Raw genomic sequence first — 57,671 nt, 5'->3', positions numbered from 1 at the left:
TTTCAATCAATGCAAAATCATCCTCGGCCATACGCAGGAAGGCCGCCTTCAGCTCGCATTCCTGCCATTCGGCCTCGGCCTGCGAGTCCCAGACGATGCCGGCGCCAACGCCAAAGCGCGCGCGACCGCTGTTACGATCGATTTGCAGCGTTCGTATGGCCACGTTGAAACGAGCGCCATCTTTGTCGGCCAGACCGACGGCCCCGCAGTAGACTCCGCGCGGCTGATCCTCCAGCAATCGAATCCGCTGTCGGGCCGCCAGGCGCGGAGCGCCGCTTACCGAAGCGCAGGGAAAGAGCGCCGGAATCAGCGAACGAAAAAGTTGACGGTGTTCACTTGCGGCAAGCAAAGCCTCGACAGTGCTGACGCTCTGCAGCAGCGGTCCATGTTCTTCCAGCGTCATGGGCTTGAGTACGCGCACGCTGCCGCGCCGCGCTCGGCGCCCCAGATCGTTGCGTAATACATCGACGATCATATAGTTTTCGGCCAGCGACTTGGCATCGCCGGGTCCGTGCCGGGCGCCGACGGCGTCTCGTGCAAAGGTTCCCTTCATCGGCCTGGACTGGATCTGCCAGCCATCGGCAACCGGAAATGTTTCGAAGAAGAGCTCCGGCGAAAGCGAGAGAATCGCCTCGTCCGGCCACAGCAGGCATGCAGCCATTGCCGTGGGCTGTAAGCAATAGAGACGCTCAAAAAGCGCCAGCGGCGAACCCGAGAACTGCAAGGCAATGGCGCCGGTGAGATTGATCTGGTAACTTTCGCCGGCTGCCAGATAATTGCGCACGCCTTGCAGTCCTTCCAGAAACCGGCGGCGTCGCTCGGGGTCTTCGGTCGCCCGTAAACTGTAGCCCTCCTGCAACCCGCTGCGGCGCCACTGATCGACGCTCAGCCAGCGTCGCTCCTGGAAGGCCGCAAAGCGCAAGCGCCAGGGATCATTGCCGGGGCGATCCTCGGCAAGACTGGCAGCGCCGATGCCTGTTCCATCCAGGGCCTCATAGCTCAAGTAGCCGGCGACATGCAGACCGCGGGCAACGAGTTCGTCCAGCTGATCGAGGGCCGACGACACATCGGCCGCATCGCTGCACTGAACCAGCGCCTGCGCCTCGCTGAGCTGCCAGAAGCCGCCCTGCGGCGCTCCGGCCAAAAGAAAGCTCTCAGGATACGCTTTCGACGAGCTTCTTACGGGACTGTCGTTTGCGTTCGGTGGCATCCAGGAACTTCTTACGGATGCGAATCGACTGCGGCGTCACTTCCACCAGTTCATCGTCGTCGATGAATTCAATGGACTTCTCCAATCCCATCTTGCGCGGCGGAGTCAGGCGCACTGCCTCATCAGAACCCGAAGCGCGCACATTGGTCAGCTTCTTTTCTTTGCAGGGATTCACTTCCATATCGCTGTCGCGTGCGCACTCGCCGATCACCATTCCTGGATAGATCAATTCCCCGGGCTCCACGAACAGCGTTCCACGCTCCTGAATGCCCCACAGTGCGTAGGGGACGGCCGATCCGTTTTCCATAGAGATCAAGGCGCCATTCTTGCGCCCCGGAATCTCGCCGGCGTAGTCGGCGTATTTCAAGAAGCGCGAGGTCATCGCCGCTGTGCCTCGGCTTTCGCTGATCAGAAAGTTGCGAAAGCCAATCATGGCGCGCGTCGGCGCGTGGTACTCAAGACGCACCGTACCGTGCACCGATGTGTCCATGCCCTGCATATCGCCGCGACGACGATTCAGTTCATTGATCACAATTCCGCTGTAGTCCTCGGGCAGGTCGATCACCACAATCTCGAAGGGCTCCAGGGTCTTGCCATCCTGACGTTTGAGGATGACCTCCGGGCGCGAAACCTGCAGCTCATAGCCCTCGCGGCGCATTGTTTCCACCAGCACCGACAGATGCAAATCGCCGCGGCCCTGCACCTGAAAGCGGTCGGGTCGCTCCGGATCATCCTTTACGCGCAAAGCGACATTGGTCAGCGTTTCGCGATACAGTCGATCGCGCAACTGACGGGTGGTTACAAATTGCCCTTCGCGTCCGGCAAAGGGCGAATCGTTCACCAGGAAATACATGGAGACAGTGGGCTCGTCGACCACGATAGGCGCGCGCGCCTCCAGCTTCTGCGGATCACAGATGGTATCGCCGATGCTCAAATCTTCTGCGCCAGCCACCGCGACAATATCGCCGACGATCGCCTCTTGCGTCTCGGCGCGCCGAATTCCATTGTAGCCGTACAGTTTAGATACACGAAAGGTCTCATTCTTGCCGCCGCTCATCCGAGTGACGTTCATGCCGGAGCGAATGGCGCCGCGGAAGATACGGCCGATTCCCAGGCGACCGACGTAGTCGTCATAGTCCAGATTCATCACCTGAAACTGCAAGGGCTCGCCAGGATCCAGATCAACTGGCGGAACATGCTCAAGAATGAGATCAAGCAGCGGCGACAGGTCGCGATCTTCCTTGCCGCAGCGCGCCAGGTCGCGCGAAGCAAAGCCCAGGCGTGCAGAACAATAGATCACCGGAAAGTCATGCTGCTCGGCCGTGGCGCCCAGATCGTCAAACAGATCAAAGACCTTTTCTACGGCCAGATCCGCATTGGCGCCGTCGCGATCGATTTTGTTGACCACCAGAATCGGGCGGTGCCCCAGACGCAGGCTCTTGTCCAGCACGAAGCGCGTTTGTGGCATCGGCCCATCGAAGGCGTCGACCAGCAGCAACGAGCAATCGGCCATGGAAAGAACGCGTTCCACCTCGCCGCCAAAGTCGGCGTGGCCGGGGGTATCGATAATATTGATCTTCGTTTCCTTGAAGAAGAGCGATGCGTTCTTGGCCTTGATGGTGATCCCGCGTTCGCGTTCGAGATCCATGCTATCCATGACGCGCTCCGTGCGCTCCTTTTCCTTGATCGATTCGGTTTGGGAGAGCAGGCCGTCGACCAGGGTGGTCTTGCCGTGGTCGACGTGGGCAATGATGGCAACGTTGCGGATTTGCATGGTGGTCCTGCGAGGCGGCGACCGCGACGCGCGGCCATGCTTTTTTTGCGGCGCCTCAGAGCAAGTCCAATCAGGCGACAATAAGCCGTCCCAGGACCAGGCATTCTGCTGGCTCTCCCTGGGGCGCCGCAAAAAAGTGGTCCGCCGCGCCTTCCTGGCGCACCTTCGCCATGAGCCGATATGCCACAGACCTGCTGCGCGTGGTCGCCGTCAGCTTCATCGTCTACAACCACGCCTCCTGGAATGTCTATACCAACGTCGGCACCGGCTGGGAGGACCCCTTTTCGCTGGTGGTGGCAGCCATCAATCAGCTGGGCAAGCCCTCGGTCCTCTTTTTCCTGTTTCTTTCCGGTCTGGCCTTTGGCGCCCACCCGCAGTTTGGCGGCGATAGCGCCGCGCCGTTTTCAACACGATCCTTCTATTGGAACAGGGCGCTGCGCATAGCCCCGCCCTACTTGCTGGCCTCGCTGATTGGATTTTTTCTGGGGCAGTCCCGCCATGGATTTTTCAGCGGACTGCTGGACGGGGCCAACATGTACCATCTCTACTTTGTTGCCCTGCTGCTCTATCTGTATGCGCTGTATCCGCTGCTGCGGCGCATCAGCTTCCGTCCCTGGAAGGCCGCGCTCTTTGCCGCGCCCATCCTGTTGATTCATCCGCTTACGGCCTTTGCCGATCTTGGCCGCCACCCGCTGCTCTCGGTGACGCCACAAGAGCTGCATAGCGCCTTTGGCGAATGGAGCGGCATGTTGCACGCCAGCGGCGGCGGCGCCCTTGCAACCTGGCTGATCTACTTTGCCTACGCCCTGCCCTTCTTTCAATTTGGCATCTGGACCGGTCAGGCTGGAGAGAATCGTCAAAGCGATTCGGAAGATCGTCGCCGACGTTTTCAAATCAGCAGCATGCTCTGGTTGGCGGCCTTTTGCGTTGTCTTTTTTGATTTCTACACCGGCGTTCACGCCGGCGAACACCCTGATCCCGCGGGCCGCGTCTGGCGCATCTGCGTTGCAATTTATGCGCTGGTGTTGATTGAATGGATGCGCAGCCTGCCGCAGCAAGCCTCGCATCCCTTGCTCAAGCGTCTGTCACGCTCCAGCTTTCTGGTCTACCTGTTTCACCCCTTCATCATTCTGGCGCTGCAGGATCTGGAATACAAAATCCAGATTCCGCTCGTACTGGGCCTGTCCTGGGGTGCAGGACTGGCGCTGAACTGGCTGGCCTCGCTCCATCCTCTGTCTGGCGCGCTGTTTGGCGAAGGCGACCGACAGCTGGCGCCGGCCTCCACAATGTCGCCAGCCATTCGAAAGATTGGCGGTTAGCGCTTACTTTTTTCGGCTGCCGCTCTTGCGTAAGCCTCCGCTGCCGCGGATCTCGGCCATCTTCTCTTCAAAAATTTCAGCGTAGCGCTGCGCCAGATCAAAGCGCTTATCCGAACGCCAGTGGCGACTGGTTATCAGGCGGGCGCCGCGCGAAAGCGACAGATAGGAGTAGGCCCACTGCAAAAAAACCGAGACCCGATTGCGAAAGCCAATCAAAAAGAAGATGTGTACAAAAAGCCAGCCAAGCCAGGCCAGAAAGCCGCTCAACTTCAGCGGGCCGGCGCTGACCACGGCATCGGCGCGTCCGATTGTGGCCATCGTTCCTTTGTCCACATAGTGAAAGTTCTTTCTGGGTTTGCCCTTGAGATCGGCGGCAATCTGACGCGCGCTGAAACGACCCATCTGGATGGCTACGGGCGCCAGGCCGGGCAGCGGTCGTTCCAGACCGTGACTGAAATTGCACTGATCGCCAAGCACAAATACCTCTGGATGTCCTTTCACTGAGAGGTCCGCTTCGACCATGATGCGACCGGCGCGATCGAGTTCGAGCTTGAGGCCTTGATTGATTTCCGCCGGCGCAACGCCCGCCGCCCACAGCACGGTGCGGGCATTGACGAACTCCTTGCCGACGCGCACTCCGTCCGGCCGCACATCGCTGACCACGCTGCCGGTCCAGACGGTTACGCCCAGTTTTTCCAGACCGCGTCTGGCGCGCGCCGACAGCTCGGGATCGAAAGTGGGCAGAATGCGCGGGCCGCCTTCGATCAAGATAACGCGCGTCTGCCGCGGATCGACGTGACGAAAATCGCGCGTAATCGTATAGCGTGAAATCTCGCCGATGGCGCCGGCCAGCTCGACGCCGGTAGGACCACCGCCGACGATGATGAAGGTGAGGTACTCCTTCTGGACGGCTGGATTTCGTTCGCGTTCCGCCAGTTCATAGGCGATCAACATTCGGCGACGAATCTCCGTCGCTTCTTCCAGCGACTTCAATCCTGGCGCCGACTCCTCCCACTCCGAATGTCCAAAATAGCTCTGGTTGGCGCCGCAGGCCAGAATCAAATAGTCGTAAGGGATATCCGCAAAGCTGGTGCGTGCAATACGACGTTGCAAGTCTATCCCGGTAACATTGCCAAGCAGTACATCGACGTTGCGGCAACCGGAAAGCACGGCGCGTATCGGCGTCGCAATGTCCGCGGGACTGAGCGCCGCCATGGCCACCTGGTAGAGCAAGGGCTGAAAGAGATGGTGGTTGCGTCGATCAATGATCGTCACATGTACTCCCTTCAGATTGCCCAGATTGCGTGCGGCATTGATGCCGGCAAAGCCGCCGCCGACGATCAACACTCGTTTGTTGCTATCCATTATGCTGCTCCCTTGCCTGGCGCTTTTTTACGGAATACAAAGTAGACGATGAGAAATAGGATCGGTAACACCGGCACAAGGCCGACGCCAATGATGATCGACCAGGCGGAGAACAGCGGCCAGCGTCGCTCATAACGCACCAGGTCGGTATCAATGCCTATGACATCGCCGGCGGCGTCGCGTCGGACCAGGGCCCGCCAGCCCTCCATATCCGCCTCGCCGCGCGCTATATAAAGGTCTCCGAGGCCAAGCCACTGCAAATGCGCCGCCGTATTCTTCTGAAAGACGCTGGCAAACTCCAATCCCTGGCGGTCGCGCTGCACCCGAATCTCGTTCAAGAACCGCCATAGCTTTCGCCCCGGCGGCAGCGTATCGCGAGGCCAGTAGAGTCCGTTCAAGGCCCGCGAACTTTCCGGCACGCTGGCCGCCTCCGGCGGCGCCTGCAGAATGCCCAGCCGACGCCAGAGATAGCGGACAACTTCGCGCAGCGCATCGGGATCATCGGCATTGGCCAGGGCTACAGCCCCGCGACCCTGTGCGTCGACAAAAGCCAGAGCACAGTAGCCGGGCTGGCGATGTTCGGCGACATAGACGATGTCCTGCTCGGCGCGCAATGCCACAGCACGTTGCGGATCCGCCGGCTGATCGCCGGCGACGGCATAAGCCGGCCTCATGTAGCGCATTCCAGCCGCCGCTCCGCCTAGCAGCGGATCGTAACTGAAGCGCGCAGCAAGCAGCGTCGCTTCCGGACCGTCTGGCTGGCGACGCGCCGCCAGCAACAGAGACTGAAGAAAGGAGGCGTACGCCCTGGCGCTGGTGTAAAACTGCCAGGCTGCGCCATCCTGATACTCGGGCTGTGGCGTCTGGAAAAATCGTCTTCCTTCAAATTCCAGTCCGCTGACCAGCGGATGGCGGCAGCCGTTTCGTTCAAAACAGAAATCCTCACCGCGGCGCAAACGAGCGAAGCGTTGCAGGGCCAATGCAGCGGAGGGCAGCGACTGACGCAGCCGCAGCCATTCGCCAAGCCAGGCAAAACCTTCGGGACCCCAGGCGATGCGCGTTTGTGGCAGCGAGGCAAGTTGCAGGCGTTCAGCAAGCGGCCGACGATCATCGGCGGAAGAAGCAGGAAAGATCAAGCCAGCTCTGGAGGGGGGTAAACCGCTGCTGTAATTGAACAAAGACGCAAAGGTAACGGCGGCGGCGCCCTCGCCGACAAAACGCGGAAGATCCGGGATTTCTTCAAGAGGCCTGCGCAACAGATCGGCCGGCCGCTCTTTCGCGCCACGCTGCAGTTCCTCCAGCGCCGCCAGGGCGACAATGGGGCGGACCAACTCGCCGGCAGCAAATTGCATCTGCTCGTTCAATGCCAGACTGCCGTCCACATCACTGAAGCCAAAAGAGCGATCGACGATTCCGCGATGGTCAAAGAAGGCCAGCTGCATTCCGGCCACATGGCGGCGCTGCAGTACCGATTGAATCAGTGGCGTGGCGCGCTGCATCCAGTCGGACGGAGCGGAGATTGTTTGGGCCTCGATTCTGGCGCCGGACAGCAGGCAAAGCCCGGCGCAAAGGGCCGTCACAAATCTGCGCCGGCAAAACGGCAGCTGTGCTGGACTCATGGCATTGACCGGGTGCGCAGGCGACGGCGCCAGGGCGACCGTTTATTGCTCCGTTTCAGCGGGCGCCGCCGGCCGGAAGTCCTCATCGCGTTCCAGGCAATAGCGAATGATTTGCGGTAGATCATCCAGTGACAGGCCACGCCAGAAAATGGTCCAGCGGCCAGCGCGATAGGCGCCCTCGGCGACGCGGGCATACCAGCGATTGATCGAGTTGGCGCTGCGCGAGCGCCAGAAGAGCTTTGGAAAACGCGCAATCAGGCTCTCCCAGAGTTCCTGAGCGACGCCAAGACCGCGAGCCTGCACGCCAACGGCAAATTTGCTAAGGTAAGGACCCCAGGGACTGAGTTCCACGACCGCCGCACCCTGATAGTTTTCTTCTAAGAATATGCAATGGGCCGCCGCCAGAAAATCGTCACGGACCAGATTGCGGCCAAAGCTCTGCTCCAGCAAGGCCCGCAGCCGCGGCTGATCAAGATCGCCAGTCGGAGTGAATTCCAGAATTCGACTGCCGGTCCGCACCAGCGTGCCTGCGCCCTTTACCGTAAAAATCTCCTTGAGCAGGTTAAAGGGGGCGGTGACCGAGAGATGCAAAGTTGGCGCTGCCTGCAGCAGCCGCAGGGCAAGCTCAGCGAGCGGCTGATCCAGCCGATCCAGATCGCTAACCGAATCGGGACGCACATAGAGCGCCTTGCGGCCATCTTCATCCTTCAAGGCGCCGCGCATGCGCACCAGATGAATGCGCGGCGTCAGCTCGCCGGACAAACGTTGCAGAGCGGCGCTGAGGTGCTCCTGCGGCCAGACAATCAGCAGCGCGCGCTTCTTTTGCCGCGCGCGATCGATAACGGCGCCCAGGCGCAGCCGAAAGCCGGCGTCCAGTCGCTGCGCCCGCTTTGAAGGCTTCAGCTTGATGGTTGGCAGGGAAGCATCGAGCAGCGCGGCGCGCATCTCCTCGCAGCGCGGTCCGCTGAGCAACAGCGCCGGCGTCAGGTCCAGACGAAGCAGGAATTCAATTGCAAAAGCCAGATTCTGCGCGTCCTCGCGACAGGTCTCCAGGTCCGGCGCCAGCAAAGCAAAGCAGGCCGAGCGATCGGAGCGGAACTTACGCAGATAAAACTCGTATTCCTCGTTTCGACCGATGCTATCGAGAAACAATCGGATGGCGTCATCCAGCAACATAAGCGGCTCGACCACAAGGCGCTGACGCGCGGACCGGGCAAGCGCGATTGAGCTTTCGACGCGGTCGGCTAGCGGTTGAGAAACTCTGGATCGAAGAGGGCGTCGGCCGGCGAAACACGCGAGTCGAACGTATAGAACTCCAGGCGCGAAATGGCGCCCTGGTCCAGATCCAGCGACTCAAGCATACAGGGCATCTCGGTCAGCTCTGCTCGAGCAGTGGCTCGATTGAGGATGCTGCTGTCATAGTAGTACTGGATCGTCTTGAACAATATATTGTCGAGATTGAAGTAGTCGGTGCGCAGCGGTCGAAAATTGCGGGCTGGATCAACAATCAATACCAGGCGGCGGTAGCGGCTTTCGAAAATGGGCGTGATCGTCAGGCGGCTGAGGCTGAGTTCGCCCGGGGCGCGCGGCGGCTCATTGAGCCCCGCCTGCTGACGGGCGCGATCCGCCGCCTCGATTTGCTGGCGCAACTCGGAGGGATTGGCCGGGCGGAAGGCGACCGCATCACGCCCGCTATAGTTGTCCTGTAGCGGATAGCCGCTCAAATCAACGTAAGCAAAGCCAGAACCAAGCACGCTTTCATATTTTTCGAAGTCGCGCTTGCGAGCCAGCAGACGTCGACGAGCATCCCAGAGCCAGACCTCCTCGCCGTTTTCCAGGTAGAGGATCTTCGCTTCCAGTCCGCGTCTGCGACTGGAGAAATGATAGCTCATCTCGGCGATGCCATCCTGCAGCCGACGATAGAGCACAAAATCCCACTGGGCGCTGCGCCCATCTTTCAGGACCAGGCTGAGCGCACCGCTGTAGAGGCCGGGTGCGGCGCTCAGCGAACTATCGGCCCGAGCGACCATTTCCTGCACCGGCAGCGCGCCGCCACCGGACGGCGGCGCGGGCTCGCTCTCTACGAAAAGCGTATCCGCCGACGGTGCATTGGGCGCCGGCGCAGCGGGCCCCGGGCTCTGTGCAGATAGACGCCAGGCGCTGAGGGCAGCCAGAGTGAGCAATAGAACGGCGGCAGCCTGCGCCTTGCCATGGAATCGAAGCATCGTCAGCCTATGGCTGCAGTATCGGCAACAGCCGGCTCTTCAAAAATAGCCGGCGACAGACTGCATTTCAGCTCTGACGGAGGGCCGCGGCTCGTTCCAGGCGAGCATGTTGCGGCGCCGCCTTAGGCGATGGGGCTGCAGATGTTCCCGAATACTCGGCATTCAGCTGTCCGTTGCTGGACTGGCTGACAAAAGGACTCAGAATTTCGGCAACCACGCGCTGAACCGGCGCAGAGCTTTGCGAGTGATCGGAAACCTGGTAGACCTGAGCGCGCGCGCCCACCTGGGCCAGAGCATTTTGTACCAGATTGAGTCCGAGGCCAAGCCCAAGTCCCAAACCTGGCAGTCGATTGGCATAGCGCTCGTCAAAAACGCTGCTCAGTTTGGTGAAGGGTTCAAAGATTACCTGCTCGAGATCCGGCGGAATGCCGCTCTTCGTTCCGTCGATCACATCGCTCAATACCAGAAGGCCAAAGGAGTTGCCCATGCGGTGGCCGGCGATGTGGATCGTTGAACCAGGCGGACTGAATTTCATGGCATTGAGCATGAGCTCGCTGAGGGCCACCTCGATTGCCCGTTCTGCGCCCTGTACTGCAAAGGCCGGTCGCAGGCCCTGCATTTCGATGCTGTGGCCGCCAATCAGCGCTAACTCGCTGATCGCCTGCACGCTGCGCCGCACGCATGCTTCGAAGTCGTCCGGCGCAATGACGCCAGGCTGGTGTCGCTCGCCAAGCAAGGACTGTACGCAATCCAGGTTCTCCAGCCAGCGTGTAAGAAAGGATGCCGACTCCAGCAGCGGCGCCAGTTGTTCGCCGATGACGGCATTATCGCGAGCAAGCATGTGCAGGAAGTGCACCTGTGTAATCATCGAGCCCAGGCCAATACCCTGTGTAAGCGAGTGCTTGATACTGTGGATGATATGCAGTCCGTTCTCGCGTTTTTCGGCCACGCGCTGGTTTTGTTTCCAGATCAGCCATTCCAGCTGGGCCAGCATGCGCTTACGACTCTCGCGGGCATAGTTGATGGATTTGCGCATCGTGCGGTAGAATTCCGTCGCGCGCTTGGCGGCGCCAATCAAGGCCTCCGCTGAGCAATTGTCTTCCAGGTATTCGAAGATCGCTCCCAGGCGTCGATCGAGTCCGGTGCGCCGCTCCTCCTGACGGGTCACAATGATGACCGCCGCATCGCTTTGCGAACGGATGGCGCGTAACCACTCCTGCGGCGGAATGTCCTCCGTTACCATCTCCGTGATGACTATGGAAGGAGAGTAAAGTGCGATTCGTTCGAGGGTTGCGCCGCGCGACGCGCTGGCCATCGCCACAAAGCCATTCTCCTGTAAGAGCAGGCGATAGCGCTCCGCCCGCTCGGGGTCCGGATGAAAGATGACCGCCGTTGGCTGGAGCTCCGCGTCCATTTCAGTTCCGATCCAGAATCTGTCCAAGCAGATCAAGCAACTGCGCCGGGATCAGCGGCTTGACGATCCAGCCGTTGGCGCCGGCCTCCGCGCCCTGACGTTTGAGCGCTTCCTCCGACTCCGTGGTCAGAGTCAGAATCGGGACGTCCTGATTTCGCTTTCGCAACTCGCGCACCAGGGTCAGGCCATCCATGCCGGGCATGTTGATATCTGTGATTACCAGATCGAAGTTATCTTGATCGAAGATCTGCAGCGCCTGTGCGCCATCCGGCGCTACGGTCGCCTGATATCCGCCATACTCCAGAGTCTGGCGAACCATCATGCGCATCGTTTCCGAATCGTCAACGGCCAGCACTTTGCCCCTGCTTTTGACCGTCCCGACGCTTGTTCTCTGCTTCATCGTTTCCATAACTATCTCCCGGCTGTTCGCTGCGCCAAAGCGGACCTAAAACAGCGTTATATTTGAACTCTTCATTTCGTAGTAGAATACCTTCCCAAAATGGCGAATGACATAGCCCTTGAAGGCGCCTGCCAGAGTCTCCGAGGCGCCAATGATCAGTACGCCGTCCGGTTTGATGCTGCGAATCACAGCATCGAGGGCGCGAATCCGCGAAGGCTCGCTGAAATAGATTACGACATTTCGGCAAAAGACGATATCGAAGCGGCCGGGAGGCGGATCGCTGATCAGATTGTGCTCCAGAAATTGTACGCCCTGGCGCAGGCCGGCTTTGATGCGATAGCCGTCGCCCTCAGCATCGAAATGCCGCGCCAGTCTGGCGGGGCTCAAACCGCGACTGACCTGGAACTTTGTGAATCGCCCGTTGCGAGCGCGCTCCAGAGTATCGTGCGCACAGTCAGTGGCGGTAACCTGGATTTCCGTGAGGTTGTATTTGCCGCTCTCTTCCAGCTGCATCAAAATGGAATATGGCTCCTGGCCGGTAGCACAGGCCGCTGACCAGATCGAAAGTTCCAGCTGCGATTCCGGCGTCTGACGGTGCGCGGCCAATTCGGGCAGGATTTGCTCGGGGAGCGCCCGGAAGATTGCTTCGTCGCGAAAAAAACTGGTCTCATGGGTGGTAATGGCATCAACGACGCGCGCGCGAAATTCCGGTCGCGCTTCAAAATCCAGCACGGCCTGGTCGTAGCTGGCTACAGAAAACTCGCGCATCACCGAGGCCAGTCGCGCATCCAGCAGGTAGGTCTTGTCCGGCCCCAGTTGCAGCCCGCTGGCTGTAGCAATGGCCGCCGCCAGTTTTTCCTGCGCCGAATTCATGGCTCGCCGCCCATCAGTTCGACAATCTTCTTTCCCAGATCCTCTGGCCTGGCGCTTAAGCTGCTCCATCCGGCGGCGTCGACCGCTTGCGGCATGCCATACACCGTGCAACTTTCCTCGCTCTGGGTGATGCAGCGACCGCCAACCTCAACCAGCGCGCCGACGCCGTCGGCGCCATCTTCGCCCATGCCGGTCAGGACAACTGCCAGGCAACTCTTAGCAACCGAACTTGCGGCCAGCGAACGGAACAGAATGTTGGCGGAGGGACGGCAGCTGAGTTCCGGCGGCGCCATATTGAGTTCTATGGTCAGGCCATCGGCGCCGTCGCGGACTACCATGTGTTTGCCGCCGGCAGCCACATAGCAAACGTCCGCCTGCGCCGCCATGCCGTGCTCGGCCTCGACGATCTCACGCCCGCTGAAGCGAGCCAGGCTCAGCGCCAGTTCGCGAGTGAAGAGCGGCGGCATGTGCTGAACCAGAAAGATCGGACCGTTCAGCCGCCGGTCGAGTGCCATCAGCAAGGCGCGCAACGCAATGGGGCCGCCGGTGGAGGCAGCGATGCAGACAGCCCGAGCCCGAAAGCCTGCAAGCGAAGGGCCCTCGTGATCCAGACGCAAGGTGCGCTGCTGCCTGCCGCTGGCAGCAGCGGGCGTTGTCGGCGAAAGGGCGCGCAGGCGTTGCAGGATCTTTCGATCGACGAATTCCTGAATCGCGCCGGCCACCAGCCCCTCCGGCTTGGCAATGAAATCGTGCGCGCCGCGGTGCAAGGCCTCAATGGCAGTCTTTGATCCCTCGATCGTGTGGGCGCTGAACATCAGCACGCGGGTTGAGGGATAGTCGCGGCGAATGATATCGAGCAGCTCCAGGCCAGTCAGCTCCGGCATTTCTTGATCAAGTATTACAAAATCTGGCTTATAGTAGCGCAGTCGCGGCAAGGCCAGTTTGCCATTGCCAGCCGTCGAGACGACTTCGTAGTCGGGATCGGCGCTGATGACGCTGCGCAACGCCTGGCGATAGAGCGTCGAATCATCTACAATCAGCACGCGCTTTCTGGCGCCCTGCTGTTGCCCGACCGGATGCACGGCAGTAGGCGCAATCATGCGACGCCGCCTTGCAGCGCCCGTCTCGATTCCCGTTCATTCACGGCGTTGCGCGCATCCAGCAAGGCTTCTGGCCGCAGTACCAGCGCGACATCGCCTTTCCAGCGAAAGGCTGCGGCCAGATAGGCGGCGCCGGTTTCTTCAAACTGCGAAGGAGCAGTATCCAGTTCGGCTTCATCCACCGACATGACGTCCAGCGCTTCGTCGGCCAGCAATGCCACCGTAGCCTCCGCGGAGCGAAGAACGATCAGGCCATCTGCCTCGCTTTCGTAACGCCGCTCATCATTGCCCGTAAGCAAAGCGGTCACATCGATGACCGTCACCACGTCGCCGCGAATATTGGCGATGCCGGCCACATAACCGGGCGCGCGCGGCACCTGATTGATGCGCACACCGCGGCTGACTTCGCGACACTGCAACAGCGGGACGGCGTAAATTCGATTCGAATGACGAAAGTTGAGCACCTCCAATCGTTTCATGCAATTGCCTCTTGCCGCTCAACTTTGCCGGCGCGCACGCTGGCCTTGAGCAAGGCCGCGGCATCCAGCAGTCCCACGCTGTATCCGTCCACCAGGGCGCGATTGCGCACCACGCCGGCGCCGGCGCGTTCCGCTTCCCAGACAATTGCCTGCGCCGCCACATTGATCACTTCGTCGACCAAGAGCGCGGCCTCCTCGCCGGCGCGGCCCAGAAATACTGCATACCGTCCGGCGGCTTCGGCGCTGCGCTGGATGCCCAGTTCGCGGATCTGCTCCAGACGCAGCGCCGGCACCAGGCGCTCATCTTGCAGGACGGACTCGCGGCCCAGAAACTCCTTGAGATCGCCTGGCGCGAGGCGACGCAGCCGCGGGAAATCGGCAAAGTCAAGCGCCAGGCGCTGATCGCCCACGCGGAACAGCAGGAAGCTGCGGTTGCTGGCGCCTGCTGCTCCATCCTCGCGCCGATCCATGGTCTCGGCCAGATTGGATTTCAGGCGCGCCGATCTGGCGATGCCGGCGGTATCCAGAATCAATATCGCCTCGCCGTCGCCCATCACGCCGGCGCCGGAGTAAAGCCGAATGTTCTGGAAATAGTCGGACAATCTGCGTACAACGAATTCCTCCGGGTTGATCACCTCATCCACGCGCAAGCCAAAGCGCACGCGATCGGTCTTGAGTACGACCATGTAGCCGCCGCTGTGCGCCCCCGCCTCGCCGTTGAGAATTTCAGAAAGGTCGACATAGGGCAGCATGCGACCACGCAGATTGTAAACAGTGCGATCGCGGACCATGGCCGCCTGCGCATCGTCAAAGGTAAGCATCTCTTCAATATGCTTTTCCGGAATCGCAAAGCGCGTTCCAGCCTGTCGTACCAGCAAACAGGTAATGATCGCCAGGGTCTGCGGCAGATGGATAGCCAGCTCCATTCCGCGTCCGGCCTCGCTGCTCAATTCGACGCTTCCGCCCGCGGCCTCCACGCGACTGCGCACCACATCCATACCGACGCCGCGCCCGCTGGTTTCGGAAACTGAATCGCGCGTACTGAAGCCGGGCATGAACAGGCATTCGCGCAAGCGCTCCTCATCGGCGGCGCGGGCTTCGGCGTCGCTCATCACCCCGCGACGAACCGCAGTAGCGCGAATCGCTTCCAGATCAAGGCCGCGACCGTCGTCGCGAACGGTGATGACCACGCTGCCGCCGCTCATGGCGGCGCTGACGCGAATCAGGCCAGCTTCTGGCTTGCCGGCGCGCCGGCGTTCCTCCGGACTTTCGATGCCGTGATCCACGGAATTGCGCACGCAATGGGTCAGCGGATCCAGGATAGCGTCGATCAGCGTCTTATCCAGCTCGGTCTCGCCGCCTTCGATCACCAGTTCCGCTTTCTTGGCGGTTGCGCGGCAAGCGTCATGAACAATGCGCGGCAACCGTCGAAAGGCCAGATCCAGCTGCTGCAGGCGCGTGCGCATGATGCGCTCTTGCATACTGGTGATCAGGCGGCTGATTTTGCGCGCCGCTGAGAGCAGATCCTGGTTTCCGTGCTTTTCTACACGCTGCAGCAGGTCATTGCGGGCAATGACTGTTTCGCCGGTAAGATTGATGATCTCATCGATCAGGCCCAGGGAAACGCGAAGGTTGTCGGCTTTTTGCCCCTCCGCTTCGGTTGCGGGCATAACGCGACCTGCAGCCGCTGCTTCTGGCGATTCGACCTTAGTGGCGACCGCGGCGCTGGCGCTGGACTCTGCCGCGGGCGTCTCTTGCTTTGTATCCAGGATGGATTGCGCGCGAAAGAGCGTCTTCAGCTGGGCCGCGCGAATGCCGCTGCGTCGACAAATGGAGGCCGGGGCCTCCTCGCTGAGCAGAAACATGAAACAGGGCAGGCTGGCGCCGCGTCCATTCAACGCCGGCACGCGCTCCCACAACACGCCGCCCTCCAGCAAGGTCCCCTCATCGCGCAGTGCGGCAAACATTTTTGCCAGATCAGAGAGATTGGCCAGACGTTGTTGCACGGCATCAAACAGCAAGAGATGCAAAGACTTGTTCTCTTCGCGAGCGCGGAGCATGGCGCCTGTAGGCGCGCTGAGGCGCAAAGGCGTACGATTCTTATGTGATGCAGTCTTTTCTTCAGGTTCCGTCTCGCAGGCTTCGACGGCAGCCCCGGCGTCGGCCAGCAGATGCTGTAGCGTCTGGCGCAGCGCCGCAACCCGGCTCTCTGAATCTGGCGGCGCTTCGGTTAAGAGCGTTCGCAGCACATCTACGCCTTGTAGCATCGCATCGATCCAGGCTGGAGTGCAACTCTGCGGATGTTTACGCAGCGCTGCCAATGCGTCTTCCAGGTGATGCGCCGCAGAAACCAGCTCCGGCAGCTCGAAGAGGCCGGCGTTACCCTTGACCGTATGTACAATACGAAAGATTTCGCGAATGCTTTCCGCCGATTCGCCGCCCTCCAGCGACAGGATCGCCTCCTCGGCGCGCTGCAGGATCTCCAGCGTCTCGCGGCGGAAGGTCGAGGCCAGTTCCGCCATGTTGACAGCGGCCTTCATTCGGCGCGCACCTCGAAGAGCTTCACGGCCTGTAGACTTTCCAGAGCGCTGGCCACGTCCGAGCTGACCTGCAGCGAGACCGCCGAGCCCTCCGCCCTGCGCGCCGCAGCAAAGGCCGCCAGCGTAGCAGCGGCCGGCAGCGGCAGTACGCGAGCGCGCCGCATGTCGATGGCCAGATTGCCGCCGGGCTGTAACGGCAGCGCGGCAAGATCGCGCTGCAAGCGGGCGGACTCGCCCAGTTCGTTTTCATCGAGTGCAATAACGACTCGGTCCTTTGCTGAAAAAAAATTCATGGGCCTGCCCTCTGATGGGCGAAGTTTGCCCCAGCTTTGCCCCAAAATCAATCGGCGGCGCCGTCATCTCTTCCCGGTAGCAATACGGATTGCAAGGTCAGCGGGCGCATGAATAATGCTGAATACAATGATCGATGCAGCTTCGCCGCAATTGCTGGTCATCGAAGACGATGCTGCGCTTCGCGAGAACTTGCTTCTGGCCCTGGAGCTGGAAGGCTACCATGCGATTGGCGCCGGACAGGGAGCGGATGGCCTTCGTCTGGCCCGCGAACGCCATCCGGCGGTGGCGCTGCTTGATTTGACCCTGCCCGATATCGATGGGCTGGAGGTGGCCCGCGAGTTGAAGCGCGGGGCGCTGACGCGAGATACGTTGATCATCGTACTTTCCGGTCGCGGCGGTCAGCAGGATATTGTGGCGGCCCTCGAAATTGCCGAGGACTTTGTGCGCAAACCCTTTGAGGTGCAGGAACTGAAGGCGCGCGTACGCAGCATGCTGCGCCTGCGCGCGGCACAGGACCTGCTGCGCCAGCTCAACCAGGACCTCGAAGAGCGCGTCATTGAGCGCAGCGCTGAGATCTTGCGTAGCAATCGACAGCTTGAGGCTGAACTGGAAAAACGCCGAGCCTCCGAAAAGCGCATCCTCGATTTGAACATCCAGTTGCTTGAAGTCCGCGAGGAAGAACGCAGCCGATTGGCTCAAGAGATTCACGACAACATTGGCCAGCAGATCGTTTCGCTGAAGTGGATGATCCAGGCGCAGCTGGCTGCGCCCAGCAGCGAAGGACTGCGCGAAGCGCTGTTGCGATTTGACGCGCTGGCGCGCAGCACGCGAGCTCTCGCTCATGATCTGGGCGCCAGTCCGCTGCACCCGCGCGGTCTGGAGGCTGCTTTGCTGGATCTGGCGCGCAGCTTTTCGGAAAGAATGGAAGTCGAAATGCAAATCGAAGGGCTGGAAGCCTCCTTGACTGAAGATCAGCAGGTGCATATTTTCAGAATCATACAAGAGGCCTTGAGCAATACGGCGCGCCATTCCCAGGCTCGGCGCACCGAGGTGCACTGGGGGCTGGCCGACGGCGCCCTGTGGCTTGCCATTGAGGACGACGGCGGGGGCGCCCCGGAGCTGGTTTTTCGCGACGGCGGCGGCGGCCTGGGGCTGCGAATTATGAAACAGAGGGCTGTGGCGATTGGCGCTGCCCTCGAGGTGGAGAATCATGGCCAAGGGCTCAGAATTACAATCCGATCTCGCCCAGAGCGGGAAGAGCATCCGAGTCCTGCTGGCCGACGATCATGAGATAGTCCGGCAGGGATTGCGCCAGATGCTGGCCCGCGACGAATCCGTAGAGGTTGTTGGCGAAGCCAGCGATGGCGACTCGACTTTGAATGAGTTGCAGCGGTCGCCGTGCGATATTCTCATTCTGGATCTTTCGATGCCGGGAATCAACGGCTTTGAGTTGATCCGACAACTGGCGGCGGCGCAGCCGGCCTTGCGCATCGTCGTACTGACCATGCACCGCGAAGCCAAGTACGTTCGCCAGGCTACGGGATTTGCCAATGTCTTCGGCTACATACTCAAAGATGAAGCCTTTGATCAATTGCAACGCGCCGTTCACAAGGTCGCTGCGGGAAATCGCATGATATCGTCGCAGGTTCACGAGCTAATCTTCGAAGACTATCGCAGCATGCAGGAAAGCGCACTGGTGCTGGAAACGCTTACGCGCCGAGAACGGGAGATCCTGGACATGGTGCTGCGCGGCAAGATGAACAAGGAAATTGCCAACGACTTGTTTATCAGCGTGCGCACCGTAGAAAGCCACCGCGCAAAAATCATGGAAAAGCTGCGCGTTCGCAACGTGGCCGAACTGATGCGCTTCGCCGCCGAACATGGTCTGGTCTGATGCCTGCTCTCCCGGCATTCTCGGCGCTCTGGCTTTTGCTGGCCGCTCTGCTGGGCGCCGCTGGCGGCGCTGCGATGCTCCGCGCCTTGCAACGTCGCCGGGGCCGCGCTGCCTCTGGCGCCGCAGGGCGCGCGCCCTTGAACCTGGCGGCGGTCTCCGCAGTTGCCGACGATTCCGCTCTTGAGTATCGTCGGCTTGCCGACTGCCTTCCTGTCGGTCTGCGCATTGTGGATCTGTCGGCCATCAAACGCCGGCTGGATGCCAGGCAATTGACGCTGCGCAGCCTGCGCTCGGCGGACAACAAGCAGCTGGAGGAGCTATCGTTGCTGGCAGTGGAGCTGGAGAGCAATGCCGCTTATGGCAAAGCCCTGTCTGGACTCCAGCCGTTGCGCCAGACGCCGCCCTTGCCGCCTACCGAATTGATGGCGCTGGTTCTCTCCTTGCTACAGGGCGAAACCATTTGCCACTTTGCTTCGATTGCCGGCGGGCCCAGTCAGGAGCTGCGCTTCGAGGTGCGCGCCGGTCTGCTGCGAGATGATTGGTCGCGCGTCGCACTTTGCTACATTGATCAGCGAGAACGCTCTCAGCGCCGCAACCTGGAACTTGATCGCGCCCAGGAGTTTCGGACGCAGTTTGAATCCTCGCCCTTGCCCATGCAACGACTGGATCTCAGCGAGATCGAGGAGTACTTCTTCCGACTGCTGCGCCGCGGGGTCGAAAATCTGCTCTCCTACTTTTACCAGCGCCCCCGACGGATTGGCGTCCTCGCCCGTCGCATTCGTGTACGCGCGTCGAACAGGGCAATGCAGCGCACCTTCGGCCCGCGAACGGCCTCGGCATCGCTGCTGGGCCTCAGCGAATTTCAAACCGATTCGGAAACGCTGCGCAAGTGCCTGGGCGCGCTGCTCAATTTGTTTGAAGGAGAATTGCGCAGCGAGGCCGGCTTCAGCATGCAAATGCCCAACGGCAGACGCTTTCATGGTTTGATGAGCGCCGCAGTGCTGCCGCATCGCGGCATGTCCGATGTCATGACCACCTACCAGGACATCAGCGATTTGCTCAATGCATCGGAAGCTTTAGTAGAAAGCGAGGCCCGCGCCAGAGCGATCCTGGGCGCGGTAACCGATGCCGTCACTGCACTTTCGGCAGCGGGAGAGATTGTTTACGCCAACGAAGCATGCCAGCGACTTTTTGGCTTCGAACTCTATGAATTGCTCGGGCAGCCGGCGCAGCTCTTGCTGGGCAACGTCGATCCAGGGCCAATGATCGAAAGAGCCGGCGTCGTCGGCGAAGGGCGCGAACCGGAGCGCCACGAGTTGATTGGCAAGCGCAAGGACGGCGAAAGCCTGCTGTTGCAGGCGACCATTGCGCGCGTTGGGGCGCGCAACTGGAGCGGCGCGACGGCAGTCATGGTCATGAAGGATGTAACCGAACTTACTCGCTACCGGATGTATCTGGAAGAGGAAGTGGCGCAGCGCACCGATCAATTGAGCAGCGCACTGGCCCGCGAAAAGGAACTCTATGCCAGTCTGGAAATGGCGCTGCTCAAAGAGCGAGAACTGAATGTTATGCGGCGCAATTTCGTATCGGTCGTATCCCATGAATTCCGCACGCCGCTGGCCGTTATCCAATCCTCTGCGGACTTGCTGGGCCAGTATCTGGACCGCATGACGCCGGAGCAGCGACAATCGCGCATTGAGAAGATTCGCCGCGAAGTGCACAATATGGCGACGCTGATGGAAGACGTGATGTTCTTCGAGCGCGCCTCAGCCAAAAGCCTGCGTCTGGAAAGCTCTCGCGTTAGCCTGCCAGAGTACCTCTCAGAAATTGCCGGCGATTGCCAGCTGGCCAGCGAGAGCAGCCGCGAAATCAAAATTGTGATGGACCGCCCGCAGGCGGAGGCGGCAGTTCTGGATATTGCGCTGCGCCGGGCTCTGGCCAATCTGATCGTCAATGCCTTGAAGTACAGCCAGGGACCGGGGGCAATCGAAGTACGCATTGGCGGCGATAGCAGAGTGCTCGCCATTCAGGTTGCCAACGATGGGGAAATTGACCCTGCGATTCGTGATCACGTGTTTGAGCCATTTGTTCGCGGCAAAGCCCCCGACCATCCGCCAGGGACTGGGCTGGGTCTTGCAATTGCTGCCCGAGCGGCGGAACTGTGTGGCGGCGCCATTCGTGTGGCGGAATTCGGTCCGCCGCGAGTTGTCCTGGAAATCAGTTCTGCGATTGATAGCAATGCAACAAGTAAAGTCGCCGCAGGCCTGAATGACCCGCACCGATCCACACCCGACCATTCTGCTGGCGGATGACAATCCGGCTCTGCTGGAAGATTATGCTGCACTCTTGAGTTTCGAAGGCTATGTCGTGATTCAGGCCAGCGATGGAGCGCAGGCCTGGCAGCAAATGCAGCAACCGCAACTGGACCTGATCATCTGTGACATCCTGATGCCGCACCTCGACGGCTTTTCGCTGCGACAGCGCGCACTGCTTGAGCCGCGACTCGCCGAAATCCCCTTTGTATTTTTGTCGGCAATGAATTCGGAAACGATTCGCAGCCAGGCCCGCGACCTCGGCGTAGCGGTTTACCTGAGCAAACCTTGCTCTTCGGAACGATTGCTTGCCGAAGTGCGACGTTTGCTCAACAGCAAAGCTCGGTAGCGACACGGAGACAAGCTGCGGGCTGCGCTCATTGCAGTTTCCGCGGCGATCCGTTATGGTTGGCCATGCCTCAGCGTCCCATCAATGATAAGCCATGCGCTCTGGTCATTGAAGATCATGATGACATGCGACAATCGGTTCGTGAGATTCTGGAGTTCGAGGGTTTCGCGGTGCTGGAGGCCGACGATGGCGATCAGGGCGTGGCCATTGCCACGCAATCGCTGCCCGATGTAATCCTCTGTGATATCGGATTGAAACAGTCGGATGGCTTTCGAGTGCTGGCGGCGATTCGCGGCAACCGCCGCACAGCAGACATACCATTCATCTACCTGACGGCCTACGCCACGGAACTGCGGCGCGGCATGGAACTGGGCGCCGATGACTATATTACCAAGCCCTTTGACGCGCGCTCGCTGGTGAATTCGGTGCAAATGCGCATCCAGCGCCGAAGGGAAATCCTGGCCGGGCCGGCAAAAGGCAAGGACGCCTCCGGCTCGGTTCGCGAAATCATCGCCGCGCTGATTGGCCGAGCTCACAACCGCGGGCGAAGTCTGGCGCTGCTCAACGCCGATATTGCCTTCTCGCTGGGCGAAGACGAGGCCGACCGGCAGCACACCTTCGCGCGACTCGGCGAGTGGCTGCGCCGTCTGCTGCGCCGCACCGGCGGCGGCGAACTGCTGGCCGCTCGCAATGGCGTGGTAATCGCCCTGCTCAGTCGCGAGGCCAGCGCCAGCGATCTGCGTCTGGTCAGCCGCACCGTGCTGCACGCCAGGCGCTTTCTGGCGGCGCGTAGCAAACACCAGAGCGTCCGTGTGCGCGGCGCCGTGCTGCGACACCTGGAACAATTTGACGACGTATCCGATGCCGTTCGCGGCCTGGAACAGGCGCTGCAGACGGCAATGGCAGGCGATGAACCCTGCGCCTTGTGGACGCGGGAGAGCGACGCTCCGCCTTTTGATTTGAGTCTGCTGGAAAGCGATATCCAGAAAGCTGCGGCGCGAAACGAACTGGAACTGCACCTGCAGCCAATCTGCACGCCAGAGGGCAAGGTCCTGGGCGCTGAGTGTTTGATGCGCTGGCGCCATCCGCGCCTCGGCCTGATTTCTCCGGGAATTTTCATCCCCCTTGCCGAGCGCTGCGGCGCTATCCATTCGCTGGGACGATGGGCATTGCAATCGGCTATCGAGATTCTGCGCGAACTCGACGCTTTGCACTACGAGGGCTACCTCTCGGTGAATCTTTCCCCGTTGCAGCTACAGCAGGGCGCTTTCTTTGAGGAATTGATGCAGGCGCTCAGCTTGCCCGGCGTGGATGCACGGCGCCTGGAAATCGAAGTCACAGAAAGCGCTATCGTATCAGGCGCCGCCATGGAGAGCCTGCACGGGCTGCGCGCCTGTGGTTTTCGACTGGCAATGGATGATTTCGGCACCGGATTCTCTTCGCTGGGCGCCCTGCGTTCCCTGCCCGTCGACCGCGTAAAAATCGACCGCTCCTTCATAAGCGACATCGACCAGAATCCGCAAACCTCGGCTATCCTGGCCTCGATTCTGGAATTGACGCGCATCGTGAAGCTGCCCGTAACCGTAGAAGGAGTGGAACGGGAAGCGCAGCTGTCCGAGCTTCGCGCATTGGGCGTGAGTTCGGTACAGGGCTTCTATTTTTCGAGGCCGCTTCCGCCCCCCGACTTTGCGCGGTTTTTTCGCAACCAACGACAGGCCGCGGCGGTGGCGCCATGAATGCGGGTCTGGCAGGCTGCAATCCGCAGGCGCCCGAGGCGTTGCTTGAGAGCTTGCCCGATCTGGTCTATCGCCTGGACGCGCGCGGCCATATTGTTTATCTAAATCAAGTAATTGAAGAGCTGGGCTACAGCAGGGAGAGCCTCGCCGGACGGCATATTTCTGAAATCATTCACCCTGAGGATGCCAGCGAAGCGATCCTGTCCGAGGTGCTGCGACGCAATCCGCATCCAGCCACGCCGCCAGCGGTTCTTGATGAACGACGTACGGGAACGCGCATGTCGCGCGGCCTGGTGGTGCGCATTGTGCGGCCCAACAGCGCCGCACACGAAACAGCAATGCTTGGCGAAGCGGTCTCCGTTGGCCTCTGGGAAGATCGCGGGGGTCAGCGCCGTTTCACCGGTACGCTGGGCGTCATTCGTAACGTCAATGATCGCGAGGCGCGTCTCGAATTGGAAAAGCAGAAGGAATCGCTGGAGCGCTATTTCTCCCCCGACATTTTGCGACAAATTGCCAGTGCGCCGACTGCGGACCATATGGCCGGCCAAACCGTAGAGGCCACTATAGTTTTCATGGACATTCGCAATTTCACAACGATCAGCGAAGGCCTGGCGCCGGCGCAGGTGGCGGAATTGCTAAACCTGCTGTTCAACGATTTGATGGATCTTATGCTCAGTCGCAAGGGATCGATCAACAAATTCATGGGCGATGCCATTCTAGCGACCTTCGGCTGCCCCTACCCCGTCGCGGATGACGCGCTCAACGCCGTGAACGCCGCGCTGGCAATTCGCGATACGCTGCGCCATTTCAACCGCGTCCGCCCCCGCTACCTGCGCGAGGATTTGCGCATCGGCATCGGGATCGCCAGCGGCGAGGTTTTTGCCGGCAATATAGGCTCCTTCCGCCGCAAGGAGTACACCGTGATTGGCGATGTGGTCAACACCGCCGCTCGCCTGCAAAACCTGACCAAGAAGGCCAGCGTAGATATACTGATCGACGAGGCGACGCGTCAGAAAATCGGCGAAGCCTTTCGCTGCCGGAGCCTTTCGGTGCAGAGGCTGCGCGGCAAGGAAAAGCCGGTACGCATTTACGCCGTAGATCCGAAACAGGCCAGCGAAAGCCCGGCAGGCCTGGTAACGCTATTCCGCCAGGCTGGCTGATCGCTTCTCCGTACTGACGCGGGCGCCATGCGGCGGCGACACGCATTGCGCACGAACTGGCCAGTGTGCTAAGCTGAGTTCAATTCTGGTCGCGCAGGAACGGAGAAAGGCCATGGCAAAGAACAAGGTACTTGAAGAACGCAAAAAGATGAACGTCGTCGTCAACGACGCCGAAGACGTGATGCGCGATGGCGACACGCTGATTTCAACCACCGATCTAAAGGGCATCGTTACCTATGCAAACCGCGAGTTTTTGCAGATCGCCGGTCTGGAAGAGGACGAACTGATCGGCAAGCCGCACAATGTGGTGCGCCACCCGGACATGCCGCGCAGCGCCTTTCAGGATCTGTGGAGCACCCTGCAGGCGGATCGCCCCTGGAATGGAATGGTTCGCAACCGCGCTAAGGCGGGGAACTACTACTGGGTCGACGCCAACGTCGCGCCGGTGATGCGCGAAGGTCGAAAGATTGGCTACATGTCAGTCCGCCGCAAACCTACGCGCCAACAGGTGGATGAAGCCGATCGCCTTTACAACAGCGTGATGCGCGGCAAGTCGCGCCTGCGCTCCAGCCAGCGAACAGGCATGTCCCTGAATCTGCGCCTGATCCTTGGCCTGATGAGCGCCGCCTTTTTTGCGCTGGCCGGCAGCGTGGCGGAATTCCTCACCGGAATTCGCGGCCTGGGATTGATTGGCGGCCTTCTAACCGGCGCCGTAGCTGTTGCCGGCATCCTCTGGGTCCAGCGTACGATTCTGGCCCCGGTCAAAGAAGTAACTCGTGTAGCACGCGCCATTGCTGAGGGCGACCTTTCGGCGCGCATCGTCCACGACCGACCGGACGAGGTGGGCGATCTGCAGCGCGCGCTGCTGATGATGCTGATCAACACCGCCGGCATTATTGGCCAGATCAAAGAAAACACCTTCCGCCTCAACCAGTCGGCGGTGCATTTGAACGGCGCCAGCGTCGAACTGTCCAACAGCGCCGAAGCGGCATCGGAACAATCTTCAACCATTGCCGCCGCCGCCGAAGAGATGAATCAGAATTTGCAGGTAATGTCCAGCGCCATCGAAGAAATGTCGATTACGATTGGCGAGGTTGCACGCAAGACGGCCCAGGCCGCTCAGCTTGTGGCGGAAACCAACAACCGCGCCGCGAATTCGGACGACATTGTCAGCACGCTCAGCCAGAAAGCGCAGAACATTGGCAAGGTGATCGATGCCATCGCCAGCATTGCTGATCAAACAAAATTGCTGGCGCTGAACGCTTCCATCGAAGCGGCCAACGCCGGCGACGCCGGCCGCGGTTTCGCCGTGGTGGCCTCGGAGGTCAAGGAGCTTGCCCGGCAGTCCTTCGAGTCTGCCGAGGAAATCAAGACGGAGATTACAGGCATCCAGCAGAGTTCGGCGGAAGTCGTGCGCGCCATCAATGAGATCCGAGATTATGTGCAGCAGGTTACTGAAATCAGCCAGGCCATTGCATCGGCTGTCGAAGAGCAATCGACCACAGCGCGTGAATCGGCCTCCAACATCAGTCAGCTGACCCAGGCCTCCAGCAGCGTGGCGGCCAATATCAATGGCGTTTCGCAGAGCGTGAAGGTCAGCTCCAGCAACGCCGAGCAGGCTACGGCGATGGTAAGCGAACTCAACGGCATGGTGCAAAATCTGAGCGCCATGGTTCAACGCTTCGCCGTCTAGCAACGATTGCGCCTGTGCTCAGGGGCAAGCCGGCCGCAGGGCCGGCTTTTTTTTTACGCCGATGGCTTTCGCTCTTTGCCGGCAGCAGACGACGGAGGCGATGGTCCATGGATTTGAAAGATCGTATCGTAGCAGTCACCGGCGGCGCGGGCGGAATCGGCCTGGCCATGCTGCAGCGTTTTGCCGCCTCCGGCGCCATTCCGGCGGCTCTGGACCTGACGCCGGAGCGCTGCGACCGCGCCGCGCACGAATTGCGTAAGTTGCATCCGCGCGCCGGCGCCTGGACCTGCAATGTGGCCAGCGAGGAAAGCGTGACAGCGGCCTTCCAGGCGCTGCGCTCCAACTACGGACGCATCGATGTTGCCGTGCTCAATGCCGGCATACTGGATGATGGCCTCCTGTTGCGCGTCGATCGGACGACCGGCAAAGTAAAGGCGCGCATGTCGCTGGCGCAATGGCAGCGCGTAATCGATGTAAATTTGACCGGCGTATTTCTCAGCGGCCGGGAGGCGGCGGCGATTATGGTCGAAGAGGGCGGCGGCGTGATCATTCCGATCGCATCGGTAGCCATGCATGGCAATGCTGGCCAGAGCAACTATTCAGCGGCCAAAGCCGGCGTGGCCGCGCTGACGCGACTGTGGGCGCAAGAATTATCGCGCTTCAAGATTCGCGTGGCCGGCATTGCGCCTGGCTTTGTAGCAACCGAGATGGTTCTGAAAGATATGAATCAACAGGCGCTGGACCTCTGGAAGTCGCGAATTCCCATCGGCCGACTGGGCGACCCGCAGGAGATTGCCGATGCAGCGCATTTTATTGCCTGCAATGAACTGGTCAATGGCGTCGTCCTGGAAATCAGCGGCGGCGTAAAAATCTAGAGCTGCCGACGCTCTACGATGACATTGACGTCGCTGCCAGGGGCCGAAAGCTTGCCCAACTCTGCACGGGGGTCGAGTCGCCTGCATAAGGCGACCAGGCAAGGCCCGCGATCGCATTTCGGAGCAACGCACATGAAACAAATTCTGCGCCTCGCAGCCGCAGGAATGACTCTGGCACTTTGCCTGAGCTCTCCGCTGGCCGCCAATACCATCCGATTGAACCTTGGCTACTGGCCAGGCGACCTCACTCCGGAACTGGAGGGACGCTATTTCAAAGATGACCTGCTGCAAGGCGCAGGCTACGGCCGCGTCGATCTTCCCTGGTCAAATACGAATACGCACACCATCTATCCGCTAGGATTTGAAGCCGCGCTCAGTAACATTGCCGGCGGCGAACTCGTATTGAATGCAAACTACATTCGCTATGCTCCGGAGTATGAATTCCAGGGCTTTGGCGCCACATTTGTCAGTCTGGTTTCATTGAAGAACTATCTGAGCACGGACTGGGAAGCCGATCTTGGCTACCGCTTCAAGGTACTCGACGGGCGCCTGACACTGACGCCAAAGTTTGGCTACCGTCAGCATTCGCAGGAGTTCGACTATGAGGAACTGACGCTTGGAACCACCATCGCCGTCAATGGCGCCAGTCCCTTTGATGCCAGCGCGGGCGGAACCTACGCCGGTCTGGGCCTGAAATTCCAGATCAGCGGTCCGTGGTCCTTCAACTTCGACTATGTTCGCAGTCTGGGATTTGCCGGCGGCTCGATGACGCAGGAAAAAACGGTTATCGGCACGACGGGCCTCAGCTGGGAACGCGCCGAATCAAGCTACGAGCTCGATTTTGAGCGCGCCTCGGCCAGCATCGGCTATGATTTCAGCGATGTCTTTGGCATGGAGGTAGGCGTTCGCCAGGAAAAGCTAAGACAGAAGTATGTGGATTATTTCGGTTTTCCGATTGTGATCAACACCGCCGGCAGCGTTGTCGCCTCCAGCGTCACGGATACTGTATATGAAGCGCTCACCGACCGCTTTATCTGGGAAGGGACGGAGACCTCAACCAAAGGCCTCTTCTTTGTGGCCTTCCATTACAATCTGAATCTCTAAAGACCGCCGCGAGGGCGGCGGAACGCAAACCGTTCCGCCGCTGACGCGCGTCACTCCGCCGAACTCAACTCTGCGCAGGCAGCTATAGCAATTCACGCCGCAGTCGCTGCAGGTAATCAGCCCACTCCACTGGCAGCAGGTTCTTCTTGCGATTGTTGCAATCCTTACAACAGGCGGCAAGGTTCGCTTTCACGCTCCGCCCGCCCCGTGAAAGCGGAACAATGTGATCCATGGTAAGCTCGGAAGGGGCAAAATGTCGGCCACAGTAGTAACATTCGCCGGCCGCGATTTTCTTACGCCACCAGGCGCTGCTGCGCAACTCGCGCGCCTGATCTTTTTCGCGACGCAGCAGGCCGCTGTCTACGGGAAAGGCGTCAGCGGCCAGGAAAGGCGCAGGCAAGGGGCCGTCCGTATCGGCGGACTGCTCAGAGGCGTCCGGTCTTGATTTCGTCATGGGTGTCGCGATACCAGCGGACCATATCGGTCAGGCTGACCACGCCGCGTACAAATTGCTCATCAATCACCGGCACCGTGCGAATCTTCTTGGCGACCATGATATTCAGCAAATCGCGCAGTCGCGTACCGGACCGTACGCTGACAAATTCCTTATCCTTGACCAGATCGCCAACTTTCATACGCAAGTAGTCGCGATTAGCGTCGTAGACTTCTTCATAACCCAGGCGCAAAAGATCGTGGGCGGTAGCGATATTGAATGGCTTTCCTTCTTTGAGAACCAGCACCGCCAGGAAATGATGCTCGAGGAGTATGCGCGCCGCCTTTGCACAAAGATCGTTGTAGTCGACCGTGATGACCTCGCGCGTCATCAATTCTTCGACCGAGGCCTCCAGCATATGCTGGGTGCGCTCCAGCAGGCGTTGCTTCAGTTGTTCGTCGCTCATCGCCGCCTCTCTATCCATCCAGCAGGAATTTCAGTACGCCGCGTTTCACCAGCTCGCGGTTGATGCGCTGCTGGATGCGCATCCGAACGTTCTGCGCCACTTCCGTCAAAAACTCAATATGCCGCGCATCCTTGCGACCGTACTTGCCCAGCGATATCGGCTCCAGAAAGATGATCTTCCATTTGCTTGGCAGCGGAAACAAATTGAGCGGCAAGGGAATGCGCAGGCCATGAGATTTTTCGAACCAATCGATGGTGCCCAGATTCAAGTGCGATTCTTCGGCGCCCAGCACGCAGGCTGGAATGATCGGAGCATTGGACATCATGGCCAGCGAGACAAAGCCAGGGTTGAAGTCCTGCACCTGATACATCTGCGTGCTGGGCTTGAAGTTCCCTGATTCGGCCTCTGGAAAGATCAACAGCAGATTGTTGCGCCGCAAGATACGAATGGCAGTCTTAAAGTCCTGAGGAATGAAGCCAAGGCGCGCCGAAAGAAACCGCAAGGCCTCGCTGCTGTGCCAGAAATTGTGCGACATCGTTCGCGGAAATCGGCGCACGCGCTTCAAGATTTCATTCTGCACGGCCAGCGCATCCCAGCCCAGCACGCCGCTGTGATTGGGCGTGACTACGACCGGTCCGCGCCGCGGAATATGATCCAGACCTTCGGTCTCCAGTCGGGTAAAAGCGCTCAGCCAATCCAGAAAACTATGCGGGACCTTGCGCAGGAGCACATAGTCCAGCGGTTTACCCTGAAACTCCGATTCCTCAGGCGAGCGGAAAAACTTCTTATGAGCCAAGGTGCGCCTCAAGTCGGTCGCCAGACCGCGCGTGTGGAGGCGTAGATTGGAAGGCTTTCACTGGCCTGTCAAGCCCGCTTCGGCAGCGGGCGGCGCCTTTCCGGAGAAGCGCCCGTCGCGCAGGCCTGGAACAAAAGAAAGCAAAACCTGTTCGACCAGCGCACTTGCAGGGTTGTAGACCAAAGGCAGACAGGAGCGAAAAGGCGCCGGCACGCTCTGTTCTTGAAACCATTGCTTGAGCTTTCGAGTACCGCCGGCCGTTTGAAGGCGCATGCCCGGTTCAAAAAGACGCAACTCCTGACCTGCTGCCAGGCGCAGGTTGCGCTGCTGGCCATTGTAGCGCAGCAGCGTTTGCTCGTTGCTGCCAGGCGACCAGCAAGCCGGTTGAAGCAGCGCGCAGTCGGCGCGCAACAGCCAGAAGGGCGAGCGCTCATCGGACCACAGCAGCCATTGGCTGCAGCGATAGCGCAGACGCGGTCGCTCGCCGCTGGCCAGCAGGCGCGATAGCTCGAGTGCGGCGCTGGCACTCAGCGGCGCAAGTTGCAAGCGACGCAAAGCCGGATCGAAGGCCGATTTGCACGCCGCTGGCGATGCGCCAGTCAGCAGTCGGCGATCGATCCAGAGGTGATCGACAATTGCCCCGGCCGGCTGCCATTCAGGCAAGGCGTGGGACAGGCGCCACAGCCGCGGCGCATCCAGGCCTTCCGCCTGCAAGGCGGGTAGAATGCTATGTCGTAAGCGATTGCGCCGATATTGATCGGACTGGTTGCTAGCATCTTCGCGCCACGGAACTCCGGCCAGGCGCAGCGCTTCCCGAATTTCGGCTGCGCTCAGACACAACAAGGGGCGACAGAGCCGCACCTCGCCGCGCATCGACCACAAGGGCAAAGTTGCCAGCGCGCCAGGCCCGCCGCCGCGCAGCCAGTGCAGCAATACGCTTTCCACGTAGTCGTCGGCGTGGTGGCCGGTACACAGAAAAGCGCCGCCCAATTTTTGCGCCAGGCGACTTGCGATTCGGTAGCGCAGTTCGCGGCCCGCCTCCTCCAGATTCATTGCGGCGCGGCGCGCAAAAAGGTCGACGCGGCGGCGCTCCAGAAAGACGCTCAGATCCAGCTGCCGACAGAGGGCCAGCGCCGCTCGAGCATCCTCTTCCGATTCTTTGCGCAGGCCGTGATCGATATGCAAAACAATCGGTTGTTGGAGGCGTCCAAGCTGCGCAAGGCCAAGCATAGCCAGCAGCAGAAAGCTTGAATCGGCGCCGCCAGAAAAAAGAACAAGCGGCGGCAATTGGCGCGGCCAATCGAGCTGCGGCCAGCGCTGCAACAACAGACTTCCAAATTCCCGAGGCGCACTAGATTTCATGTTTGTTGCTCTGCACAAAGCGCTTTGCGTCGCACCAAGAATACAAAAGGACCCGGAAAATTGCAAACAAGACTTGCCGGCCGGACAGTCTAAGCCTTACAACGCCAATCGCATCCCTGGCAACAAAGGAGATACCTATGCGGAAGCTTTTCATTCTCTCAGCACTGTTTCTTGGTTTTGCCGCGCTGGCGCCAGCCTACGCACAAAATGCAGACGCAGTTCTGGGCACGTGGACTACCCAGAGCGGTAATGCACGAGTACAGATCTACAAGTGCGGCTCGAACTACTGTGGCAAGATCGTATGGCTCAGAGAGCCAAATTATCCGGCTGGAGACGCGATGGCCGGCCAACCTAAAGTAGACCGCGAAAATCCGGATCAAAGCAAACGTACTCGGCCCATTATGGGTTTGAATCTGGTCTGGGGATTTTCCTACGATGATGGCGAATGGTCTGGCGGCAGAATTTACAACCCTGAAGAAGGCAAGACCTATAGCTGCACGCTGACCCTGGAAAGCCCGAACAGACTGAAGGTGCGCGGCTACATTGGCGTATCGCTGATTGGAAAGACCCAGTACTGGACTCGCTGATGGATTCAGCCGCATTGCGCGGCAAGCTGCCTCGCCCTTGTGAACTCATTCGCAAGCGGCGGCGCTACGAAACAGGCGTCATCGGACGCCTGTTTTTTTTTACACTCCTGTCTTGCCCCTGGTCGATGCTTCAGGCCTCGCCGCCTGCGCCCGCTTTGCCCGCAGCAATACGCCTTGTCAGCGATCGTCGCCATTTCAATGAAAACGTAGAGCTGTGCTTTCAATTCGCAGACGAGCAGTGGGCAGCCCGACCGTGCAGCGGCGGCGGCCCGCTGCTGCGCAACCTGCGACCAGCAAGCGGCGCCTGGCTGGGCGAACTGTATTCGCGACTGCGTGCACGCTGGTATGCCGTGCGCTTCTTTGCCGATGGCGCCGGCTGGCGGCTGCGAGTCTTTGAAGAATACGGATTTTACGACTTACAAGCCGATACGATTGAAGCGCCCGGCAACGGCAACTGACCGGATTTTTCCTTTTCGCACTGTGGGCTCGCAGACAGATGGATCATGGCCATCTTGTGGAGGCTGGGCGCAATGGTCCGGGAGGATCTCAGCGCGCTCATTCCAGGCAGCGGCAGACCTTTGAACCGCGAATCGCTGCTGCGCTTGCTGCTCTATCTTGCCTTGATTACGCTGCTGTTGCGTCTGGCCTGGCCGCTTCTGGGCGATAGCGCGCCGGGACAGACTCGCGAGCCGCACCCCGAAGCGTCGCCGCCCGGTCGCCTGATCCAACTCGACGCTGCTCCCACCAGTCCGCTGCACCGGCGCCGGATGCAACTCCTCGTATTGGAGCGCGCGTGATCGGACCAGGCGGCGAAGGTCGACCCTGCTTTTACGAGCTGGATTGCACAGTAATGGCCTACGACTGGGGGCGTCGGGGCGACGGCGCTGTGATCCATCGCCTGCGTCGCAGCCTTGGCGCGGCGATTGAGGCCAGCGAACCTGCGGCCGAACTGTGGATGGGCGACCATCCCCGAGCGCCATCGCGTCTGGGCAATCCGAACGGCGCGCCGCTGGATCGCGCCATCGCCGAACACAGCGAACACTTTCTGGGGCCGACGCTTGCGGCGCGCGGCTTCCGCTCGCTTCCGTTCTTATTCAAGGTACTCGATGCTGCACGTCCGCTTTCGATTCAGGCCCATCCGGATCGCGAACGCGCCCGCGAACTGCACGCCCGCGATCCTCACAATTATCCGGACACCAATCACAAACCGGAGCTGGCGGTCTGCATCGAAGGAATGCGGGCGCTGGTTGGCTTTCGCACGCCGCAGGAGATCGCGACCTTTTGCAATCACGCCCCGGAATTTGCGGCCCTTTGCAGCAGCGAGGGTCAGCTATTCAGTGAAGCTCCGCCGGCCCCGCCGCCTGGCGATGAGGCCGGCGCGCGCCAATGGATTCGCAATTGTTACAGCCATTTGATGCGATCCAGCAAACATGAGATCAGCGAAGCGGTTCGATCGCTGCGCTTGCGACTGGATGCCCTCTCCGATTCTGGCGGCCTGCTGGATGTCGACGGGCTCTTCTTGCAACTGACCACACAGTTTGGCGATGAAGATGCCGGCGTTTTTTCCGTATACTTTTTGAATCTGGTGCAGCTGGAACCTGGCGAGGCGCTCTACCTGGGACCGGACGAACCGCACACCTATCTTGGCGGGGCAATGCTGGAGATTATGGCGGCCTCGGACAACGTCGTTCGCGCCGGACTGACCTCAAAATTCTGCGATATTGAAACGCTGCTGGAAATGCTGCATTTCCGCGGCGGCCCGCCACAGGTGTTGCGGCCAACTGCCAGCGGCGAGCGCCGCAGTAGCTTTGCTGCGCCCGCCAGCGATTTTCAACTGGAGATTCTGGAACTGGAGCGCGCTCCGCTCAGCCATAGCGCGGCCGACCGACCGGCCATCTTGCTTTCGCTTGCATCGCCCTTTCGCGTCGAAGTGTTTCGACAGCAATCGCTGGAGCTGGTCGATGCCACAGAGGTTGCGGCCGGCGCCGCCTTATTCTTGCCCGGGGATCTGGCAACCAGGGGCCTCGAGGCGCGGCTCAGTGCGCCGGCAGCGACCCAGGTACATATGGCGACGGTCGGCCCCGATTTTTGATTGCCCGCTGACACCGTGTCAGCAAGAAAAGACGGCGCTGTTCGGGACGCCCTGCAGCGCCGGGGTGTCGCCAATGACCGAATTCGAAGTTCCAAACTACATTGTTTATGCGATTCCGTTTTTCTTCCTGCTGATTGGCCTGGAGGCGCTCCTCGGTCGGCTGGCCAAACGCGACTACTACCAGCTCAATGATTCGATCAACGATTTGAGCATGGGCAGCTACCAGCAGCTGCTTGGCGTCTTGCTGCGTAGCACCATCTTTCTCAGCTACTTTCTGCTCTATGATCTTATCTGGACCCGCTATCGCCTCCTTACGTTCGAAGCAGACAGCGTAGCCGGTTGGATTCTGGGCTTTTTTCTGGTCGATTTTGCCTACTACTGGTTTCATCGCAAGAGCCACGAGGTTGCAATCATCTGGGGTTCGCATGAACCGCACCACCAGAGTCAGGAATACAACCTTTCCGTCGCCCTGCGTCAGGGCGCCTTCCAGGGCCTATTCTCCTGGCCCTTTTATCTGCCGATTGCCTTGCTTGGAATTCATCCAATCATCTTTTTTACGCACAGCCAGTTCAATACCATCTACCAGTTCTGGATTCACACCCGCGCCATCGGTCGCATGGGCTTCCTGGAAGCATTCTTGAATACGCCATCCCACCACCGGGTGCACCACGGAGTGAATCCAAAGTACATCGACCGCAATCACGCCGGAACGCTGATCATCTGGGACAAACTCTTTGGCACCTTCCAGGCCGAAGAAGAGGAGCCAGCCTACGGTACGGTAAAGCCGCTCAACAGCTGGAATCCGCTTTGGGGCCAGCTGCGCTACTGGACGGAACTTGCCCGCAAGTCGGCGCACGCGCCAGGTCTGTGGAAGAAGATGCTGGTCTGGCTAAAGGGACCGGGATGGGATCCGCTCAACCCGCAGGCCCCCGAGCATATTCCAGAGGTTTCGCGGCGCGACCAACGACGTTACAATCCGCCAATGGGTCGAGGTCTGGCCATCTATGCCCTGTTGCAGTTTGCTTTAACGATAGTGATCAGTCTGGCCGTCCTGCAAGTTGGCCCCAGGCAGCTGGACGCCTGGCATCTTGTACTGGCCGGCTTCGCCCTGATCAGCATGCTATCCATTGGCGCCCTGATGGAGGGGCAAAGCTGGGGCTCGCTGCTGGAAGGCCTGCGCCTTGGCGCACTGGGCGGCGGCGGCGCTTTATGGCTCAGCAGCATTGGTCTGCCAGCGCCAATCTCGATGATGGCGGCCCTTGCCGGCGTTGCTCTGGCCGCCTGGATGCTTTTTGCCCCGCCCAGTTTGAGACGGCCTGCATCGGCCTGAAATGACGCATATCGCCGAGATGGAGACCGCCATTGCGGCCTGGAAAATCGATTGACTTCGACTCTGCAGCGGCGCCTTGCTGCTCATTAATGTGACATAAGTTTATGCGACATAATCAAGGCATTTGTCGCATAGAACGGAACGTCCAGGAGATCCTTCGTCGAGGTAGCTGGTGGCCAGTCCAGGATTGTATCTGAATCTAAATGAAAAAAAAGCCCGACCGATCGAAGCGGCGCGCCCGAGCTTGAGCAAGCAGGAGCTGGAGTCGGTTCTCAACTGTCTGATCGAGGACCGATTGGATCAGGCCGATATCACCCGCCGCTTCGAACGCAGCTTTGCCAGCAGCTTTGCCTTCAAGCACGCCCTGGCCGTCAACTCGCTGGCCGCCGCCTACCATCTTGCTTTTCTCGCTCTGGAACTGGATCAAGAGGATGCAGTATTGATGAGCGCACTGGCGCCCGCGCCGGCCTGCGATGCAGCGCGCTACTGTCGCGCCACGCCGGTCTTGATCGACCTGGCGCGCAGCAGCTTTCACCCGGACGGGGAGGCATTTGTCCAGCGCGCCGTGGAACTGCGCGGCGCCGCGGAGACGCCGCGACGCGTCGCAGCTGTGCTCGATCATAGCTTTGGCGCCCCCTTCTCGCCTGATGTGGCGCAGCTCAATCAAAACGGAGTGCTGTTGATTGAAGACATCACCGGACTGGCCGGCTCAGAACGCGAGGGCGAATACTTTGGAAAAAGTGCGCAGATAGCCGTTTGCGGACTGAGCGAGAACGACCTGTTGACCACCGGCAATGGCGCCATGATCGTTACTCAAGATTCTCGTCTCTACAAGCGTATGCACGCTCTGCGCTACGGCGCCAAACGCGAAAGCGGCGAGCTGGCCTTTGATTATCGCCTCGGCGATTTTCAGGCGGCGATGGGTCTCGATCAACTTTCCCGCCTGGGCGTAACGCTCGCACGCCGCAAGAAGATCGGCCAGAAATATCTGGATTCTATGCGCAGCACATCGCATGAGACCTACTTTCGCAATCCAGGCATCGACGCCTACCTTCGCTTTCCGGTTGTCGTTAACAAGAGCCACGACGAAATAATGCGTTACTTCAACTCATTGCAAATCGGCGTGTTGCGCGCCGCTGAGCCGCCGCTGCATCATTTGCTTGGACTGGCGCGGCTGGAATATCCCAATGCCGAACGAATCTACCAGAAGTCGATCTGTGTACCGGTCTACCCGGCATTGACCGCAAATAATGTGGAGCGTATCGCCGCCAGTTTGCGCGGCTTGATCTAATTTGCGACCATGAAACGCCTGCTGGCCATAGGAACGGTTTGTTTGCTGGCAGCGCCGGCAACGATTCAGCCCCTGCAGGCCCAGGCGCTCAACCAGGACTTTGGCGCTACCCTGGAGATGTTCTATCGCGCCATTACCGGACGCTCGCAAAACCAGCAGCCGGCCTCCGGCCAGACTGCGCCGCGCCCCACAAATAGCGGCGCCGGCCGCAGCGCACGCGGCGAAGCGCCTGTGGAAGGCCTGAATTCGTCGCTGCGTATGGCCAATGAAGGCAATCGCCTGCCGACGGAAGCAGCTCAACATCGCGCGCTACAGGAGGATGAACCCCAGCAAGATATGCCGCGTCGCGCAACCGAGGCGCCAGCGCCTGATCCGGCTGGCGTTAATCCAGGTCCTGGCAGCGAAACACAGAATTCATCGAGCCGCGGCGCTGAGGCGCCCCTGCATTCGGCGGCGGCGCGCATCTATCTGGGCGATGGTCGCTTGATCAGCGGACGCATCAGTTTTCGCACGCCAGAACGCTTTGTACTGCGCCACATTGCCGACGGCGTGGCCTATGAACGCCCGGTAAGCCTGGCAGAGCTGCGTACCGTCGAAGTGAAGCGCTGGCGCGGACGTCCTGGTCGCGAACTGCGCGATGGTCAGGTATATCGATTCGAGCCGGATCGCACGCTCTATATCCTGGCCGACGGTTCTCGTCTGCTGGTCGAAGGTCCGATTCTTCCTTTTCTAAGCGATTTTCCACTGGCCAATCAGCACGGGGCGGTGCGTTTTTTTACATTCTGGATGGATCTGCTCAAGGCGGATGGCAGCTGGTATACGGGAATCAGCGGCCCGACCAGCGGCGAGCGCACCATGTGCCACCCGGATGTAATCAAACGAATCGTCTTCGAACATGAATTTGACGGCTAAGGACCAGAATCCTCGAATCATCTGCGTACGACACGGAAAACCGACGGTGCGCTACGGCCGCTCTCTCTGGCAATGGACAGCCGCCGCCGAATTGAATGCGCTCTTTGATGCCTACGACCGGGCCGGTCTGGAAGCGGACTGGAACCGAAGGCGCCTGCCTGGAAAAATCAGCGCTTACGCCCTCTCCTCCGATTTGCCGCGCGCAATGCAAACCGCCGAGCTTTACAGCGGCGTGAATGCCGATGGCATCGAGAGCAGCGCTCTATTGCGCGAGGCTCCGCTGGCCAGACTGCCAATGCGCTGGCGCGGTCCGCTGGCGGCGATGCTTGCCGTCTCTCGCTTTGGATGGTACAGCGGCTGGCTGCGCTGCACTGAAACGCGTCGCCAGACGCTGCTGCGCGCCCGCCATGCAGCGGATCTGGTGGTGGCGCGCGTCATCGAGCAGGGCGAAGTGGCCGTTTACTCTCATGGTTTTTTTCTGTGGCTGCTTGGCGCGGAGCTGCGTCGTCGCGGCTGGGATTCGCCAAAGCGCGGTCGCTATCGTTACCTGGAGCAGGCCGAATTCAGGCCGCGCGCTGGCGAGGAAGGTCTGGCGCTCAAAGTTCGCGAGAGCCGTCTTCAAAGGCGCCGCTCTGTAGCTGACGGTAAATCGACAGCACCTTGATCCAGTAGCTTTCTTCGTAGACGCCGCGGCGCACAGCATTGGGGCCGGCGTTGTAGGCCAGCGTGGCCAATCGCAGATCGCCCATTTCCGGCAATAGTATATTCAGGTAACGTACGCCAAGAGCGATGTTGTGTTCGCCGCGCAGCAGCTCTGCCTCGCTTACCGGAGCGCCTTTGACCCAGGCCGCCGTTGTCGCCTTCAGTTGCATGTAGCCCAGGGCGTTGGAGCTGGAACGAGCCTTTGGATCAAAGACCGATTCTACGCGAATGAATGCGGTCAGCAAGTAAGCCGCGTTGACCTGGCGGCCGTCAATGCGCATGTACGGCGGCGTTTGAAGCTGCCGGCTTTCGCGCAGGATGGCGTCGATCAGTCGACTGCGATCGCCCGCGGAAATGCCGCGCGGATGGGTCGCATCAATAAAGGCGCCAATACGGGCGCGCTCACGACCGGCGTCGTCGTGATCCAGCAGTCGAAACTGCACCAGCGATGCTCCCAGCAGAATCAAGAGCGGCAGCAGGATGCGTTTGCGCATTACGACGGGCAGCTGTCGCTCCATACCGATTTGCAGACGATCCCAGGCAAAACGAAGGCTCTGGCGCAGATTCATGGGCCCTCCCCTGCGCCCCCAGGCCAAGACGTGGTGCGACGCACAATAATCTGGCCATATTTTAGCGCATTGCACCAATGTCAAGCCAAAAGATTCAAGAGAGGATCGATTAGAGCAGATCTTGCGCCGTCTGGAGCAGGCGGCTCAATCCGCGGTCTCCAGGACGAAAGCGCTCAAAAACGCGGCGGCAACAGGCATCCATAGCGGCAAGGTCCAGCACCGCCGGATTGTCAGCCAGGGAGGCCTTGAGCGCCGGCAGCTTTGCACGTTGGCGAAGATCCTCGACTAAAGTGGCGTGCACCGCGCTGCCGCCGTCATAAAGCGCGAAGGGAAGCTGCAGTCGCCACGCCTCCAGCATCGCCATGCCGGGATAGACGAGCGCCGCACGGGCATTGCAGAGCAAATCCAGAAATTCGCGCCGCGGCATACGCGGCAGAACACGCAGCGGCAAATCGCCGGGCAATGGCGCCGGCGGCGAAGCGCCCAGATAGCAGAACTCAAGTTCCGGATTTGCGGCCCGCAAATGTTGCAGCCAGTTCCAGCCGTAGATCGGCCAGCGCAACTGTCCGCCAACGATCAGCAGCTGCGAGCTTGCGCCCCGGTAGCGGCATTGCAAGAGATCATCGGCCAGCAACGCATTCTTGAGAGCAAGCCCCAGATCCACTGCCGGATGCGGCAGGGTATCGTGAAAGATCAGGGCAAATTCTTGCGGCTCCGGCCGGCTGCTTGCATCGCGACAGGCATGCCGGTTGTCCAGGGCGATGCAGGGCGCGATTCTGGCAAAGGGCTGCGGATCGACATCGCGAGCGTCGAGTATGATCAAATCCGGCGATTTTTCAGCAGAAGACAAGAGCGGCAGCAACTGCAATGGCGACTCGCTCTGGTAGAGCGCGGCAGTTTGTTGTTTGCTCTTTGCATAATCGCAGAAGAGCGACATGCGCGTTTCGTGACCGCTGCCAAAGGTCGCTCCACAGCCGGCAACAATGGCCAGGTTTGCATTGCGCTTCAATCGCTTCCGCCGTAAGCAACCTTGCGTTGTAAGACCTCGGAGTTGGCCGCAAATAGTTCCGGCTGACGCTGCGCCAGGTCCAGCAGCTCCAGCGTTCCAAAGTTCAGGCCAAGTTGCTGAAAGATCGCGTTTACTACCGATAGATCGGCGGCCTCATCTACAGTGACGCGCAGACGCTGCGCCTCTGCGCTGGAAAGCCGCGGATGGTCGATGTGCTGCACGCGAAAACGTCGACGATCCTCCTTAATATGCACGCTAACATGCTCCAGATGTTCGGGCCGAAGCGTCTGACCATCCTGCATCAGCGCCGCGCTTCGAAAAATCTCAACGCCACATCCCAGCGGCAGGCCAGTCCAGGCAAAGAGGTCGAGTTCATGCTGGCGAATGTATTGCAGGGCGTCGCGCGCCGCCTCGACATCGACCGCCGGATTGTCGCCGGTGGCGCGCACGATGTATTCTACGCCCAGCTCTTGCGCCGCGATGCGGTAACGCTGGCGCACGTCGTCCTCTGGACCGATCATGCTTTGCAGTTCGCGCTCCCTGGCAAATCTCTGGCCGGCTTCATCGCCCTCCGGTAAAAGCAAGAGAACCGGCAGGCCAGCTTCGACTTGTTGCATGCGGCGGTAAACGTGTTCGATCAGCGGCAGTCCATCGGGAGCGGGCAGCGGCGCAAAGATCTTGCCTGGCAGGCGCTGTGAGCCGCTGCGGGCCTGAATCAGGATGGCGGCGTCGGGACGGCTCACAGTTTTGTATCGTCTGACCGGGCGAGGAACTGGACATTGCTCACAGGGCGCTCCAGACGATTGCTCGCCTGCTGCGCATTCCACGAGCTATGTACCCAGGCACAATCAGCATCCGTCAGTTTGCAATCTTTCGCCTGCTCTGCGGCCTGCTTGCGCTGCAGCTCTATTTACCGAATCTCTACGGCGCGCTGGAGGCTGTCATTCTGAAACACCCCGGCGGAATGGCCGCCGCCGTGGCGCACAGCATTGCCTACGGCTGCGCGGCCCTTGGCGCGCTCCTGGCCCTGGCTGGATGGGCCAGGCGAGCGGGCGGCGCGCTGCTGGCGCTTGGTCCGTGGTTGGCCGTCCTCCATGGCCAATTTGTGCTGCATCATGCCGCGTGGTCGAATGGTCCGCCGGCGCTCAGCCTCTCGCCTTCCGTGGCCCTGTTCTTTGTGCTGCAGAGCGCTCCCGGTCTGGCGCTCCTGCTGGCGCCTGCCGGCGACTGCTGGTCGCCCTTTTCCAGCGGCCAGTCCTGGATTATGACTCGGGGGCAACAGCGCCGGATGGTTTTGATTGCCCTATTTTCGGCGACGGCGCTGGCATTGTTGCCGCTCTATTTCTTCAACCTGCTGCCGTGGGTGCTGGTCTTTCTTCCCTTGCTCCTGGATCGACGGCTGCTCCCCGGTCGTCGCGCCAGCAGCGATTCCCCGCCGGTCGTCTTCTTTGATGGCGTCTGCGGGCTATGCAATGCCGCAGTCGACTTCTTTCTGGCCGAGGATTTTGCACAGAAGCTGCGCTTTACGCCCCTGCAGGGAAACTATGCAAGCAAGCGCCTGCCGGAGGCCCTGCGCAGCGAGCTGCAAAGCTTTGCTCTGGAAGACGGCGCCGGTCTTCATCTGCGCAGCAGCGCCGCGATTCGCGCCGCCGAATACCTTGGCGGAATCTGGGGCCTGGCCTTTTTGCTTCGCCTGATCCCGCGCCAGCTGCGCGACGCCGCTTACGATGCCCTGGCCAGTCGTCGCTACCAGTGGTTTGGAAAACACGATCGTTGTCGGATGCCTACGGCCTCGGAACGAGCGCGTTTCTTGCCTTAGGATGCGCCGCAACTAAGCATTGAAGGTGAACCATTCGTCGCACTGCAAGCACGGCGCGCCGACCTGTTCATGCTGCCCGCCAAAGCTTGCGGCGTGCGCCGCAGCATGCGCCGCAAAGGCCGCAAAAATATCGGCATCCAGTAGCGATTGCGAGGCGCCCTCGGCATAGAGATCCTGCTTGCAGAGCGGCATCCGGCCTTCCACGTTAAGATAGATGTCCCGCGCCAGATGCCAGCAAAAGGAGCGCTCGATTGGCGAAAGATCGGCTGCCTTGCGGTCGGCAAGCCGGCCGGCGTAACTGTTGTACTTGTTTAAGAGCGGAATCAGCGGGCCGCCCTCGAAGCGATCAAAGAAGGCCTGGACCTCGTCTTCCGTTTCCTTGAGACGTAGCATCTCCACATAGACCGGAAAGGGGCGCGCTGTGCCGGACGCGGCGGCAATTGCATCCAGATTCTGCAGCGTCATACTCAGGGCATCGACGCCGTAGAAGCGAGCGTAACGCTCGCCGCGCAGCGTCGACAGACGAACAATCAAACGCAGTTTCTGTGCGCCAGGCAGGGCACAGAGTTCCTGAAATCTGGACAGGTCGAGGTCGGCGCCAAAACTTTCCAGAAACACCTGAACTACGGCCGAGGAGGCCAGCGCCGCGCGCAGCACCTCAAGCAGACGCGGATGATCCAGCGGCTCGCCGGCGCCGGTCAGGGATACGCTCAAATCTTCGGCCAGCGGCGCGGCTGTGAAGGCAGCCAGCAGCCGATCGATCAACCGGTCGTTCATCTGCGGTGCATATTCAGCGGGCGGCGGCGGGAGGTAGCTGGCGCGCAGGCCGCGTCGACTGGCGCTGCACAGTTCGACTTCCAGAAAGGCCGGCGCCGGTCGCAATAACTCGGGATGGGCTCTCAGCCACTCATGCAGTTGCGGCAGATCCTTCCACGATGCCGCCAGCGCCTGTCGCGCCAGCAATCTTGAGCGAGCGCTGGCGCTGCTGAAGTCCAGTCGATACTGACGCAAATCTGGCTGTTGAAACAAGAACTCGACATCCAATTTTTCAATGTTTCTTTCCACATATTCGCGGAGCGATGCAATTGGAGCGCCGATTTCCGCCACGCACTCGCGCGAGACCAGATCCGGCACAACGCCGCCTGGCGCATTGTCGCTGCGCGTAAAGTGGGCGAAGTAGCGCATGTGTCGGCTGAGCGCTTCGGCGCACAGCGCGTCGATCAGCATCGGCGTCCAATCGTAAAACAGAGCGATGCTATCCTGTGGATCGTCCATCCCCGGCGGGAGCAAAGCCTGCAACGCCTCCAGCAAGGACGAGGAACAGCTTTCAACGCCGGCGCCTGGCCGATTGCAGAAGATCGCAACGCCTGGATAGGCGCGCGCCGCCGCCAGCAGCGCAGCAGAGCGCAGATCGCTTGCATCGCGATCGCCTTCCTCGCTGACCCAGAAAAGAAGGGCGCGCAGTTCAGCCATCAGCCGCCAGGACGTTGCACCGCAACCTCGCGTTTGCGGCGGGCGATCCATTCCTCAAATGCTTCGCCTTCCTTTTCAAAGTAGAGCCGATCGCGAATCAGATCGCGAATCTTATCCAGCGGAATGGGACGACGCGCCTCAACTTTGACAATCGTGTAGCGTCCGCGCGCGTCGCGAAAGGGACGGGACACGGAGCCAACCGGCGTATTGAACAAAATGCCGGCCACATTCTGATCGCTTTCGGCAATTTCCTGGATCCCGGCAAAATCGTGCAGGCCGCCAATGGCGCGCAGCGGCGATACATTGCCCTCGATCGATTGCGCCAGAGTTCCAAAGTTGGCCGGAGCGCCCGCAGCGCGATTGTAAGCGTCGCCGGCCAATTGTGCAATGCGACTTTCTTCCGCGATGCTGCCGTCGCGAGGTGCGAAGATCATTTCACGGTAGCGGACCTCAAAACCAACGCGCTCGCGATTGCGACGGTAGAACTGTTCGATCTCGCTGTCCGTTGCCTGTGGGACGGTGATCTTCACCTGTATCAATTGACGTTTGATGATTTCAAAGCGCAAGTCGTCGTACCAAACATCCCAGGGCAAACCTGACTCGCGCTCCACGCGCTTGTGGAAGTCCTCTTCGTTCAGGACGCCTGCAAATTGCATGCGCCGGCGCACCTCGGTTTGCATGCGTTCTTCGGATACCAGGATCGATTCCTGCCGGGCCTCGATTTCCACAATGGCCCGTTCGATCAGAAAGTCCGCTGCGGCTGCCTCCGGGCTTCTGCCGCGCAAACGATTGGCGCGACGCAGCTTGTCTGCGGCCACGCGCAGATCCAGATCGGTAATGGCTTCCTGGCCAACGACGATGCGCACACGATTGACGATGGCGCTGCCTGGCGGCGGGCTCAACTCGCCAGAGGCCCCGACGCCAGGCTCATCATCTTCATCGCCGGGATCGCCGCTAGCGCGATTGGATGTGGAGCGACATCCGCCGGCAAGCAGCATCGCCGGCAAGAGCAGCAGCAGCGCAAGGCGCAGCGATAGGCGCGGAGCGAATGCATCAGGCCAGGTCATGAGTTCCTCTGCGATCAGCGGAGGCGAAGCGCTGGAGCAGGTCAAGGAGTATGCGCTCCAGGCTGTCGGGCTGCTCTTCCTGCAGCAAGGCCAGGCGCCAGCGCTGCAAATGCGCGCTATGACTCAGGTAGCGGGCCAGATGCTTGCGGAAGGGCCGCAGAGCGCCCTTGCCATGCGCCTCCCTGGCCCAGCGCCAGTGCTGCAGGCACACGGCCAGAATCTGCGCTTCGTCCGGACGGCCTGGACCGGCAAAGATCCATGGATTTCCGATTGCGGCGCGACCAATCAAGACGCCGTCTACGCCGCTTTCACGGATGCGAAGTTCGGCTTCGGCCAGGCTCTGCACATCGCCGCTGCCCAGCACCGGAATGGAAACGGCATCTTTCAACTCGGCAATGCGCTGCCAGTTGGCGCGCCCGGAGTAACCCTGCGCCTTTGTGCGACCGTGAACCGTAATCATCGCAGCGCCGCTTTGTTCTAAAGCGCGCGCCAGTTCCACATGCACCAGCGTGGATTCATCCCAGCCCAGGCGGATCTTGGCGCTCAGGGGCCGCTGGCTGCGACGCGCCAGGCGCTCGAAGATTGCCGCTGTGCGCGCCACGTTGCGTAACATTCCGGCCCCGGCGCCCTTGCCGGCCACCGCCGCAACGCTGCAGCCCATATTCAAATCGATGCCATCCGGCTCAAATTCCTCGGCGATCTGCAGCGCGCGCAGCAAGCGACGCGGATCGGCGCCAAAGATCTGAAAAAGAATCGGTCGCTCTTCGCGGACAAACTGGAAATGCTTTCTGGCCTCCGGGTCGCCGGCAACCAGATAGTCTGCAGAAACAAATTCGGTCCAGCTCAGCGCACTGCCGTGTCTTCGGGCCAGTCGGCGGCAGGGGCTGTCGGAAACGCCGGCCATCGGCGCCAGCGTCGCCCGGCCCTGCAGGCGGAGCTTGCCATACTGAAAGCCAGCGGCAGGAGCGGCCGGCGCATCAGCTGGCCGCGTTCTGTTCCACCATCTGATAGAATTCGTCAAAGAGGTAGGCTGCATCATGGGGACCGGGGCTGGCTTCGGGATGGTACTGAACGCTCATGATCGGTCGATCTTCAGCGCGAAAACCCTCCACCGTTTGATCATTCAAATTGGTATGCGTGATGCGTACGCCGCCCTCGCCCTCGGCGGCCACCGCAAAGCCATGGTTTTGCGAAGTAATTTCAACCTGTCCGGTCAGCTGGTTTTTTACCGGCTGATTGCCGCCGCGATGGCCAAACTTCAATTTGAAAGTATGCCGGCCGGAGGCCAGGCCAATCAATTGATGCCCCAGACAGATGCCAAAGACTGGCTTGCGAGAATCGATGATGGCGCGCACCGTCTCTACAGCGTACTGCAGCGGTTCGGGGTCGCCGGGACCGTTGGACAGAAAAAAGGCGTCCGGGCTTTCCGCGGACAGCTCGGGCCAGCGAATGTCCGCCGGGTAGACGCGCACCGCAAAGCCAGCGCGATCAAGCATGCGCAGGATGTTGGTCTTTACGCCAAAGTCAAGAACGGCTACGCGATATTTCTTTCCGCTCTGTTCGCCAAAATTGTAAGCGGCCCTGGCGCTGACCACGCTGGCCAGGTCCTGACCGCTCATCTCCGGCGATTGGCGCACCGCCTCCAGCATATCCGGATGATAGTCGCGGCCTACAAAGAGCCCGCTGCGCATGGCGCCTTCCTTGCGCAGCATCAAGGTCAGACGGCGCGTATCGATGCCGTCCATGGCCGGAGTGCGGTACTCCTGCAGGAACTCGGCGAGATTGCGCTCGGCGTTGAAATTGCTGGGCTGTGCAACGTATTCCTTCACCACCAGCCCGGCGGCCTGAATGCGGGCTGATTCCATTTCCGCCTGGCAAACGCCGTAGTTGCCAATCATCGGATAGGTCAGAGTTACAATTTGCCGACAGTAGGAGGGATCGGTCAGGATCTCCTGGTAGCCTGTCATACTTGTGTTGAAGCAAGCCTCGCCAAGGGCGTCCGTCTCGTAGCCAAAGGACCGACCGCGAAATACGGCGCCGTTTTCCAGGACCAAGAGAGCAATCGGGCGGCGAACGGACATTCCGGCAGGGTTCCAGCGACGCTTGCGCCGGTCAAGTCTCGGCGACCTTCGCGATGGTTGACATTTTCCTTGCCGTCGGGCGGCGCTCGGCCAGGCTTCCTCGAAACGAGCGGATTTCCTCCGCCGCCTTGCGCGCACCGGCGTTCGCAGCGGCGGAGGTTGCCCTGCCGTTGCAGGCCGACGCACGCGATGGAGATTTCATGAAACAGGTTTCCGCCACCATGGTCGATCAAGTCCTTGATCTGGAAACGCGAGGCGAACGTTCGGCAAACTACGTTCGACTCTTCCTGGGCGCGCTCTTTGGCCTGGGCACGGCGTTGTCTTATTCCACCGGAGGCATAAGCGACGAACTGCTGCCCTACTACGCCGGCGGCGTAGCAGTATTTCCGCTGCTCTTTGCGACATCCTGGATCATCCAGCTGGCCGGGCTGTATCGTTCGCCGCTCAAGTACTTCTTCACTGTGGCGGAAGCGGCGGCGGCCTTCACCGTCTGTGCTTCGTATGTCTTCGTCCCTGATGCCGATCCTACCTTTTCGCACCACAATATTCCATTGAATGCCGCTTTCTTCATGCTGTTGGCCAACACAGCGCTGCGTTTTTTGCCGCGCTATACGCTGGTATCCACCGCTATTTTTGCGCTGACCTATCTCGGCGTTGATCTTGCCATCTGGCTCTATGCCGGCGTTCCGCTGGTTATTTCCTCGACCGATGCCGCGCAACGCGCGCTAAGCCTTACGACTATCGTGGTAGTCGAACTATTCTTGATCGGCCTTGGCGTGGCGATCTTCGCCGGCGGACGTCATGTCCGTCGACTGCTGGCAATGATGTCCAGGCTGGAAGGGGACGCTCGCGGCCACCTTGGTTCGCTTACGCAGCTGCTCGACGAGATTGGCAGCAATGCCAGGGATTTGAATCAGATCGTTCAGGATATCAACAACAGCACCGCCGACAATGAAGATCGCAGTCGCAATCAGATGGCGGCCATCGAGGAAACCTCCGCCACGATGGAAGAAATGAGCGCGTCGATCAAATCGATCGCCGACCAGGCGCAGGCTCAGGATGAACTCTGCGAAACCAGCGCTGCCAGCATGCAATCGCTCGATACGCTGGTCCGTCGCATCCAGGCCGCCAGCCAGGAGGCGACGCGCAAGGGAGACAACACCATTGAAGCGGCAGTGCGCGGCGAGAAGGAGCTGCAACGGGCCGGCGACATCATCCAGAGTATTCAGAGCAGCTCCAACAAAGTCGCCGATATCGTCACGGTCATCAATGGCATTGCCGACAAGACCAACCTGCTGGCATTGAATGCCGCCATCGAGGCGGCGCGAGCCGGCGAAGAGGGCCGCGGTTTTTCGGTGGTCGCCGATGAGGTGGGCAAGCTGGCCGAACTCTCCAGCCGCAATGCCCGTGAAATCGAAAAACTCATCCGCGATACGCAGGCGGTTACCGAGAGCGGCGTGCAGTCGATCGCCGAAACGGTGGGCGCAATCCAGGGTATCATCGCCGGCATCAAGGATATCGCCGCACTGATCCGCCAGGTGCATGCAATGGTCGGCGAGCAGAGCGCGGCCAGCGATCAGTCGGTCCAGCAGACCGGCGCCATCCAGAATCTGGCCCGTGAAATGCGCGACGCCACGCAGGAACAGATGAATGGCGTTCGCGAAATTCTGGCGGCGATCGACTCGCTCAATAAGTCGTCGGAATCGATTGTCCACTCTTCCGAGATCTTGCGCGCCGCCGGACAGTCGCTGCTGCGTGTCAACGGTCGCCTGAATGATAGGGCCGCCGCCTTCAGCCAGTCGAGCCGTACTATGCAGCCAGACTAGCCTCTGGATCTATGGCAGCGAATGGAATTCTCGAACAATATTGTAAGCCTCAGTAATTGGCCCATCTACTGCGCTATCGCGCTGCTTCTGGCAAATGTCTTTGTCCAGCGGCGTTTTCAGGACGCCTTCTTGCGTCTGGACGACATTGTGCGTCAGCGCATGGTCGAAGGAATGCATCGTTTTAGATTGGCGCGCATTCTGGTGGTATCGGCGGTGCTGGCGGCGTTGCTTCTGGTTTACATGAATCGCGGCGAAAACTGGCGCTGGAACTCCTATCTGCTGGCGCTAACAGCGCTGGGCGTCGGCCTCTGGTATATATTTGGATACGAACTCATCCGGCGGCGACTGCAGGCGCTGTCCATCCCTGCCGAGTTCATTCGCCTCTACGTCGCTGATCGCTGGCTGATGCTGCCGGCCTTGCTTTTGTTGCTCTTCGGTCTGTGGCAGAAAAACGCGCCCTTCTGAGGGGCCGCAATCAACGTCGGCGCTGTCCCAACCAGAAGCGCCATTGCGATGCATTGCGAAAACGCTGTCCGCTGATCTCGCTCAGGGCCGCCATTGCCGCCTCGCGCAGTTCGCCGGAGTCTTCATCAAGCAGTGCGCCCAGAGCGTCGATCGCTTCGTTTTCCTTTCGCCGCCCCAGGGCGCGCGCCGCTGCGATACGCAGCTCGTCATCGTTGCTCTGCAGCGTCTCCAGTAGAATTGCTTGTGAACGCGGACCGGGAATCAGGCCAACGGTTTCCACCGCCTGAAAGGCAAGATCGCGTCGGTCCTTGATTAGCGCTTGCAGATCTTCCAGCGACTCCGGATCGCGCACTGCGCCCAGCGCCTCAATCGCCAGCAGCGCCAGGCGTCGATCATCGCTGGCCGCTGCAACGCGCAGCGCCGGAGAAGCTTCTCTGGCTTCCATCACGCCCAGCGACCAGGCGGCGCCGTAGCGTCCCTCGCCTTCGCTCTCCTGCAGCGTGCGAATCAACAGAGCAATGCTGGCGCGGTCGCCAATCCAACCCAGACTGCGCGCCAACTCTTCGCGCGCGGGCAAAGAAGTCTCGGCCAGCATTGATTCGATACTCGAGCGCGCCGCGGCGTACTTCTGCCGACCAAGGATGTAGGCTGCAGGACCAATGGTTGCGCTGTCGCGTTGCTTCAGCAGCGCCAGAGCGCGCGGTCCGCTGCGCAGATCCTTGATCTCGCCAATCACCCGTGCAGAGCCGTAGCGCACCTCGATCCGCGCATCCGAAAGCAGAGCAAACAGTCCATCATTTGCCGCCGGATCTTGCGACTCGATCAGGGCAAGAATCGCATTCTGTCGTCCCTTATCAAAATCGCCGGCGATTGCCGCAACCAGCGTTGGCGTCGCGCGCCGACTCCTAATTTCTCCCAGCGCCAGCAATGCGGAGGCCAGCGCCGGAGTGCCGCGTTCGCGTTGCGCCAGAGCCAGCAGATAGCCCTCGGCAGCGCGGCAATGCAGACGACCCAGAGCGGTGGCATAGTCGACAGCGTGGTCTGAATCCGAATCCTGTTGCGCAAGGGCGAGGATGGCGCCGCCCTGTTCCTCGGCCTGGAGCTGCACCAGGCTGTCGATCGCCTTCAGGCGCAGCTGCCGATCTGGATCGCGCAACAAAGGTGCAATCGCCGCGCCGGCGCTTCGATCGCCCAGTCGAACCATTGCCTCCAGGATGAATTCCCGTCCTATTTCGCGATCAGTGCGCAGCATTCGCACCAGGATGGGCGCCGCTCTCCGCTCGCCAAAGGCGCCAAGGGCCAGAGCGCAGGTTTGGCGAACCGCCGGCGAGGGATCCTTCTCTGCCAGAAGCAGGAGTTCTGGTACAGCGTCGCGATACTCGCCGCGTAGAATTTCCAGCGTTGCGTTGCTGCGCACTCGCCACTCCGCGGACTTTAGCTGCGCCATCAACTCCGGCAGCGGCGCCACAGCCGGCGGATCGAGCTGGGCGCCGGGCGGCGTCGTCGGCAGCGGCGGGCCTTTGCACCAGGCTGAAAACAAGCCAGAGAAGGAAACAAGAGCCACAAGCAGCCAACGGCCTCCTTTGCGCGAATCCCAGGTTCTCATGGCGGAATTTGAGCCTGGACTGCGCGGATCTCTTCCAGTTCCTTCTTCCAGCGCGCAAGGTCCGACTCTGCTGTCTGCTGCTGGTCCTCCGGCAGGCGACCTTTTTCCATGGCGTACTCAACCAGCTGAATGCGCGATTCCAGTTCGCGCACTTTGAAGGAAAAGTAACGCTGTTGTTCTTCTGGCGCCAGCGTCGGCTGTAGCGGCGCTTCAGCGCCCTCCTGGCCAGGAGCGGCGCCACGGGCCTGCGCGCGCTGCGCCGCCAGGCGCGACTCGACGCTGCCGACAACGTCTATCGTACGGCGCGATTCATCCTTTTGCTCCTGACTCTGCTCTGGCAGGAACTGGGCGGGAATATAGATGTTTTCCGGATAGCGCGCCGCGAATTCCTGAAATTCCCGTCGTACTGCGGCGCGATCTGGTCGCGGACGGTCAATGTCCGGCCAGAGCCGTCGTATCTCATCAAGCTTTTCGATATCCTCAGCAGGGTCCGGCGCCGACAGCCACTGCTGCGGTCCGTCCTCGCCGGGATTGGGCGGATCGCCGACAATCCACGGCTCGCCCGGCTTGCTGTTGCGCAGCAGATAGACCAGCGCCACGACCAGTGCGGTCGCGGCTACAACTCCGACCAGAATGAGCAAACGCCTGCGATCCATAACTCACTTCCGCAGTTGAACAGCCTGGAACAAGCCGCGGCAAACATCCCTGCTGCTGTGGCCTGGCATGTTCCAGATTGCTCGAACGGTCTCAATCAGACAAAGATATTGATCAACCAACTGATCAATTGTCCCACAAAGGAATTAGTCAAAAAGCCCTTCAGATCGATGGGATTGCGATTTAAGGAATCATAGTACCAGGCCGCATACTCATCGATTGCCGGAATCGATACGCCATATTTGGCGTTGATCGATCGAATCAATTCATTTGCGAGCACGGCATGTCCATAGCGATTGGGATGTACGCCGTCGAGTCCAAAGATGCCGGGTTTGCCTGGCAACGGCCAGTTAGCCTGCGCCAATCCAGGGCTCCAGCCGCTGGAAGAGCGAATGACTCTACCGTTTCGCTTGATATCATCGAAGACCACGCGCGCATCGGTGATCGCGTAGCCATTGGCCGCCGCCTGATTGTAAATCTCCTGATTGAGCTTGGTCAAAAAGGTCGTGATCGTCGCCACTTCGCTGTCATCCAGCACATGATCGGGGCTGGACACCGAAGTCCGGTAGAAGGCGCGCAGTCCGCTATAGTTAGCGCGTCCCTGCGGATCGCGATACTCTTCCAGATAGGCAATGGAAGTTACATTGGGTACGGTAAAGACGACGCCGCCGCGAACGCTGGCAATTGCCTTCAAGCGGCGAAAGGCTTCCGGGATATCGCGGCGGAAGCGCGCTTCATCCAGGCAGGCCAGCGAGGTGGCCAGCGCAGTACAGAGCACATGATTGGCGCCGACCGACGCAAACACAAAGCTCGGTTGAACCTTTTCCATGATCTGCAGCTGCGTCCCGCTGCTGCGCAAACCAAAACGATGGTACTTGTCCGGTTCCTGACAATCCGGCGCCTGCACCCAACGATAGGTGAACCAGTACCAGGTCTTCCAGTACCACTCCTTGACCCACTTTGCGGCGGTGATATCCTGACAGGCCCCGCTGGTGTAGAGCGCATTGGTATAGTCCGCGCCAGTGATGCCGGCATGCGTTGGCGTTCCGACTGTGGCGTCATTTCCGCCAATCAGTGCGCCGGCAATGCAGAAGACGCCACAGTCGCCCTTGAGTACATCCTCAAGGTTTAGATAGGGTCCCTTCAAGTAGTTATAGCTGAGCGCAGCGCCGGCCTGCTTGCTGATCAGTACGGGATAGGCCCAGTCTTGCGTTTTGCGCTCGACGGTGGCGCCATAAAATCCCTGGGAAAGCGAATCGCCAATGGCCCCCGGTCGCGCAAAAAGCTGACCGAGCGTCTCCGCTGCGATGGAATGAAACGCGCCCGATAGCGCGAGCATAGCCGCGCCGGCAACGGCGCTTACTGCCGTAGTCCGCATAGAACCCTCCAAATTTCGCAACGCTCGCGAATATGTATGCCCGACGGAGCCGGGTGCAAGCGTCCTCGACAGTGTGTCAGTGTTCCGCAGACGCGGCCAAGTCTTTTTCGAGGCCTGCGGACTGACAAAACTCAAGGGGGCGACGCCGCTGGCGGCCGACCCCACTGATCTGGCGTGTCCGGGGGAGGTTCATAGGGTGTCGGCCGATTCCCGAAGCGATAATCTGGAGTGTCGCGTTCCGCGCCGGGGTCCTGAGTCTCAAAGACGCTGCGGCCGTAAAGGGTGCGGCCGCTGGTAGCCGGCTGCGGCGGAACAATGGGCGGTCGCTCGCGAAAGAGCGCCAGATTTCCTTTGAAGCGACGTTGGCATTCCGAGTTGGCGCGCCGCAACCAGCCTGGTTCAGGCTCATACTCTACGTTCCACAGCGCCGCTGTTTCGCATGCAATCTCGGCATCGCCGATCGAGAGCAGGGCCTTCATTGCCTCGTCCTTGTTCTGCGGCGTGGCCAATTTCAGCTGGCAGAGGGCCAGGAAGTAATCGCGGCGCGGCGAACGCGGCCGCGCCTGAAGGCGACGCAGCGCAATGGGGCCAGGCGATTTCAGGCAGTCCAGGCCGGCGTGTAGAAGTTGTACCGGTTCGCTATAGACCTCCTGGACGCTCATCTTTGAAGGATCAACCAGAGCGCGCGCCAGATCGAAACGTTCCATGGCGGCATAAATCAGCGCAAGGCGTTCGCGCAGCGCCGCATCCGGTTCAATGGACAGCGATTCCTGCATCAACTCCAGCCCGGAAAAAAGCGAAATACGGCGCAAACTCAAGAGCTCGCCCAGGCCAGCAAGTGCGCGCGGATTGTTGGGTCGGGCTCGATAGGCCTCTTCGTAGATTTCGAGAGCGGTATCATAGTCGCCGCGCATCAGGCGTTCGCGGCCCGCATCCGCCAGTGCGCGGCTTTCATCGCAGGATAGCAACAGGGCCAAAAAGAAGAGCGCCGCCAGCGCCTGAAAAGTGCGCAGCGGATTCATGGATTATAAACCTGCCACATGCTGCTCACAATGCTGTCAAGGTCGGAGCACTGTGTTTGCCAGTTCATCTGCTGTGCGGCAAGCGCAGCGCTGGCAATGAGTTCCGGCGGATCGCCTGGGCGTCGACCAACATCGCAATGTGGAATAGGTTGGCCGGTGATTCGTCGCGCCGCCTCCAGACACTCCAGGACGCTCAGGCCTTTTCCAGATCCCAGATTTACAATGAGGTCGCGATCTCTGGCACAGATGAATTCGAGCGCCATCAAATGCGCCCGGCTCAAATCATTCACGTGAATGTAGTCGCGGATGCAGGAACCGTCTGGCGTGGCATAGTCCCGTCCATAGATGTCGAGCTGCGGACGCATTCCGCAGGCGACTTCCATCAGTATTGGAAAGAGGTTGTTCGGCCCCTGCTCCAGTCCACGGACGCGATTCTTTAGATCGTAGCCGGCGGCGTTGAAATAACGCAGCGCGGCAAAGCGCAGCCCTTTCAGCTTTGAAAACCATTGCAGGTTCTGTTCAATGACTAATTTGGTAAATCCATAGTAATTGATCGGCGCCAGCGGATGCTGCTCGTCCACTGGCAGGTATTGCGGCTCGCCGTAGACTGCAGCCGTGGAACTGAAGACGAGGCGGCGACAATCGTGCTCCAGCATCGCCTCGATCAGGCGAAAGCAGGAGCGCACATTGTTCGCGGAGTACAATTCTGGAACGCGCATCGAGTCGCCGGCCGCTTTGGAAGCCGCAAAATGGAAGACAGCCTCCAGATTGCTCTGCAAGAAACGATGGAGATCCTCTTCGCGACCCAGATCGCCCTCCAGGAAGGAGTAGCATGGCTCTGCCGAGAAGATGTTCCTGGCGTCGCCCGTAGACAGGTTGTCGATGACCAGCACCTGGTGTCCGGCAGCCAGCAGATCCAGGACAACGTGCGAGCCGATATAGCCGGCGCCGCCGGTCACCCCAATGCGCATGGATGACGGCTACCGGGGATGGCGCTGTCCTGGAAGCCGGATTTTCGGTTGAAAGGACCCCCGACGATATTTCTCTGCGACTGCAGGCCATTTTTGGCATCGCCTGGCAGGCCTGGATAACCTACGGGGGAGATATGTCGTCGGAAGAAGAAGGCAAAGAAACACTGCTGATAGCCAGCAAGACCAAGGCTTATATCAAGGATCAGGGCTGCATGGTAGCCGGTGATGCATTGGACGAGTTGAACCGCAAGGTCTACGAGCTGATCAACAATGCAGTGAAAAGAACGAAGGAAAATAAGCGCACCACGCTGCGCGGCCACGATTTCTAATTCTTGCATCACGGCGGGTTCGTCTCCGGGCCCGCCGTCTTCGAGGTAAAATGGCAGCAGGTGTTCGTGTCATCAAGTGGCCGCATAAGGAAGTCCCCAGCGAAGAATCCGTTCGCGAGGAGATGCACCGTTTTGGCTACCAGACCTACGATCTGCAGACCATTCCCGGATGGTTTGAACGCAGTCGGCACGCTCACGATCATGATGAGATCCGCGGCGCGGTGCGCGGCGTCACCACCTTCCATTTTGATGACGGCCCGGTGACAATAGAGGCCGGCGATATCCTCTTCATACCAGCCGGCATCCCGCACGAAGTACGCAGTCACAACGCAGCAGAGTTCAGCGCATTTAAGGGCTCGATCAGCGGTCAGCGTTCGGTCACAGAACTTGGCGACGGTCGCGGCAGCGTGGAAGAACTTCAATCCCGCCAGAAACAAGGGTGAGCGGCAGGTCGCTGATTTTCCTGGACCTCGATGGTACGATCGAGGACAGCCGTGCGGACATGGCCGCTGCGGCAAATCGTGTGCGCCTGGGCTTTGGACTCGGGCAACGCGATGCCAGACAATTGCATTCGCTGGTCAATCAGGGGATGCAGCGACTCTACGAAAGCTGCTTTGACGACTATCTCACAATCTCCGCCGGCGTGGATCGCCAGGCGCGAATGGAAGCCCTGCGCATCGCTTACGAGACGGATTACGCGCAGCACATTGTAGATACTACTCAACTGTACGCTGGTATGGCGAGCGCGCTGCGTTCCCTTTCCAGTCGGGGCTCTCTGGTTTGCTACACCAACAAACCAGAGGCGCTGGCCACGCTGCTCTTGCAGCGACTCAATGTAGGCGATCTCTTTGCAGCAGTGATAGGCGGCGACAGCTTTGCCGAATCCAAACCCTCGCCGGCGCCTATGCGCATGATTGCCGCTCGTCTGCATGCTGCGGGAAAGGCCGTCATGATCGGCGACAGCGGCGCGGATCAAGAGGCCGCACACAATTTTGGCGCCGCCTTTCTCTGGTGCGCCTGGGGTTATACGGCGACGCCGCCTGCGGGCAGCACGGCGGCTTCCTCGCCAGAGGAACTGCCCCGCCTGGTTGATCTTGCCCTGAGCCATTGAGCGCGACGCAGTCGCTGCCTATCAAATTCTCTGTAAAGTTAATCGGAGCGGATAGACGCCGCTCCAGAAACCAAACAAAAAACCCCCGGCGCGAAAACCGCGACGGGGGTTTCAGGGCGGCCGCTCTCGCGGTCGCAATTTTGGAGCGCAGAACCCGGCAAGGGTCGCTCCGCATCATCTGGCTCAAACTCTTGAACCGCGCCGGAACCTTTTGAGCTCCGGCGTGATGTAATATGGTCAAGCCTCACGACATATTAGTACTGCTCGGCTGAACGCATTACTGCGCTTACACCTGCAGCCTATCAACGTGGTAGTCTTCCACGTGTCTTCAGGGACCGAAGTCCAGGGAGATCTCATCTTGAGGTCGGCTTCCCGCTTAGATGCTTTCAGCGGTTATCCGTTCCGAACGTAGCTACCCAGCGGTGCCGCTGGCGCGACAACTGGTGCACTAGAGGTTCGTCCATCCCGGTCCTCTCGTACTAGGGACAGCACCCCTCAAATCTCCAACGCCCGCAGTGGATAGGGACCGAACTGTCTCACGACGTTCTGAACCCAGCTCGCGTGCCGCTTTAATTGGCGAACAGCCAAACCCTTGGGACCTGCTCCAGCCCCAGGATGCGACGAGCCGACATCGAGGTGCCAAACCGCGCCGTCGATATGAACTCTTGGGCGCGATAAGCCTGTTATCCCCGGAGTACCTTTTATCCGTTGAGCGATGGCCCTTCCACACAGAACCACCGGATCACTAAGCCCTGGTTTCCCATCTGCTTGACTTGTTTGTCTCGCAGTTAAGCTCTCTTGTGCCTTTACACTCTATGCGCGATTTCCGGCCGCGCTGAGAGAACCTTTGGGCGCCTCCGTTACTTTTTAGGAGGCGACCGCCCCAGTCAAACTGCCCGCCTGACATTGTCCCGAAGGTTCTAGCCTCCGGTTAGAACTCCAGCTAAGTGAGGGTGGTATTTCAAGGACGACTCCACCGGGACTGGCGTCTCGGTCTCAAAGTCTCCCACCTATCCTACACACACTCAACCAAAGTTCAGTGCCAGGTTACAGTAAAGGTTCACGGGGTCTTTCCGTCCAGCTGCGGGTAGCCTGCATCATCACAGGCACTACAATTTCGCCGAGTCAGTTGTTGAGACAGTGGGGAGGTCGTTACACCATTCGTGCGGGTCGGAACTTACCCGACAAGGAATTTCGCTACCTTAGGACCGTCATAGTTACGGCCGCCGTTTACCGGGGCTTCAATTCGAAGCTTCGCCTTGCGGCTAACATCTCCTCTTAACCTTCCGGCACCGGGCAGGTGTCAGCCCCTATACGTCGTCTTACGACTTTGCAGAGACCTGTGTTTTTGTTAAACAGTCGCCACCCCCCTTTCACTGCGGCCCCTGAGAGCTCCAGCTGTACGCCTTCACCCTCGGGGGCGCCCCTTCTTCCAAAGTTACGGGGCTAGCTTGCCGAGTTCCTTAACAACTGTTATCTCGAGCGCCTCAGGATACTCTCCTTGCCCACGTGTGTCCGTTTACAGTACGGTCGCCGCGGCTTCTCGCTTAGAGGTTTTTCTAGGAGGCATGGCGTCAGCGGCTTCATCGGCCCGTAGACCGACTGGCTCCAGTCCTCAGCTCAGCGCCGGATTTTCCAGAACGCCTCAACGCCTACAACCAGAGAGGGAGTAAACCAACACTCCTCCCGCCTAACCTTCCCCGTCACCCCATCGCTCAAACGAAACCACGACGGTGCAGGAATGTGAACCTGCTTTCCATCGGCTACGCCTCTCGGCTTGACCTTAGGTACCGACTAACCCCCGGCGGATTGACCTTGCCGGGGAACCCTTGGGCTATCGGCGAGCGGGAATTTCACCCGCTTTGTCGCTACTCATGCCGGCATTCTCACTTGTGAACACTCCAGCGCTCCTCACGGTACGCCTTCAATGCTGAACACAACGCTCCCCTACCACTCTTACGAGTCCATGTCTTCGGCGTGATGCTTAGTCCCATACATTTTCGGCGCGGAGACGCTCGACCAGTGAGCTATTACGCACTCTTTTAATGATGGCTGCTTCTAAGCCAACATCCTGGTTGTCTATGCGTCTCCACTTCCTTTACCACTTAGCATCAACTTAGGGGCCTTAGACGATGGTCTGGGCTGTTTCCCTTTCGACAACGAAGCTTATCCCCCGCTGTCTGACTGCTGCATTCTGGAGTTGGAGTATTCGGAGTTTGACAGGGTTTGGTAGACTGGTAGGTCCCCTAATCCAATCAGTGCTCTACCCCTCCAACTGAACATGCAACGCTAGTCCTAAAACTATTTCGGGGAGAACCAGCTATAGCCGGGTTTGATTGGCCTTTCACCCCTATCCACAAGTCATCCGACAATTTTTCAACATTCACCGGTTCGGGCCTCCATCCGGTTTTACCCGGATTTCACCCTGCTCATAGATAGATCACCACGGCTTCGGGTCTGCTCCGCGTTACTCAGCGCTCATTTCGAACTCGCTTTCGCTTCGGCTCCGGCATTCTATGCCTTAACCTTGCAACGCAAAGCAACTCGCCGGCTCATTCTGCAAAAGGCATGCAGTCACCCACATA

General features: G+C 60.1%; 53 protein-coding genes and 1 rRNA gene (2 of these 54 only partly in view). 24 read left to right on the top strand and 30 right to left on the bottom strand.

The features are described 5' to 3' along the window. Both K1X75_02640 and typA read right to left on the bottom strand, forming a co-directional pair. Nucleotides 1–1,144, bottom strand: partial view of a chorismate-binding protein gene (locus K1X75_02640; protein MBX7056936.1) — the 5' portion only. 650 nt of this gene lie to the left of the window's left edge; only the first 1,144 of its 1,794 coding nucleotides appear in the window; the start codon lies at nt 1,142–1,144; the stop codon falls past the left edge of the window. Between the two features lie 10 nt (nt 1,145–1,154). After that, entirely contained in the window at nt 1,155–2,984 is a 1,830-nt protein-coding gene (typA, locus tag K1X75_02635) for a translational GTPase TypA (GenBank protein MBX7056935.1), read from the bottom strand. Nucleotides 2,985–3,154: 170 nt separating this feature from the next. On the opposite strand from typA, the gene K1X75_02630 reads away from it, so the two are divergent. Next, nucleotides 3,155–4,303, top strand: coding sequence for an acyltransferase (locus K1X75_02630; protein MBX7056934.1), 1,149 nt, complete (start codon nt 3,155–3,157; stop codon nt 4,301–4,303). 3 nt (nt 4,304–4,306) lie between these two features. Here K1X75_02630 and K1X75_02625 read toward each other — a convergent pair whose 3' ends face one another. The 11 genes from K1X75_02625 to K1X75_02575 form a co-directional block, all read right to left on the bottom strand. Continuing rightward, on the bottom strand, nt 4,307–5,668 hold the full coding sequence (locus K1X75_02625; protein MBX7056933.1) for an NAD(P)/FAD-dependent oxidoreductase: 1,362 nt from the start codon (nt 5,666–5,668) through the stop codon (nt 4,307–4,309). After that, nucleotides 5,668–7,287 (bottom strand): serine hydrolase, encoded by a 1,620-nt coding sequence (locus tag K1X75_02620; GenBank protein MBX7056932.1) that lies wholly within the window; start codon nt 7,285–7,287, stop codon nt 5,668–5,670. The genes K1X75_02625 and K1X75_02620 overlap by 1 nt, the downstream gene beginning before the upstream one ends. A 42-nt stretch (nt 7,288–7,329) precedes the next feature. Beyond that, nucleotides 7,330–8,463 (bottom strand): hypothetical protein, encoded by a 1,134-nt coding sequence (locus tag K1X75_02615; GenBank protein ID MBX7056931.1) that lies wholly within the window; start codon nt 8,461–8,463, stop codon nt 7,330–7,332. A 68-nt stretch (nt 8,464–8,531) separates the two neighbouring features. Next, on the bottom strand, nt 8,532–9,512 hold the full coding sequence (locus K1X75_02610; protein MBX7056930.1) for a hypothetical protein: 981 nt from the start codon (nt 9,510–9,512) through the stop codon (nt 8,532–8,534). Nucleotides 9,513–9,579: 67 nt separating this feature from the next. Next, nucleotides 9,580–10,926, bottom strand: a complete 1,347-nt coding sequence (locus K1X75_02605) for a hypothetical protein (protein MBX7056929.1) — start codon at nt 10,924–10,926, stop codon at nt 9,580–9,582. Nucleotide 10,927: 1 nt separating this feature from the next. Then, nucleotides 10,928–11,326, bottom strand: coding sequence for a response regulator (locus K1X75_02600; protein ID MBX7056928.1), 399 nt, complete (start codon nt 11,324–11,326; stop codon nt 10,928–10,930). Nucleotides 11,327–11,371: 45 nt separating this feature from the next. Further along, nucleotides 11,372–12,199 (bottom strand): hypothetical protein, encoded by an 828-nt coding sequence (locus K1X75_02595; protein ID MBX7056927.1) that lies wholly within the window; start codon nt 12,197–12,199, stop codon nt 11,372–11,374. After that, nucleotides 12,196–13,299, bottom strand: coding sequence for a chemotaxis-specific protein-glutamate methyltransferase CheB (gene cheB / locus K1X75_02590; protein ID MBX7056926.1), 1,104 nt, complete (start codon nt 13,297–13,299; stop codon nt 12,196–12,198). Before cheB ends, K1X75_02595 begins: the two co-directional genes overlap by 4 nt. After that, nucleotides 13,296–13,778: a chemotaxis protein CheW gene (locus K1X75_02585; GenBank protein MBX7056925.1), complete on the bottom strand. Its 483-nt coding sequence runs from the start codon at nt 13,776–13,778 to the stop codon at nt 13,296–13,298. Before K1X75_02585 ends, cheB begins: the two co-directional genes overlap by 4 nt. Then, a complete protein-coding gene (locus K1X75_02580; protein MBX7056924.1) occupies nt 13,775–16,300 on the bottom strand; it encodes a chemotaxis protein CheW in 2,526 nt (841 codons plus the stop codon). The genes K1X75_02585 and K1X75_02580 overlap by 4 nt, the downstream gene beginning before the upstream one ends. A 14-nt stretch (nt 16,301–16,314) precedes the next feature. Further along, the gene (locus K1X75_02575) at nt 16,315–16,611 is read right to left on the bottom strand and encodes a hypothetical protein (GenBank protein MBX7056923.1); all 297 of its coding nucleotides are present in this window, start codon (nt 16,609–16,611) and stop codon (nt 16,315–16,317) included. Between the two features lie 115 nt (nt 16,612–16,726). Here K1X75_02575 and K1X75_02570 point away from each other — a divergent pair, with 115 nt between their 5' ends. From K1X75_02570 to K1X75_02530, 9 genes are all read left to right on the top strand, one after another. Continuing rightward, nucleotides 16,727–17,902 (top strand): response regulator, encoded by a 1,176-nt coding sequence (locus K1X75_02570; GenBank protein ID MBX7056922.1) that lies wholly within the window; start codon nt 16,727–16,729, stop codon nt 17,900–17,902. Next, on the top strand, nt 17,823–18,506 hold the full coding sequence (locus tag K1X75_02565) for a response regulator transcription factor (GenBank protein ID MBX7056921.1): 684 nt from the start codon (nt 17,823–17,825) through the stop codon (nt 18,504–18,506). The genes K1X75_02570 and K1X75_02565 overlap by 80 nt, the downstream gene beginning before the upstream one ends. Further along, a complete protein-coding gene (locus tag K1X75_02560; GenBank protein ID MBX7056920.1) occupies nt 18,506–20,818 on the top strand; it encodes a PAS domain S-box protein in 2,313 nt (770 codons plus the stop codon). The genes K1X75_02565 and K1X75_02560 overlap by 1 nt, the downstream gene beginning before the upstream one ends. After that, complete coding sequence (locus K1X75_02555; GenBank protein ID MBX7056919.1) at nt 20,775–21,167, top strand: response regulator; 393 nt, start codon at nt 20,775–20,777, stop codon at nt 21,165–21,167. The genes K1X75_02560 and K1X75_02555 overlap by 44 nt, the downstream gene beginning before the upstream one ends. Before the next feature lie 65 nt (nt 21,168–21,232). Continuing rightward, on the top strand, nt 21,233–22,903 hold the full coding sequence (locus tag K1X75_02550; GenBank protein ID MBX7056918.1) for an EAL domain-containing response regulator: 1,671 nt from the start codon (nt 21,233–21,235) through the stop codon (nt 22,901–22,903). Beyond that, nucleotides 22,900–24,063, top strand: a complete 1,164-nt coding sequence (locus tag K1X75_02545) for a PAS domain S-box protein (GenBank protein ID MBX7056917.1) — start codon at nt 22,900–22,902, stop codon at nt 24,061–24,063. The genes K1X75_02550 and K1X75_02545 overlap by 4 nt, the downstream gene beginning before the upstream one ends. Nucleotides 24,064–24,175: 112 nt before the next feature. Continuing rightward, nucleotides 24,176–25,756 carry a methyl-accepting chemotaxis protein gene (locus tag K1X75_02540; GenBank protein ID MBX7056916.1) on the top strand — a complete coding sequence of 527 codons (1,581 nt, stop codon included), beginning with the start codon at nt 24,176–24,178 and terminating at the stop codon, nt 25,754–25,756. A 107-nt stretch (nt 25,757–25,863) separates the two neighbouring features. After that, entirely contained in the window at nt 25,864–26,631 is a 768-nt protein-coding gene (locus K1X75_02535) for an SDR family oxidoreductase (protein MBX7056915.1), read from the top strand. Between the two features lie 132 nt (nt 26,632–26,763). Next, nucleotides 26,764–27,735 carry a hypothetical protein gene (locus K1X75_02530; GenBank protein ID MBX7056914.1) on the top strand — a complete coding sequence of 324 codons (972 nt, stop codon included), beginning with the start codon at nt 26,764–26,766 and terminating at the stop codon, nt 27,733–27,735. Nucleotides 27,736–27,817: 82 nt separating this feature from the next. On the opposite strand, the gene K1X75_02525 is transcribed toward K1X75_02530, so the two are convergent. Genes K1X75_02525 through tilS form a run of 4 tightly spaced genes read right to left on the bottom strand, consistent with a single transcriptional unit; the run spans nt 27,818 to nt 30,792 of the window. Next, nucleotides 27,818–28,189: an HNH endonuclease gene (locus tag K1X75_02525; protein MBX7056913.1), complete on the bottom strand. Its 372-nt coding sequence runs from the start codon at nt 28,187–28,189 to the stop codon at nt 27,818–27,820. Further along, a complete protein-coding gene (locus tag K1X75_02520) occupies nt 28,161–28,634 on the bottom strand; it encodes a CBS domain-containing protein (GenBank protein MBX7056912.1) in 474 nt (157 codons plus the stop codon). Before K1X75_02520 ends, K1X75_02525 begins: the two co-directional genes overlap by 29 nt. 10 nt (nt 28,635–28,644) lie before the next feature. Beyond that, nucleotides 28,645–29,430, bottom strand: coding sequence for a 1-acyl-sn-glycerol-3-phosphate acyltransferase (locus K1X75_02515; protein ID MBX7056911.1), 786 nt, complete (start codon nt 29,428–29,430; stop codon nt 28,645–28,647). A 57-nt stretch (nt 29,431–29,487) separates the two neighbouring features. Then, a complete protein-coding gene (gene tilS, locus K1X75_02510; protein MBX7056910.1) occupies nt 29,488–30,792 on the bottom strand; it encodes a tRNA lysidine(34) synthetase TilS in 1,305 nt (434 codons plus the stop codon). Nucleotides 30,793–30,929: 137 nt separating this feature from the next. Between tilS and K1X75_02505 the strand changes: the two genes are divergently transcribed. From K1X75_02505 to K1X75_02470, 8 genes are all read left to right on the top strand, one after another. Then, nucleotides 30,930–31,379 carry a DUF2147 domain-containing protein gene (locus K1X75_02505; GenBank protein ID MBX7056909.1) on the top strand — a complete coding sequence of 150 codons (450 nt, stop codon included), beginning with the start codon at nt 30,930–30,932 and terminating at the stop codon, nt 31,377–31,379. Continuing rightward, a complete protein-coding gene (locus tag K1X75_02500) occupies nt 31,379–31,837 on the top strand; it encodes a hypothetical protein (GenBank protein MBX7056908.1) in 459 nt (152 codons plus the stop codon). Before K1X75_02505 ends, K1X75_02500 begins: the two co-directional genes overlap by 1 nt. A gap of 72 nt (nt 31,838–31,909) precedes the next feature. Continuing rightward, the gene (locus K1X75_02495; protein MBX7056907.1) at nt 31,910–32,176 is read left to right on the top strand and encodes a hypothetical protein; all 267 of its coding nucleotides are present in this window, start codon (nt 31,910–31,912) and stop codon (nt 32,174–32,176) included. Next, a complete protein-coding gene (gene manA, locus K1X75_02490; GenBank protein ID MBX7056906.1) occupies nt 32,173–33,471 on the top strand; it encodes a mannose-6-phosphate isomerase, class I in 1,299 nt (432 codons plus the stop codon). The genes K1X75_02495 and manA overlap by 4 nt, the downstream gene beginning before the upstream one ends. Before the next feature lie 73 nt (nt 33,472–33,544). After that, nucleotides 33,545–34,801, top strand: a complete 1,257-nt coding sequence (locus tag K1X75_02485; GenBank protein ID MBX7056905.1) for a sterol desaturase family protein — start codon at nt 33,545–33,547, stop codon at nt 34,799–34,801. Nucleotides 34,802–34,973: 172 nt separating this feature from the next. Then, nucleotides 34,974–36,092 (top strand): DegT/DnrJ/EryC1/StrS aminotransferase family protein, encoded by a 1,119-nt coding sequence (locus K1X75_02480; GenBank protein MBX7056904.1) that lies wholly within the window; start codon nt 34,974–34,976, stop codon nt 36,090–36,092. 9 nt (nt 36,093–36,101) lie between these two features. Continuing rightward, nucleotides 36,102–37,004, top strand: a complete 903-nt coding sequence (locus K1X75_02475) for a hypothetical protein (GenBank protein MBX7056903.1) — start codon at nt 36,102–36,104, stop codon at nt 37,002–37,004. Further along, complete coding sequence (locus K1X75_02470; GenBank protein ID MBX7056902.1) at nt 36,988–37,668, top strand: histidine phosphatase family protein; 681 nt, start codon at nt 36,988–36,990, stop codon at nt 37,666–37,668. Before K1X75_02475 ends, K1X75_02470 begins: the two co-directional genes overlap by 17 nt. Here the strand turns inward: K1X75_02470 and K1X75_02465 are convergent. From K1X75_02465 to K1X75_02455, 3 genes are all read right to left on the bottom strand, one after another. After that, complete coding sequence (locus K1X75_02465; GenBank protein MBX7056901.1) at nt 37,601–38,275, bottom strand: transglycosylase SLT domain-containing protein; 675 nt, start codon at nt 38,273–38,275, stop codon at nt 37,601–37,603. The genes K1X75_02470 and K1X75_02465 overlap by 68 nt on opposite strands. A gap of 109 nt (nt 38,276–38,384) precedes the next feature. Then, on the bottom strand, nt 38,385–39,284 hold the full coding sequence (locus K1X75_02460; GenBank protein ID MBX7056900.1) for a hypothetical protein: 900 nt from the start codon (nt 39,282–39,284) through the stop codon (nt 38,385–38,387). After that, nucleotides 39,281–40,027: a hypothetical protein gene (locus K1X75_02455; GenBank protein MBX7056899.1), complete on the bottom strand. Its 747-nt coding sequence runs from the start codon at nt 40,025–40,027 to the stop codon at nt 39,281–39,283. Before K1X75_02455 ends, K1X75_02460 begins: the two co-directional genes overlap by 4 nt. An 89-nt stretch (nt 40,028–40,116) precedes the next feature. Between K1X75_02455 and K1X75_02450 the strand changes: the two genes are divergently transcribed. Beyond that, on the top strand, nt 40,117–41,103 hold the full coding sequence (locus K1X75_02450) for a DCC1-like thiol-disulfide oxidoreductase family protein (protein MBX7056898.1): 987 nt from the start codon (nt 40,117–40,119) through the stop codon (nt 41,101–41,103). 12 nt (nt 41,104–41,115) lie between these two features. On the opposite strand, the gene K1X75_02445 is transcribed toward K1X75_02450, so the two are convergent. The 4 genes from K1X75_02445 to carA all read right to left on the bottom strand — a co-directional run bounded on the left by K1X75_02445 (nt 41,116) and on the right by carA (nt 45,724). Further along, on the bottom strand, nt 41,116–42,576 hold the full coding sequence (locus tag K1X75_02445; protein MBX7056897.1) for a spiro-SPASM protein: 1,461 nt from the start codon (nt 42,574–42,576) through the stop codon (nt 41,116–41,118). Then, nucleotides 42,576–43,643 (bottom strand): peptidyl-prolyl cis-trans isomerase, encoded by a 1,068-nt coding sequence (locus K1X75_02440; protein ID MBX7056896.1) that lies wholly within the window; start codon nt 43,641–43,643, stop codon nt 42,576–42,578. The genes K1X75_02445 and K1X75_02440 overlap by 1 nt, the downstream gene beginning before the upstream one ends. Next, a complete protein-coding gene (locus K1X75_02435) occupies nt 43,630–44,547 on the bottom strand; it encodes a tRNA-dihydrouridine synthase family protein (protein ID MBX7056895.1) in 918 nt (305 codons plus the stop codon). Before K1X75_02435 ends, K1X75_02440 begins: the two co-directional genes overlap by 14 nt. 73 nt (nt 44,548–44,620) lie before the next feature. Further along, nucleotides 44,621–45,724 carry a glutamine-hydrolyzing carbamoyl-phosphate synthase small subunit gene (carA, locus tag K1X75_02430; GenBank protein MBX7056894.1) on the bottom strand — a complete coding sequence of 368 codons (1,104 nt, stop codon included), beginning with the start codon at nt 45,722–45,724 and terminating at the stop codon, nt 44,621–44,623. 200 nt (nt 45,725–45,924) lie between these two features. Here carA and K1X75_02425 point away from each other — a divergent pair, with 200 nt between their 5' ends. Then, entirely contained in the window at nt 45,925–47,550 is a 1,626-nt protein-coding gene (locus K1X75_02425; protein MBX7056893.1) for a methyl-accepting chemotaxis protein, read from the top strand. 21 nt (nt 47,551–47,571) lie between these two features. Then, nucleotides 47,572–48,015 (top strand): hypothetical protein, encoded by a 444-nt coding sequence (locus K1X75_02420; protein MBX7056892.1) that lies wholly within the window; start codon nt 47,572–47,574, stop codon nt 48,013–48,015. A gap of 10 nt (nt 48,016–48,025) precedes the next feature. Here the strand turns inward: K1X75_02420 and K1X75_02415 are convergent, their stop codons facing one another. The 5 genes from K1X75_02415 to galE all read right to left on the bottom strand — a co-directional run bounded on the left by K1X75_02415 (nt 48,026) and on the right by galE (nt 53,646). Beyond that, nucleotides 48,026–49,579, bottom strand: coding sequence for a HEAT repeat domain-containing protein (locus K1X75_02415; protein MBX7056891.1), 1,554 nt, complete (start codon nt 49,577–49,579; stop codon nt 48,026–48,028). Between the two features lie 38 nt (nt 49,580–49,617). Then, complete coding sequence (locus tag K1X75_02410; GenBank protein MBX7056890.1) at nt 49,618–50,277, bottom strand: hypothetical protein; 660 nt, start codon at nt 50,275–50,277, stop codon at nt 49,618–49,620. 95 nt (nt 50,278–50,372) lie between these two features. Then, nucleotides 50,373–51,614: a hypothetical protein gene (locus tag K1X75_02405; protein MBX7056889.1), complete on the bottom strand. Its 1,242-nt coding sequence runs from the start codon at nt 51,612–51,614 to the stop codon at nt 50,373–50,375. A 170-nt stretch (nt 51,615–51,784) separates the two neighbouring features. Continuing rightward, nucleotides 51,785–52,675, bottom strand: coding sequence for a tetratricopeptide repeat protein (locus K1X75_02400; protein ID MBX7056888.1), 891 nt, complete (start codon nt 52,673–52,675; stop codon nt 51,785–51,787). Next, nucleotides 52,672–53,646: a UDP-glucose 4-epimerase GalE gene (gene galE / locus K1X75_02395; protein MBX7056887.1), complete on the bottom strand. Its 975-nt coding sequence runs from the start codon at nt 53,644–53,646 to the stop codon at nt 52,672–52,674. Before galE ends, K1X75_02400 begins: the two co-directional genes overlap by 4 nt. A gap of 134 nt (nt 53,647–53,780) precedes the next feature. On the opposite strand from galE, the gene K1X75_02390 reads away from it, so the two are divergent. From K1X75_02390 to K1X75_02380, 3 genes are read left to right on the top strand one after another with little or no spacing between them, the layout of a single operon-like run. After that, the gene (locus K1X75_02390; protein MBX7056886.1) at nt 53,781–53,975 is read left to right on the top strand and encodes a hypothetical protein; all 195 of its coding nucleotides are present in this window, start codon (nt 53,781–53,783) and stop codon (nt 53,973–53,975) included. A gap of 50 nt (nt 53,976–54,025) precedes the next feature. Next, complete coding sequence (locus K1X75_02385) at nt 54,026–54,418, top strand: cupin domain-containing protein (protein MBX7056885.1); 393 nt, start codon at nt 54,026–54,028, stop codon at nt 54,416–54,418. Beyond that, complete coding sequence (locus tag K1X75_02380) at nt 54,415–55,086, top strand: HAD-IA family hydrolase (GenBank protein ID MBX7056884.1); 672 nt, start codon at nt 54,415–54,417, stop codon at nt 55,084–55,086. Before K1X75_02385 ends, K1X75_02380 begins: the two co-directional genes overlap by 4 nt. 233 nt (nt 55,087–55,319) lie before the next feature. Here K1X75_02380 and K1X75_02375 read toward each other — a convergent pair. Continuing rightward, a 23S ribosomal RNA gene (locus K1X75_02375) occupies nt 55,320–57,671 on the bottom strand; it runs 609 nt beyond the window's last position.

The organism is Leptospirales bacterium (assembly GCA_019694655.1).
Lineage (GTDB): Bacteria > Spirochaetota > Leptospiria > Leptospirales > Leptonemataceae > SSF53.
The sequence above is the reverse complement of the archived record's forward strand: the minus strand, read 5'-3'. Positions and strand labels throughout refer to the sequence as shown.

Coding starts and splice junctions, on each gene's coding strand:
- typA (MBX7056935.1), bottom strand. CDS start 2,984: ATGCAAATCCGCAACGTTGCCATCATTGCCCACGTCGACCACGGCAAG.
- K1X75_02630 (MBX7056934.1), top strand. CDS start 3,155: ATGAGCCGATATGCCACAGACCTGCTGCGCGTGGTCGCCGTCAGCTTC.
- K1X75_02625 (MBX7056933.1), bottom strand. CDS start 5,668: ATGGATAGCAACAAACGAGTGTTGATCGTCGGCGGCGGCTTTGCCGGC.
- K1X75_02620 (MBX7056932.1), bottom strand. CDS start 7,287: ATGAGTCCAGCACAGCTGCCGTTTTGCCGGCGCAGATTTGTGACGGCC.
- K1X75_02615 (MBX7056931.1), bottom strand. CDS start 8,463: ATGTTGCTGGATGACGCCATCCGATTGTTTCTCGATAGCATCGGTCGA.
- K1X75_02610 (MBX7056930.1), bottom strand. CDS start 9,512: ATGCTTCGATTCCATGGCAAGGCGCAGGCTGCCGCCGTTCTATTGCTC.
- K1X75_02605 (MBX7056929.1), bottom strand. CDS start 10,926: ATGGACGCGGAGCTCCAGCCAACGGCGGTCATCTTTCATCCGGACCCC.
- K1X75_02600 (MBX7056928.1), bottom strand. CDS start 11,326: ATGAAGCAGAGAACAAGCGTCGGGACGGTCAAAAGCAGGGGCAAAGTG.
- K1X75_02595 (MBX7056927.1), bottom strand. CDS start 12,199: ATGAATTCGGCGCAGGAAAAACTGGCGGCGGCCATTGCTACAGCCAGC.
- cheB (MBX7056926.1), bottom strand. CDS start 13,299: ATGATTGCGCCTACTGCCGTGCATCCGGTCGGGCAACAGCAGGGCGCC.
- K1X75_02585 (MBX7056925.1), bottom strand. CDS start 13,778: ATGAAACGATTGGAGGTGCTCAACTTTCGTCATTCGAATCGAATTTAC.
- K1X75_02580 (MBX7056924.1), bottom strand. CDS start 16,300: ATGGCGGAACTGGCCTCGACCTTCCGCCGCGAGACGCTGGAGATCCTG.
- K1X75_02575 (MBX7056923.1), bottom strand. CDS start 16,611: ATGAATTTTTTTTCAGCAAAGGACCGAGTCGTTATTGCACTCGATGAA.
- K1X75_02570 (MBX7056922.1), top strand. CDS start 16,727: ATGCTGAATACAATGATCGATGCAGCTTCGCCGCAATTGCTGGTCATC.
- K1X75_02565 (MBX7056921.1), top strand. CDS start 17,823: ATGGCCAAGGGCTCAGAATTACAATCCGATCTCGCCCAGAGCGGGAAG.
- K1X75_02560 (MBX7056920.1), top strand. CDS start 18,506: ATGCCTGCTCTCCCGGCATTCTCGGCGCTCTGGCTTTTGCTGGCCGCT.
- K1X75_02555 (MBX7056919.1), top strand. CDS start 20,775: ATGACCCGCACCGATCCACACCCGACCATTCTGCTGGCGGATGACAAT.
- K1X75_02550 (MBX7056918.1), top strand. CDS start 21,233: ATGCCTCAGCGTCCCATCAATGATAAGCCATGCGCTCTGGTCATTGAA.
- K1X75_02545 (MBX7056917.1), top strand. CDS start 22,900: ATGAATGCGGGTCTGGCAGGCTGCAATCCGCAGGCGCCCGAGGCGTTG.
- K1X75_02540 (MBX7056916.1), top strand. CDS start 24,176: ATGGCAAAGAACAAGGTACTTGAAGAACGCAAAAAGATGAACGTCGTC.
- K1X75_02535 (MBX7056915.1), top strand. CDS start 25,864: ATGGATTTGAAAGATCGTATCGTAGCAGTCACCGGCGGCGCGGGCGGA.
- K1X75_02530 (MBX7056914.1), top strand. CDS start 26,764: ATGAAACAAATTCTGCGCCTCGCAGCCGCAGGAATGACTCTGGCACTT.
- K1X75_02525 (MBX7056913.1), bottom strand. CDS start 28,189: ATGACGAAATCAAGACCGGACGCCTCTGAGCAGTCCGCCGATACGGAC.
- K1X75_02520 (MBX7056912.1), bottom strand. CDS start 28,634: ATGAGCGACGAACAACTGAAGCAACGCCTGCTGGAGCGCACCCAGCAT.
- tilS (MBX7056910.1), bottom strand. CDS start 30,792: ATGAAATCTAGTGCGCCTCGGGAATTTGGAAGTCTGTTGTTGCAGCGC.
- K1X75_02505 (MBX7056909.1), top strand. CDS start 30,930: ATGCGGAAGCTTTTCATTCTCTCAGCACTGTTTCTTGGTTTTGCCGCG.
- K1X75_02500 (MBX7056908.1), top strand. CDS start 31,379: ATGGATTCAGCCGCATTGCGCGGCAAGCTGCCTCGCCCTTGTGAACTC.
- K1X75_02495 (MBX7056907.1), top strand. CDS start 31,910: ATGGTCCGGGAGGATCTCAGCGCGCTCATTCCAGGCAGCGGCAGACCT.
- K1X75_02485 (MBX7056905.1), top strand. CDS start 33,545: ATGACCGAATTCGAAGTTCCAAACTACATTGTTTATGCGATTCCGTTT.
- K1X75_02475 (MBX7056903.1), top strand. CDS start 36,102: ATGAAACGCCTGCTGGCCATAGGAACGGTTTGTTTGCTGGCAGCGCCG.
- K1X75_02470 (MBX7056902.1), top strand. CDS start 36,988: ATGAATTTGACGGCTAAGGACCAGAATCCTCGAATCATCTGCGTACGA.
- K1X75_02465 (MBX7056901.1), bottom strand. CDS start 38,275: ATGAATCTGCGCCAGAGCCTTCGTTTTGCCTGGGATCGTCTGCAAATC.
- K1X75_02450 (MBX7056898.1), top strand. CDS start 40,117: ATGTACCCAGGCACAATCAGCATCCGTCAGTTTGCAATCTTTCGCCTG.
- K1X75_02445 (MBX7056897.1), bottom strand. CDS start 42,576: ATGGCTGAACTGCGCGCCCTTCTTTTCTGGGTCAGCGAGGAAGGCGAT.
- K1X75_02440 (MBX7056896.1), bottom strand. CDS start 43,643: ATGACCTGGCCTGATGCATTCGCTCCGCGCCTATCGCTGCGCCTTGCG.
- K1X75_02435 (MBX7056895.1), bottom strand. CDS start 44,547: ATGGCCGGCGTTTCCGACAGCCCCTGCCGCCGACTGGCCCGAAGACAC.
- carA (MBX7056894.1), bottom strand. CDS start 45,724: ATGTCCGTTCGCCGCCCGATTGCTCTCTTGGTCCTGGAAAACGGCGCC.
- K1X75_02425 (MBX7056893.1), top strand. CDS start 45,925: ATGAAACAGGTTTCCGCCACCATGGTCGATCAAGTCCTTGATCTGGAA.
- K1X75_02420 (MBX7056892.1), top strand. CDS start 47,572: ATGGAATTCTCGAACAATATTGTAAGCCTCAGTAATTGGCCCATCTAC.
- K1X75_02410 (MBX7056890.1), bottom strand. CDS start 50,277: ATGGATCGCAGGCGTTTGCTCATTCTGGTCGGAGTTGTAGCCGCGACC.
- K1X75_02405 (MBX7056889.1), bottom strand. CDS start 51,614: ATGCTCGCGCTATCGGGCGCGTTTCATTCCATCGCAGCGGAGACGCTC.
- K1X75_02400 (MBX7056888.1), bottom strand. CDS start 52,675: ATGAATCCGCTGCGCACTTTTCAGGCGCTGGCGGCGCTCTTCTTTTTG.
- galE (MBX7056887.1), bottom strand. CDS start 53,646: ATGCGCATTGGGGTGACCGGCGGCGCCGGCTATATCGGCTCGCACGTT.
- K1X75_02390 (MBX7056886.1), top strand. CDS start 53,781: ATGTCGTCGGAAGAAGAAGGCAAAGAAACACTGCTGATAGCCAGCAAG.
- K1X75_02385 (MBX7056885.1), top strand. CDS start 54,026: ATGGCAGCAGGTGTTCGTGTCATCAAGTGGCCGCATAAGGAAGTCCCC.